General features: G+C 66.8%; 52 protein-coding genes (2 of these 52 only partly in view). 24 read left to right on the top strand and 28 right to left on the bottom strand.

All coding sequences use genetic code 11. From position 1 onward, the window contains the following. The 9 genes from TSB10P1A_RS18585 to nirK form a co-directional block, all read right to left on the bottom strand. Positions 1 to 249: the start of a HipA domain-containing protein gene (locus TSB10P1A_RS18585; RefSeq protein WP_186389429.1), read on the bottom strand. The gene continues 1,059 nt to the left of window position 1, outside the view; 249 of the gene's 1,308 nt are visible here — the first part of the coding sequence; its start codon is at positions 247 to 249; its stop codon lies beyond the left edge, outside the window. After that, positions 246 to 506 carry a helix-turn-helix domain-containing protein gene (locus TSB10P1A_RS18580; RefSeq protein ID WP_186389428.1) on the bottom strand — a complete coding sequence of 87 codons (261 nt, stop codon included), beginning with the start codon at positions 504 to 506 and terminating at the stop codon, positions 246 to 248. The genes TSB10P1A_RS18585 and TSB10P1A_RS18580 overlap by 4 nt, the downstream gene beginning before the upstream one ends. Positions 507 to 635: 129 nt before the next feature. Then, a complete protein-coding gene (locus tag TSB10P1A_RS18575; protein WP_186389427.1) occupies positions 636 to 1,097 on the bottom strand; it encodes a hypothetical protein in 462 nt (153 codons plus the stop codon). Then, complete coding sequence (locus TSB10P1A_RS18570) at positions 1,094 to 2,278, bottom strand: NnrS family protein (RefSeq protein ID WP_186389426.1); 1,185 nt, start codon at positions 2,276 to 2,278, stop codon at positions 1,094 to 1,096. Before TSB10P1A_RS18570 ends, TSB10P1A_RS18575 begins: the two co-directional genes overlap by 4 nt. Before the next feature lie 82 nt (positions 2,279 to 2,360). Next, entirely contained in the window at positions 2,361 to 2,798 is a 438-nt protein-coding gene (locus TSB10P1A_RS18565) for a pseudoazurin (RefSeq protein ID WP_186389425.1), read from the bottom strand. A gap of 98 nt (positions 2,799 to 2,896) precedes the next feature. Beyond that, positions 2,897 to 4,348 carry a cytochrome c oxidase accessory protein CcoG gene (ccoG, locus tag TSB10P1A_RS18560; protein ID WP_186389424.1) on the bottom strand — a complete coding sequence of 484 codons (1,452 nt, stop codon included), beginning with the start codon at positions 4,346 to 4,348 and terminating at the stop codon, positions 2,897 to 2,899. A gap of 134 nt (positions 4,349 to 4,482) precedes the next feature. Beyond that, a complete protein-coding gene (locus TSB10P1A_RS18555) occupies positions 4,483 to 4,863 on the bottom strand; it encodes a hypothetical protein (protein ID WP_244293181.1) in 381 nt (126 codons plus the stop codon). 5 nt (positions 4,864 to 4,868) lie between these two features. Beyond that, a complete protein-coding gene (locus TSB10P1A_RS18550) occupies positions 4,869 to 5,717 on the bottom strand; it encodes an SUMF1/EgtB/PvdO family nonheme iron enzyme (protein ID WP_186389422.1) in 849 nt (282 codons plus the stop codon). A gap of 64 nt (positions 5,718 to 5,781) precedes the next feature. Then, positions 5,782 to 6,909, bottom strand: a complete 1,128-nt coding sequence (gene nirK / locus TSB10P1A_RS18545; protein ID WP_186389421.1) for a copper-containing nitrite reductase — start codon at positions 6,907 to 6,909, stop codon at positions 5,782 to 5,784. Positions 6,910 to 7,057: 148 nt separating this feature from the next. Here nirK and TSB10P1A_RS18540 point away from each other — a divergent pair, with 148 nt between their 5' ends. Next, entirely contained in the window at positions 7,058 to 7,762 is a 705-nt protein-coding gene (locus TSB10P1A_RS18540) for a Crp/Fnr family transcriptional regulator (RefSeq protein ID WP_186389420.1), read from the top strand. Here TSB10P1A_RS18540 and TSB10P1A_RS18535 read toward each other — a convergent pair. Both TSB10P1A_RS18535 and TSB10P1A_RS18530 read right to left on the bottom strand, forming a co-directional pair. After that, positions 7,734 to 8,051 (bottom strand): DUF6522 family protein, encoded by a 318-nt coding sequence (locus TSB10P1A_RS18535; RefSeq protein WP_186389419.1) that lies wholly within the window; start codon positions 8,049 to 8,051, stop codon positions 7,734 to 7,736. The two genes, TSB10P1A_RS18540 and TSB10P1A_RS18535, sit on opposite strands and share 29 nt — an antisense overlap. A gap of 4 nt (positions 8,052 to 8,055) precedes the next feature. After that, on the bottom strand, positions 8,056 to 8,295 hold the full coding sequence (locus TSB10P1A_RS18530; RefSeq protein ID WP_186389418.1) for a DUF1858 domain-containing protein: 240 nt from the start codon (positions 8,293 to 8,295) through the stop codon (positions 8,056 to 8,058). A 133-nt stretch (positions 8,296 to 8,428) separates the two neighbouring features. Between TSB10P1A_RS18530 and TSB10P1A_RS18525 the strand changes: the two genes are divergently transcribed. The 8 genes from TSB10P1A_RS18525 to TSB10P1A_RS18490 all read left to right on the top strand — a co-directional run bounded on the left by TSB10P1A_RS18525 (position 8,429) and on the right by TSB10P1A_RS18490 (position 15,072). Next, on the top strand, positions 8,429 to 9,673 hold the full coding sequence (locus TSB10P1A_RS18525; RefSeq protein ID WP_186389417.1) for an NnrS family protein: 1,245 nt from the start codon (positions 8,429 to 8,431) through the stop codon (positions 9,671 to 9,673). Positions 9,674 to 9,904: 231 nt separating this feature from the next. Continuing rightward, positions 9,905 to 10,099 (top strand): periplasmic nitrate reductase, NapE protein, encoded by a 195-nt coding sequence (gene napE, locus TSB10P1A_RS18520; RefSeq protein WP_186389416.1) that lies wholly within the window; start codon positions 9,905 to 9,907, stop codon positions 10,097 to 10,099. 9 nt (positions 10,100 to 10,108) lie between these two features. Further along, positions 10,109 to 10,612 carry a ferredoxin-type protein NapF gene (napF, locus tag TSB10P1A_RS18515; RefSeq protein WP_186389415.1) on the top strand — a complete coding sequence of 168 codons (504 nt, stop codon included), beginning with the start codon at positions 10,109 to 10,111 and terminating at the stop codon, positions 10,610 to 10,612. Continuing rightward, positions 10,605 to 10,853, top strand: coding sequence for a chaperone NapD (locus TSB10P1A_RS18510; protein ID WP_186389414.1), 249 nt, complete (start codon positions 10,605 to 10,607; stop codon positions 10,851 to 10,853). The genes napF and TSB10P1A_RS18510 overlap by 8 nt, the downstream gene beginning before the upstream one ends. A gap of 2 nt (positions 10,854 to 10,855) precedes the next feature. After that, positions 10,856 to 13,357 carry a periplasmic nitrate reductase subunit alpha gene (gene napA, locus TSB10P1A_RS18505; RefSeq protein WP_186389413.1) on the top strand — a complete coding sequence of 834 codons (2,502 nt, stop codon included), beginning with the start codon at positions 10,856 to 10,858 and terminating at the stop codon, positions 13,355 to 13,357. Continuing rightward, positions 13,330 to 13,815 (top strand): nitrate reductase cytochrome c-type subunit, encoded by a 486-nt coding sequence (locus TSB10P1A_RS18500; RefSeq protein WP_186389412.1) that lies wholly within the window; start codon positions 13,330 to 13,332, stop codon positions 13,813 to 13,815. Before napA ends, TSB10P1A_RS18500 begins: the two co-directional genes overlap by 28 nt. A gap of 3 nt (positions 13,816 to 13,818) precedes the next feature. After that, positions 13,819 to 14,514, top strand: coding sequence for a NapC/NirT family cytochrome c (locus tag TSB10P1A_RS18495; protein WP_186389411.1), 696 nt, complete (start codon positions 13,819 to 13,821; stop codon positions 14,512 to 14,514). Between the two features lie 156 nt (positions 14,515 to 14,670). Further along, complete coding sequence (locus tag TSB10P1A_RS18490; RefSeq protein ID WP_186389410.1) at positions 14,671 to 15,072, top strand: hypothetical protein; 402 nt, start codon at positions 14,671 to 14,673, stop codon at positions 15,070 to 15,072. Positions 15,073 to 15,164: 92 nt separating this feature from the next. Here TSB10P1A_RS18490 and TSB10P1A_RS18485 read toward each other — a convergent pair whose 3' ends face one another. Together TSB10P1A_RS18485 and TSB10P1A_RS18480 are read right to left on the bottom strand one after the other, a co-directional pair. Continuing rightward, positions 15,165 to 16,112, bottom strand: a complete 948-nt coding sequence (locus TSB10P1A_RS18485; RefSeq protein WP_186389409.1) for a D-alanyl-D-alanine carboxypeptidase family protein — start codon at positions 16,110 to 16,112, stop codon at positions 15,165 to 15,167. A gap of 108 nt (positions 16,113 to 16,220) precedes the next feature. Further along, on the bottom strand, positions 16,221 to 17,828 hold the full coding sequence (locus tag TSB10P1A_RS18480) for an EAL domain-containing protein (protein WP_208984334.1): 1,608 nt from the start codon (positions 17,826 to 17,828) through the stop codon (positions 16,221 to 16,223). A 139-nt stretch (positions 17,829 to 17,967) separates the two neighbouring features. Between TSB10P1A_RS18480 and TSB10P1A_RS18475 the strand changes: the two genes are divergently transcribed. From TSB10P1A_RS18475 to TSB10P1A_RS18465, 3 genes are all read left to right on the top strand, one after another. Continuing rightward, complete coding sequence (locus tag TSB10P1A_RS18475) at positions 17,968 to 18,876, top strand: sugar kinase (RefSeq protein WP_186389407.1); 909 nt, start codon at positions 17,968 to 17,970, stop codon at positions 18,874 to 18,876. A 131-nt stretch (positions 18,877 to 19,007) separates the two neighbouring features. Continuing rightward, the gene (locus TSB10P1A_RS18470; protein ID WP_186389406.1) at positions 19,008 to 20,198 is read left to right on the top strand and encodes a hypothetical protein; all 1,191 of its coding nucleotides are present in this window, start codon (positions 19,008 to 19,010) and stop codon (positions 20,196 to 20,198) included. A 165-nt stretch (positions 20,199 to 20,363) separates the two neighbouring features. Next, a complete protein-coding gene (locus tag TSB10P1A_RS18465) occupies positions 20,364 to 22,421 on the top strand; it encodes a hypothetical protein (RefSeq protein WP_186389405.1) in 2,058 nt (685 codons plus the stop codon). 111 nt (positions 22,422 to 22,532) lie between these two features. Here TSB10P1A_RS18465 and TSB10P1A_RS18460 read toward each other — a convergent pair whose 3' ends face one another. After that, positions 22,533 to 24,329, bottom strand: coding sequence for an ABC transporter ATP-binding protein (locus tag TSB10P1A_RS18460; protein ID WP_186389404.1), 1,797 nt, complete (start codon positions 24,327 to 24,329; stop codon positions 22,533 to 22,535). Positions 24,330 to 24,411: 82 nt separating this feature from the next. Then, on the bottom strand, positions 24,412 to 26,196 hold the full coding sequence (aspS, locus tag TSB10P1A_RS18455) for an aspartate--tRNA ligase (protein ID WP_186389403.1): 1,785 nt from the start codon (positions 26,194 to 26,196) through the stop codon (positions 24,412 to 24,414). Between the two features lie 220 nt (positions 26,197 to 26,416). On the opposite strand from aspS, the gene rnd reads away from it, so the two are divergent. Next, the gene (gene rnd, locus TSB10P1A_RS18450) at positions 26,417 to 27,649 is read left to right on the top strand and encodes a ribonuclease D (protein ID WP_186389402.1); all 1,233 of its coding nucleotides are present in this window, start codon (positions 26,417 to 26,419) and stop codon (positions 27,647 to 27,649) included. Positions 27,650 to 27,746: 97 nt separating this feature from the next. Here the strand turns inward: rnd and ppx are convergent, their stop codons facing one another. The 4 genes from ppx to TSB10P1A_RS18430 form a co-directional block, all read right to left on the bottom strand. Then, on the bottom strand, positions 27,747 to 29,273 hold the full coding sequence (gene ppx / locus TSB10P1A_RS18445; RefSeq protein WP_186389401.1) for an exopolyphosphatase: 1,527 nt from the start codon (positions 29,271 to 29,273) through the stop codon (positions 27,747 to 27,749). Beyond that, complete coding sequence (locus TSB10P1A_RS18440) at positions 29,266 to 31,485, bottom strand: RNA degradosome polyphosphate kinase (RefSeq protein WP_186389400.1); 2,220 nt, start codon at positions 31,483 to 31,485, stop codon at positions 29,266 to 29,268. The genes ppx and TSB10P1A_RS18440 overlap by 8 nt, the downstream gene beginning before the upstream one ends. 102 nt (positions 31,486 to 31,587) lie before the next feature. Then, positions 31,588 to 32,277: a DnaA ATPase domain-containing protein gene (locus tag TSB10P1A_RS18435; protein ID WP_186389399.1), complete on the bottom strand. Its 690-nt coding sequence runs from the start codon at positions 32,275 to 32,277 to the stop codon at positions 31,588 to 31,590. Continuing rightward, entirely contained in the window at positions 32,270 to 33,409 is a 1,140-nt protein-coding gene (locus TSB10P1A_RS18430; protein WP_186389398.1) for an AI-2E family transporter, read from the bottom strand. The genes TSB10P1A_RS18435 and TSB10P1A_RS18430 overlap by 8 nt, the downstream gene beginning before the upstream one ends. A gap of 267 nt (positions 33,410 to 33,676) precedes the next feature. On the opposite strand from TSB10P1A_RS18430, the gene purM reads away from it, so the two are divergent. Together purM and purN are read left to right on the top strand one after the other, a co-directional pair. Beyond that, positions 33,677 to 34,756 (top strand): phosphoribosylformylglycinamidine cyclo-ligase, encoded by a 1,080-nt coding sequence (purM, locus tag TSB10P1A_RS18425; RefSeq protein WP_186389397.1) that lies wholly within the window; start codon positions 33,677 to 33,679, stop codon positions 34,754 to 34,756. Next, positions 34,753 to 35,427, top strand: a complete 675-nt coding sequence (gene purN / locus TSB10P1A_RS18420; protein ID WP_186389396.1) for a phosphoribosylglycinamide formyltransferase — start codon at positions 34,753 to 34,755, stop codon at positions 35,425 to 35,427. The genes purM and purN overlap by 4 nt, the downstream gene beginning before the upstream one ends. 19 nt (positions 35,428 to 35,446) lie before the next feature. Here the strand turns inward: purN and TSB10P1A_RS18415 are convergent, their stop codons facing one another. Then, positions 35,447 to 36,190, bottom strand: a complete 744-nt coding sequence (locus TSB10P1A_RS18415; protein WP_186389395.1) for a YafY family protein — start codon at positions 36,188 to 36,190, stop codon at positions 35,447 to 35,449. A 104-nt stretch (positions 36,191 to 36,294) separates the two neighbouring features. On the opposite strand from TSB10P1A_RS18415, the gene TSB10P1A_RS18410 reads away from it, so the two are divergent. Then, the gene (locus TSB10P1A_RS18410; protein WP_186389394.1) at positions 36,295 to 37,038 is read left to right on the top strand and encodes a glutathione S-transferase family protein; all 744 of its coding nucleotides are present in this window, start codon (positions 36,295 to 36,297) and stop codon (positions 37,036 to 37,038) included. A gap of 33 nt (positions 37,039 to 37,071) precedes the next feature. On the opposite strand, the gene TSB10P1A_RS18405 is transcribed toward TSB10P1A_RS18410, so the two are convergent. From TSB10P1A_RS18405 to TSB10P1A_RS18395, 3 genes are all read right to left on the bottom strand, one after another. Continuing rightward, the gene (locus TSB10P1A_RS18405; RefSeq protein ID WP_186389393.1) at positions 37,072 to 39,168 is read right to left on the bottom strand and encodes a molybdopterin-dependent oxidoreductase; all 2,097 of its coding nucleotides are present in this window, start codon (positions 39,166 to 39,168) and stop codon (positions 37,072 to 37,074) included. 151 nt (positions 39,169 to 39,319) lie between these two features. Next, positions 39,320 to 39,742, bottom strand: a complete 423-nt coding sequence (ndk, locus tag TSB10P1A_RS18400; RefSeq protein ID WP_186389392.1) for a nucleoside-diphosphate kinase — start codon at positions 39,740 to 39,742, stop codon at positions 39,320 to 39,322. Between the two features lie 175 nt (positions 39,743 to 39,917). Further along, positions 39,918 to 40,616, bottom strand: coding sequence for a glutathione S-transferase family protein (locus TSB10P1A_RS18395; protein ID WP_186389391.1), 699 nt, complete (start codon positions 40,614 to 40,616; stop codon positions 39,918 to 39,920). Between the two features lie 284 nt (positions 40,617 to 40,900). On the opposite strand from TSB10P1A_RS18395, the gene TSB10P1A_RS18390 reads away from it, so the two are divergent. Then, complete coding sequence (locus TSB10P1A_RS18390; RefSeq protein ID WP_186389390.1) at positions 40,901 to 42,577, top strand: methyl-accepting chemotaxis protein; 1,677 nt, start codon at positions 40,901 to 40,903, stop codon at positions 42,575 to 42,577. A 220-nt stretch (positions 42,578 to 42,797) separates the two neighbouring features. Then, positions 42,798 to 43,931 (top strand): M20 family metallopeptidase, encoded by a 1,134-nt coding sequence (locus tag TSB10P1A_RS18385; RefSeq protein ID WP_186389389.1) that lies wholly within the window; start codon positions 42,798 to 42,800, stop codon positions 43,929 to 43,931. Positions 43,932 to 43,986: 55 nt separating this feature from the next. Here the strand turns inward: TSB10P1A_RS18385 and TSB10P1A_RS18380 are convergent, their stop codons facing one another. The 4 genes from TSB10P1A_RS18380 to ugpB all read right to left on the bottom strand — a co-directional run bounded on the left by TSB10P1A_RS18380 (position 43,987) and on the right by ugpB (position 48,228). Beyond that, positions 43,987 to 45,039, bottom strand: coding sequence for a sn-glycerol-3-phosphate import ATP-binding protein UgpC (locus TSB10P1A_RS18380; protein WP_186389388.1), 1,053 nt, complete (start codon positions 45,037 to 45,039; stop codon positions 43,987 to 43,989). A gap of 5 nt (positions 45,040 to 45,044) precedes the next feature. Continuing rightward, positions 45,045 to 45,881 carry a sn-glycerol-3-phosphate ABC transporter permease UgpE gene (gene ugpE, locus TSB10P1A_RS18375; protein WP_186389461.1) on the bottom strand — a complete coding sequence of 279 codons (837 nt, stop codon included), beginning with the start codon at positions 45,879 to 45,881 and terminating at the stop codon, positions 45,045 to 45,047. 8 nt (positions 45,882 to 45,889) lie between these two features. After that, positions 45,890 to 46,771, bottom strand: coding sequence for a sn-glycerol-3-phosphate ABC transporter permease UgpA (ugpA, locus tag TSB10P1A_RS18370; RefSeq protein WP_186389387.1), 882 nt, complete (start codon positions 46,769 to 46,771; stop codon positions 45,890 to 45,892). Positions 46,772 to 46,908: 137 nt separating this feature from the next. Next, entirely contained in the window at positions 46,909 to 48,228 is a 1,320-nt protein-coding gene (ugpB, locus tag TSB10P1A_RS18365; protein WP_208987136.1) for a sn-glycerol-3-phosphate ABC transporter substrate-binding protein UgpB, read from the bottom strand. 429 nt (positions 48,229 to 48,657) lie between these two features. Here ugpB and TSB10P1A_RS18360 point away from each other — a divergent pair, with 429 nt between their 5' ends. From TSB10P1A_RS18360 to TSB10P1A_RS18335, 6 genes are all read left to right on the top strand, one after another. After that, on the top strand, positions 48,658 to 50,139 hold the full coding sequence (locus tag TSB10P1A_RS18360) for a replicative DNA helicase (protein ID WP_186389386.1): 1,482 nt from the start codon (positions 48,658 to 48,660) through the stop codon (positions 50,137 to 50,139). Positions 50,140 to 50,164: 25 nt separating this feature from the next. Further along, positions 50,165 to 51,307, top strand: a complete 1,143-nt coding sequence (alr, locus tag TSB10P1A_RS18355) for an alanine racemase (RefSeq protein ID WP_186389385.1) — start codon at positions 50,165 to 50,167, stop codon at positions 51,305 to 51,307. Continuing rightward, positions 51,307 to 52,704 carry a DNA repair protein RadA gene (gene radA, locus TSB10P1A_RS18350; RefSeq protein ID WP_186389384.1) on the top strand — a complete coding sequence of 466 codons (1,398 nt, stop codon included), beginning with the start codon at positions 51,307 to 51,309 and terminating at the stop codon, positions 52,702 to 52,704. The genes alr and radA overlap by 1 nt, the downstream gene beginning before the upstream one ends. A 141-nt stretch (positions 52,705 to 52,845) precedes the next feature. After that, a complete protein-coding gene (locus TSB10P1A_RS18345; protein ID WP_186389383.1) occupies positions 52,846 to 53,487 on the top strand; it encodes a CvpA family protein in 642 nt (213 codons plus the stop codon). Between the two features lie 145 nt (positions 53,488 to 53,632). Continuing rightward, positions 53,633 to 55,153 (top strand): amidophosphoribosyltransferase, encoded by a 1,521-nt coding sequence (purF, locus tag TSB10P1A_RS18340; RefSeq protein ID WP_186389382.1) that lies wholly within the window; start codon positions 53,633 to 53,635, stop codon positions 55,151 to 55,153. A 10-nt stretch (positions 55,154 to 55,163) separates the two neighbouring features. After that, positions 55,164 to 55,907 (top strand): SDR family NAD(P)-dependent oxidoreductase, encoded by a 744-nt coding sequence (locus TSB10P1A_RS18335; protein ID WP_186389381.1) that lies wholly within the window; start codon positions 55,164 to 55,166, stop codon positions 55,905 to 55,907. A gap of 126 nt (positions 55,908 to 56,033) precedes the next feature. Here TSB10P1A_RS18335 and pssA read toward each other — a convergent pair whose 3' ends face one another. Then, positions 56,034 to 56,511, bottom strand: the 3' portion of a protein-coding gene (gene pssA, locus TSB10P1A_RS18330; protein WP_186389380.1) for a CDP-diacylglycerol--serine O-phosphatidyltransferase. Its footprint extends 422 nt past the window's final position; the window shows 478 of its 900 coding nt (coding positions 423–900); its start codon lies beyond the right edge, outside the window; its stop codon occupies positions 56,034 to 56,036.

Genomic DNA, 56,511 nt, shown 5'->3' with positions numbered 1-56,511 from the left:
GGCATCGCTGGCGAGCAGGCTTCGCTGCCCTTCCTCCGGCAGCAGATTGTCGAAATACCACTGGACCGGCCGCTGGCTCGATCCATCCGTGACCACCCCGTCCACCGGCACAAGGTGGGGCGAGAGAAAATAGGCTCCCGGCGACTGGAGCCAGCCTGCGGCATAGCGGAAAGACCAGACCCCTCCCGTGTCGACAAGCTCGCCGACCCGGTGCGCGTTGATATAGGCTGCCAGGGCGCGTTCGGTCATCGCTTCGAGCCGTCTCCGGCCGGCGGCGTCGGGTCGATGTCAACGGGTGTGTCCAGCAAGATGCGGATACCCAATCCGTCCATGACCTCGAACAGCTTTGCCCAACTCACCGACGGGTTGCCGCGCTCGACCTTGGACAGGAAGTTCTCGCTGACGCCGATGCTGCCGGCGGCATCGTCCTGGCGCAGACCTTGCGCCTTGCGGGTTGCGCGTATGATGGCACCGATATCCTGCGGGCCGTTGACCGGAACTTTCATATCAAATCCTCACGTTCGTGAGGATTTATAGCACAATCCCACCATACAGGAAACAAATCCGCACGATCATGCGGATTTCCGGTCTCCAGCTCTTTCCGCCAAAGAAATCCGCATGACCGTGAGGATTCTTTATCTGCGCCGCAAGGACACCGCCAGCGGCAACAGCAGCGCGGTGACGAAGGCGGCGGCCTGGATCGCGCCATGGACCTGCGCGAAGCGGGAGAAATGGCGCGGCACGGGGATCCCGCACAGGAACACCGCCACCAGCGCGTCGCCGAGGGCGAGCACCAAGGCCGTCAGCACGGCGAGCGCGACGGCCCGGCGCGGCGTCAAAAGCCCCCAGGGCATCAGGGCAGTGCCGAGCAATCCGGCCGAGATCAGCCACAGCGCCTCCAGCAGCGCGCCGACAAGCGGGCCGGCGGCCGGGTCGACCAGCACCGCGCGGGCCGAACCGGAGAGCAGATAGGCGCCGACGAGGAGCGCGGCGAAGCGCAAGGCGGCAAGTCGCAGCGCCGCACAGGCCGTGATGGCCGGCAGCGCGCGGGCCATGTCCGGGCCGCCGTCGGCACTGCCGTCGGCAGTAGCGCTCATGACCGGCGCACCGGCAGGCCGGACTGCCACAGCAGCATGCGCGCATAGCCGGCGGCGAAGAGCAGATAGGCAAGCGCCCAGGCCAGTGCGGCGCAGGCGAAGAGGTGCACCATCCAGCCGCCCGCATAGGGCGCGAGCACCCGGGCGGCAGCGCCGAGCGCGACCAGCGCGTAGATCGCCACTTCCAGCCGGCCGGCGGCCAGCGGATGGCCGGAATGGCCCCGGCTTGCCCGCGTCATCACGGCGAGCGTCATCATGCCGAAGGTGCCGGCGGTCCACACATGGGCGGCGGCGGCGGGCTCCAGCGCGCCGGGCAGCAGGATCGCCAGCCCTTCCAGCGCGAAGCCGAGCGGCACGGTGGCAAAGCCCAGATGCAGGATCAGCAGCAGCGGATCGCGGCGCGTCGCCAGCCCGCACCAGCGCGACAGCCGTAACCCGTTGGCAAGCCCGGCGATCAGCATGGCAAGCGCGGTCGCGACATGGTCCGGCCGGGCCGTCCACAGGACGAGCGCGAGCGCGGAGACCAGCATCACGGCGCCGTCGAGGCGCGAGAAGCCGGCGGGCAGCGAGAGGGCGCGCCGCTGCACCAGCCAGTTGCGGGTGAAGGCGGGAATGATCCGCCCGCCGATCAGCATGACGAGCAGCAGCACCACGGCAATGCCGGCACGCGCGGCATGGTCGGCGACGCCGGTCAGGGCCGCTTCCGCGTGGAAGGCTGCGTTGGCAAGGCCGTAGAGCGCGACGATCACGACGATGCGCAGGTTGCGCAAGTTTCCGCCGGCGATCACCTCGCGGGCGAAGACGGCGACCAGCGCCAGTGGAAAGGCGAGATCGACGGCCATCGCCGCCCAGGCGCCCGTCAGCGCCGACACCGTGACGGCGACACGCCCGGCAAGCCACAGCAGCACCAAGGCGAAGAGCTCGCCGCCGGCGACCAGCGGCCGGCCGGTCCAGTTGGCGACCGCCGTCAGCGCGAAGCCGGCGATGATCGCCGAAACGCCGCCGAACAGCAGCGTGTGGATGTGCCAGTCGCGGGGCAGGAAAGCGGTGGGCAGGTCGAGATGGCCCGAGAGGATCGGGATCCAGACCAGGACGGACAGGGCCATCGACAGCGCGCCGAGGAAGAAGAAGGGGCGGAAACCGCCGGTCAGCCAGTAGCTGCGCCGAAGGGAAAGGGTCATTGCCGCCTCCTGAAAGGGCTTTGTCGCGAAAGGACGGCCCCGGCCGACATTCGCCGGCCGGGGCCCGTTCACACCCGCCGGATCACAGACCGCCGAGCAGTTCCTCGAACACCTTCCTGGCCTTGCCCGGCGTCTTGACCGTCTTGGCCTCGGCAAGGTTCACCGGCTCGCCGACGACGATCGCGGCCACCATGCCCATGGAGAAATGCGGCTTGCACTGGATGCCGTAGACGCCTTCCTGCGTGAAGGTGATGGAGACGTCCTGGTTCATCTTTCCGACGAAGGCTTCGGCGCCCTCCGGCATCATGCCCTTGATCGATTCGGCGTTGTGGCTCGGGTTGGTCGCGCGGAAATGCACAGTGTCGCCGGGGGCGATCTTGAGCAGGTCCGGCTCGAACACCATGACGCCCTTGGCGCCCTTGTTGAGCATCTTCACCTCATGCTCCGCCGCCGAGGCGGCGGTCCCGGCCAGGGCCAGAACGGTGGCAAGGGCAAGGGCGATCGTCCGTGTGGTCTTCATCTCGCTCTCCGTTTGCGGACCGGTGCGGTCCATTGCCTGAAGGAGTAGATGCGTCGCGGCGGGGCAACGTTGTGCCAGCGCAAATTTCGCGAGCGGTTTCACGGAAGATGGAAGAAGTCGGTGGCGGTGACGCTCTCGCCGCTTGCCGGATCGGTGAGGCGGAAGGTCAGCGCGCCGGCGGCGGACGGGTCCGCCGTCACCGTCACCCGCAGCCGGCGCCGGCCCTTGTCGTCGAGCAGGATGGCGATGCTGTCCGCCTCCTCGCCGACATCGCTGACCGAGCGCAGCTCCGCCCCGTCCGCTCCCTCGACGGTGAGCGCAACCGTGCCGCCACCGCCCGCCACATGCCACACGCGCACGTCATAGGCATTGCGCAGCCGCCCGTCGGAGAGTTCCACCGCCACCGGATTGCGCTCATGCGCGACGCTGAGCGACAGGGTCGCGCGGGTCGCGACCACAGCGACGAGGGCAATCGCCATCGCCAGTCCGGCCAGCGCGAGGGCGAGGGTTTTTGGCCGCACGAGGCGCACCGGCACGCACGCCTCGCCCTTGCGGCCGCGCTCGATATTGGTCCAGCTCTCGTAATCGATCAGCCCGCGCGGCCGCTCGAGCTTCTGCATGGTGGTGTCGCAGGCATCGACGCACAGGCCGCAATTGATGCAGGCAAGGTTCGGCCCCTCGCGGATGTCGATGCCCATCGGGCAGACAGTGACGCAGGCCATGCAGTCGACGCAGTCGCCCGCCGGCAGGCCGCTGGCGCGCGCCGCCGCCGCCTTCTTTGCGGACATGCGCGCCTCGCCGCGATAGTCGCGATAGGCGACGCCAAAGGCCTCCGCATCCCAGACGGCGCCCTGCAGGCGCGGCCAGGGGCACATGTAGGTGCACATCTTCTCGCGGGCGAAGCCGGCGAGCGTGTAGGTCGTCAGCGTCAGGCTCAGCACCGCGCCATAGGCAACGGTGCCGGCCTCGCCGGTGAGTATCTCGCGCAAAAGGGTCGGCGCGTCGGCGAAATAGAGCGCGAAGGCCCCGCCCGTGCCGGCGGCGATCATCAGCCAGATCGCATGCTTGGCAACCCGCCGCAGCGCCCGCGCCGGCGTCATCGGCAGATAGAGCTGGCGCAGCCGCTCGCGGCGGTCGCCCTCCAGCCGCCGCTCGACCCACAGGAACAGATCCGTCCACACGGTCTGCGGACAGAAGAAGCCGCACCAGATCCGCCCCGCAACCACGTTGGACAGGACCAGAACGAGGGTGGCGAGCACCAGGAGGCCGGTCAGCAGGTAAAGCTCCTGCGGCCGCAGCTCCAGCCCGGCGAGATGGAAGCGCAGCCCAGCCAGGTCGAACAGGATCGCCTGGTCAGGCTGGCCGGGACCGCGGTCGTAGCGCAGGAACGGCAGCACATAGTAAAGCGCAAGGCAGAGGCCCACGGCCGCCCATTTCAGCCGGCGGAAGCGGCCGCTCACCGACTGCGGCACGACCGGTTCTCCCGGCCCGATGGCCGGCGCGGCGCCGATGCCCGGCTTGCGGTGCAGTCTGGTGGGATGAAAGGTCATTGCCGGTCTCCGTCCGCCGGCCGCCCCCCGGAGCCGGACTGCTCGTCGAGAGTCCGGACCCTAGGCAACGGGAGGCCGACGCTCTTTGTGCCGGCACAAAGAGCGGAGCGAATTGGCAGGCACCGCGCGGGACGTCACGTCTCCGTGCCGCCGCCTTCCTTGCCGGAGGCTTCCAGGCGTCCGGCCAGCATCTCCAGACACGCCGCCCCTTCCGAGGCGGTGCGGCCGATGGTGCGGAACGTGTCAGCGATCAGCAGGCAGTCGTCCGGGCCGAGTTGCTCGACGGCGCCCTCGCGCAGGTCGTCGAGATAGCCGATGAAGCCGGCAAGGCGGACGGCACGGGTGCGGGCCGCCTCCATCAGTCGCCGGCGCACCCGCCGCGCCTCCAGCTCGGCAAAGAGCGAAACCGCCCGCTCCACCTGGTCCTGGCAGTCGCAGGGCAGTCCCATCTCGTGCAGCACATGGGCCAGCCGCGACAGCACATCAGCGTCGCTGTCGCCAAGGGCCGGCCCCATCCCGCTCACAGGCCGATCCATGTTTTCAGCCGCCGCCATGCGCCGGGATCGTCGCGCACCAGGCGGATGCCGAGATTGGCCGGCGGAATGCCGACCGAGCAGGCGCCGGCCTTGGGGTCGCGGAAGAAACCGGTCATATAGGCCCGATGGCTCCCTTGGGCGATGCGGATGCCGCAGTTCTCCACCACGCTCTCGGCACCGGTCACCGGATCGAAGCGATGGCGCAAGTAGCAGCTATCGGTCCACTCCCAGACATTGCCGGCAATATCCAGCAGTCCATGCTCGTTGCTGCCGAAATGGCCGACCGGACGCGGGGTCGGGTCGGCATCCGTGCCCCTTGCGCTCTCCGCCTCGTACATGGCGATCCAGCGCCGCGACGGATCGTCGGCATCGGCGATATCGGTCAGCGCATCGTCGCGATAGCGGCTGCCGGCGGCGAGCGACCATTCCCGGTCGCTCGGCAGGCGCCAGGCCTGACCGGTCGCCTTGCGCAGCCAGGCCGCATAGGCGGCAGCGTCGTGCCAGTTGACGCCGGTGACCGGCAGGTCCGGGTCCTGCGCCTTGTCGAGCGCAAGGCAGGCGCCGGCCGCGACACAGCGCCCGTATTCGCCGGCGGTCACCTGGCGGCGCATGATCTCGAAGGGCTGCGTGAGCGCAATTTCCTCCAGCGGACCGTTGGTCGCCGAACGGCCGACGAGATATTCGCCGGGCTGCCGATAGAGGATGCGGCTCTCCTCGATCCGCACCGTCTCCGGCGGGCCGACGTCGGCGATGTCGGCGACGCCGGCGGCACCGGCGGCCAGCGGCAGCGACAGGGCCGCGACCAGCGGCAGGAGGGTCCGTTTCGCACGCATGATGGGTACTCCCGGGAAAGACGGGGGGCCCGCGAAAGCGGGCCACCCGTGCCTGTCTGGCCGGTTACTGCACCGGGATCGGAGCCGGGGCGCTGACCTGCATCATCAGGTCGTTGTTCCACTGCCCGTCGACCTTCACATGGCCGGTGGCGCCGAGTTCGGCCGCCTCGATCAGGTTGTGGTTGACATAGGCGTAGATGCCGGGCTGCAGGAACTCGTAGAGAGCCACCGCCGCGCTGCCGCCGCGCACGAACCAGGTCTCCAGGTCGCGCTCGGGCGCATTGGCGAACTTGCCGGTCTCCCAGACCAGATCGCCATGCCCGCCGATCAGATGCGGACGGGTGTCGCGATTGGCGCTGCTGTGGATGAACAGCACCTTTTCGCCGACCTTCGCCGTCATCGCGTTCTCGCCGGTCAGCGCGTTCTTCGAGCCGTTGAAGACCACATGCGTCGGGATCAGGCCGCGCATCACCTCCAGCGTGTCGGCATAGGACTCGCCGAGGCTGTCATAGGTCTTGTAGTTGCCGTCCTCGTCCTTGGGGATGTAGAGGTCGAACTCGCCGATCGTATAGGCCGTGTCATAGCTGACCGGCTCGCCGCGATCGTCCTTGAGGCCTTCGCGCGGCAACACCAGCAAAGTGCCGCTCATGCCGGCCACCACATGCCAGGGAACCATTCCCGGAGGCGCGCAGTGATAGACGAAGGCCCCGCTCCGCGTCGCCTTGAAGCGCAGCGTCGCCTGCTCGCCCGGATTGATCAGCGTGAGGGCGGCACCACCGAGCGCGCCGGTGGCGGCGTGGAAGTCGATATTGTGGGGCATCTCGTTGGTCTCGGGATTGACCAGCGTCAGCTCCACGTAATCGCCCTCATGGACAACCATGGTCGGCCCGGGCATCGTGCCGTTGAACGTCATGGCGTGGAACTTCGTTCCCTGATCGTCCACGACGATCGTCTTCTCCTCGATGGTCATGGTAAACTCGACCACCTTCGGAGCACCGGTGGCGACACGGTCGTGCTCCATCACCGCAGGCGGCGGCACCAGGGTCGCATGCACACGCTCCAGCGTCACGGTCTGATCCGGCAGGTCCAGCGCATCAAGGGTAGGATTTGCCGATTCATCTGCGATTGCCGGGACGACCGCCATCAGAGTGGCCATAGCGGTCCCGATCAGTGCGGTGCGTCTCGTGATCATGACAATGTTCCTTTCCTGTCGTCCATCATTCTCGACAAGAAGAGGAAACACCCGTACGGAGATTTTCTTTTTGCTAAAAGGCAAACAAGCCCGGCACTGAAGTCCGGGCAAACTGCGACAAAATGGCATCTGAGGAGGGAACCACGGAATGCCACCCGCTCAACTTGACCGATCCCTGATCCGGGATCTCACGATCTTTCAGTCGATGTCGGACGAGGACCTCGACGCGGTGCTGGCCATTGCCGTCAGCCGCAGATACGCCATAGGCGCCACCGTCTTCGCGCAAGGAGAACCGGCGACCGAATTCTTCGCGCTTCTGCATGGCCGGCTGAAGGTGGTGCAGACGACACCGGACGGACAGCAGGTCGTCGTGCGCCATGTCAGCCCCGGCGACATCTTCGGCATCGCAAAGGCAATGCGCCGCACCGACTATCCGGCGACCGCCTCCGCCGTGGTCGACAGCCTCGCCCTCGTCTGGCCATCGAGCCAGTGGGACGCCTTCATCGCGCGCAGCCCGGTGCTGGCGATGAACGCCCTGCAGACGGTGGGACAGCGTCTGCAGGATGCCCACACGCGGATCAGGGAACTGTCGACCGAGGAGGTGGAACGGCGGGTGGCGCATGCGCTGCTGCGCCTGGTCAACCAGGCCGGACGCAAGACCGAGGAAGGCATTCTGATCGACTTCCCGGTAACCCGGCAGGACATCGCCGAGATGACCGGCACGACACTTCACACGGTCAGCCGGGTGATGACGTCCTGGGAGGCGCAGGGGCTCGTCTCCAGCGCCCGCAAGAAGGTGGTCGTCTGCAACGCCCACAAGCTGTTCATGCTTGCGGAGCGCTCCGACGATTGATCCGCTCGGCCGTGGGGGCACGCATCTCGCGCGGCAGCGGCCGCTCGCCGAAATCGACCAGCGAGCGGTGCAGCGGCCGCCCCTCGTCGTCGGCGATCACCGTCAGCCGGGCATTGCCGAGAAACACCTCGAGCCGCCAGGTGCCGGCATCCTCGCCGACGCCCTGATAGAGCCGGCCGGTCACATGGCCGGCGCGCAGCTTCTCGCGAAAATCGTCCGCCGACAGGCCGAATCCCTCGGCCAGCACGCCGGCATCGACGGTGAAATCGGCGGGCGCATCGGCTTCCATTGCTTCAGCTCCCGCCGGCGATGGCGGCGTCGAGCTCGCCGAGGAAGCGGTCGAGGGGAATGCCGTGCTCGCGGCAGGCCTCCTCGACATCGTGGATGCGCGCGACCGGGCAGCCGATGCACATCATCTTGTGGCGGATGAACACGGAGATCGTCGCCCGGTAGTCGTTCATCAATTCGCCGACGAGCGTTTCCGGCCCGATCCTTCTTGCCGTTCCGCTTCTGAAATCCTGATGGCTGGACATGGGAGGACTCCCCTTGCAACGTCAGGCTTACACTAACCCCGGCCGCCTGCATCCGTCTTTGCGCGGGAGCAACGAAGGTGGCGGATTGTCCGGCTAGTCCTGCAGAGACCCCGATCTTGCAAGGACGCCGGCCATGGCCTCGCAGACCCGCTCCCTCTCCGCCAGTCCCGCCTCTGCCTCCCGCACCCTGCCGCCCCGTCATGGCACAGCCGCAGCCGCCTCTTCGCGGCAAGGCACCGACGGCTGGTGGCTCGCCGTCGCCTTCCGCCCGCTGTTCTTCGTCGCCGCGCTGCAGGCCGTCGCGGCCGTGCCCGCGTGGCTCTGGATCTACACCGCGGGCATTGCGGAGGTGGCTGGCCTGCCGGCGCTGACCTGGCACGCGCATGAGATGGTGTTCGGCTTCCTGCCGCCGATCATGGCCGGCTACCTGTTATCGGCAACGCCCAACTGGTCCGGCCGGTTGCCGACCGCCGGCACGCCGCTGGCGCTGCTGGTCGGCCTGTGGCTCGCCGGCCGCCTGGTGCCGTTCGTTGCCCCGCTGCCGCTGGCGCTTGCGGTCGATGCCGCCTTCCCGCTGGCGGTTTCGGCGCTGCTGCTCCGGGAGATGCGGCTCGGGCGCAGCGGCCAGTCGCGCCATGGTCTGATGCTGTTCCCGGTGCTCACCGCCGCCGCCCTCGCCCACCGGCTGTTCGGCGACGATCCGGCGACAGCCGCGATGATGGCTCGCACGGGCATCGCCGTCGCCGCGCTGCTGATCGCCGCCGTCGGCGGGCGTCTGGTTCCGAGCCTGACGCGCAACGCCCTGGCCGGGCGCGGCGCCGAACGGGTGCCCGCTCCTTACGGTCGATTCGATATTTTCGTGCTTCTCGCCACCAGCGCAGCGCTGCCCGCCTGGGTGCTGGCGCCGGATGCCACCGTCACCGGCGCGCTGCTGACCGGCGCCGGGCTGCTGAACCTTGCAAGGCTGCTGCGCTGGCGCGGCTGGTTGCTGCGTCGCGGCGATATCCTGGCCCTGCATGCCGGCTATGGCTGGCTGGTAACCGGACTGCTGCTCGCCGCCCTTGCCGCGCTGCCCGGTCTCGCCCTGCCGGCGGATGCCGCCTTGCACGCGCTCACCGCCGGGGCGATCGGCAGCATGACGCTTGCGGTGATGAGCCGCCTGGCGACGACGCGCGGACCGGGCGGATATGCCGGACGGTGGCTGTGCGGGGCGGCGCTGCTTACCGTGAATCTCGGCGCCGTCCTTCGCATCACGGCTCCGATCGCGCCAGAGCATTACCTGCCGCTGGTTGCCATGGGCGGCCTGTGCTGGAGCCTGGCCTATCTTCTCTTCGCCGTCGCCCAGACCCGTCCGCTTCGGGCGGCTGCAATAAATTGAGCACACGCAACATTCAAATATACGTAACAATAAATATACATAGAGCAAAACAGGGGTTTGTCTACGATAAAATACATATAAACGTCAATTATACTGACGTAAAATTGGGGAAAACGCGGGAGTTTCAAGAATCTTGTTTCAAAAACTGGAAATTTTACGCATTGACTCACTGGAATTGCGTCGAAAAATGGTTTTTATTCGTATGGAGACGGAGACAGAGGCGGGCACAGGATGACTGAATCCGGACAAAGCGATGCCGATGGCACCGACCGCCGCCGCTGGCGTATGGAGCTGCTGGCCTTTCTGGTCCTCGCCTTCGGCGTCTGGCCCTTCGTGGCGGTCGCCGTGGTCGGCACCTACGGGTTTGCCGTGTGGATGCTGCAGTTGATCTTCGGACCGCCGGGCCCGCCCGCGGCACTGCTTTGAGGTGCCGGCATGACCCTGCCTTTCGACGGGACACGCCGCCGCTTCCTCACCGGCCGTCCGCCTCGCCCTGACGCAACACAAATGCCGCTCCCGCCCTGGCTGGCCGCGAGTGCGCTCGACCTGTGCACCGGCTGCGGCGCCTGCGCGGCGGCCTGCCCCACCGGCATCGTCAAGATGACCGGCGAACGCCCGGCCCTGTCCTTCGCCGCCGGAGAATGCACCTTCTGCGGCGCCTGCGCCGAGGCCTGTCCGGAAGGCCTGTTCGATCGCGAGCGGGAGGCCCTGCCCTACCGGCCGCACATCGCCGCTCACTGTCTGCCGCACGCCGGCATCGACTGTCAGGCCTGCCGCGATGCCTGCCCGCAGGAGGCGATCCGCTTTCCGCCCCGTCGCGGCGGCCCGTTCCTGCCCCAGGTGACCGCCTCGCTCTGTAGCGGCTGCGGCGCCTGCGTCGCGCCCTGCCCCGTCTCGGCCATCGAACTGCGCCCCGTGCCGGAGGCCTTCGATGCGTGAGGCCGCCGCTCCCCTTGTCATTTCCAGTGCCGTCGTCTCGGTCCTGCCGGACCGGCTCGACAGCGTTGCCGCAACTCTCGCCGGCCTTGCCGACGTCGAGGTGCACGCGGCCGAGGGCAGCAAGATCGTCATCGTCCTGGAAGCGCCGCGCGGCGCCGCCGGCAACCGGCTCGTCGAGATCTCCCTGCTCGACGGCGTGGTGTCCGCCAACATGGTTTTCGAACATAGCGAGGAGGTCTGACGATGGAGCTTGAGCTCTCCAGACGCGACATGATCAAGGCACAGGCCGCGGCGGTGGCCGCTGCCGCCGCCGGCATCGCCCTGCCCGCCACCGCCCAGCCCATTCCCGGCGGCATCGGCACGCTGGACATCAAGTGGTCGAAGGCGCCCTGCCGCTTCTGCGGTACCGGATGCGGCGTCATGGTCGGCGTCAAGGACGGTCAGGTCGTCGCCACCCATGGCGACATGCAGGCGGAGGTCAATCGCGGCCTCAACTGCATCAAGGGCTATTTCCTGTCCAAGATCATGTATGGCGAGGACCGGCTGACCACGCCCCTGATGCGCAAGCGCGGCGGCAGCTACCACAAGGACGGCGAGTTCGAGCCGGTCTCCTGGGACGAAGCGCTCGACCTGATGGCGGAAAAGGCCAAGGAGACGCTGGCGGCCAAGGGCCCGACCGCGCTCGGCATGTTCGGCTCGGGCCAATGGACGATTTTCGAGGGCTACGCCGCCACCAAGCTGATGCGGGCGGGTTTCCGCTCCAACAATCTCGACCCCAACGCCCGCCACTGCATGGCCTCCGCCGCCACCGCCTTCATGCGTACCTTCGGCATGGACGAGCCGATGGGCTGCTACGAGGACTTCGAGCATGCCGACGCCTTCGTGCTGTGGGGCTCGAACATGGCGGAGATGCATCCGATCCTGTGGACGAGGCTGGCCGACCGGCGTCTTGGTCATGAGCATGTGCGGGTGGCGGTGCTGTCGACCTTCACCCATCGCAGCATGGACCTTGCCGACATCCCGATGATCTTCAAGCCGGGAACGGATCTGGCGATCCTCAACTACATCGCCAACCACATCATCGAGACAGGCCGCGTCAACGAGGACTTCGTGCGCGACCACGCGGTGTTCATGACCGGCCAGACCGATATCGGCTATGGCCTGCGCCCCGACAACGAGCTGGAGCTGAGGGCCGTCGGCGCCGGCGATCCGGGCAAGATGGAGCCGGCCGACTTCGAGGCCTTCCGCAAGATGGTGTCCGACTACACGCTGGAGAAAGTCTCGGCGCTGTCGGGCGTCGAGCCGGATTTCCTGCGCGAACTCGCCGAACTCTATGCCGACCCGGACCGCAAGGTCATGTCGCTGTGGACCATGGGCTTCAACCAGCATGTGCGCGGCGTCTGGGCCAACCACATGGTCTACAACCTCCACCTCTTGACCGGGAAGATCTCCGAGCCGGGCAACAGCCCCTTCTCGCTGACCGGCCAGCCCTCGGCCTGCGGCACGGCGCGCGAGGTCGGCACCTTCGCCCATCGCCTGCCGGCCGACATGGTGGTAACCAACCCCGAACACCGCAACCACACCGAGGAAATCTGGAAGCTGCCGCACGGACTGCTGCCCGACAAGCCGGGCTATCATGCGGTCGAGCAGGACCGGATGCTGCGCGACGGCAAGCTCAACTGGTACTGGGTCCAGGTGAACAACAACCTGCAGGCCGCGCCCAACACCAGCCAGGAGACCTATCCCGGTTATCGAAATCCGGAGAATTTCATCGTCGTCTCAGACGCTTACCCGACGGTGACGGCACTTGCCGCCGATGTCATCCTGCCCGCTGCCATGTGGGTGGAAAAGGAAGGCGCCTACGGCAATGCCGAGCGGCGCACCCATGTCTGGCACCAGTTGGTCGATGCCAAGGGCGAGGCCCGCTCCGACCTGTGGCAGATGATGGAGTTCTCCAAACGCTTCACCACGGACGAGGTGTGGCCCCAGGAGATCCTCGACGCCAATCCCGACTATCGCGGCAAGACGCTCTACGAGGTGCTGTTCGCGAATGGGACCGTCGACCGCTTTCCGCTCGCGCAGATCGACGCGGACTACGAGAACCAGGAGGCCAAGCACTTCGGCTTCTATGTTCAAAAGGGCCTGTTCGAGGAATATGCGGAGTTCGGCCGCGACCATGGCCACGACCTTGCACCCTATGACCGCTACCACCAGGTGCGCGGATTGCGCTGGCCGGTGGTCGATGGCGAGGAAACCCGCTGGCGCTATCGCGAGGGTTACGATCCTTACGTGAAGCCGGGCGAAGGCGTGCGCTTCTACGGCCGCAAGGACGGGCGCGCGGTGATCCTCGCCGTGCCCTACGAGCCACCCGCCGAGGTGCCCGACGACGACTACGACCTGTGGCTGGTGACCGGCCGGGTGCTCGAGCACTGGCATTCGGGCTCGATGACGATGCGCGTGCCCGAGCTCTACAAGGCCTTCCCCGGCGCCCGCCTCTTCATGCATCCCGACGACGCCCGCGCCCGCGGCCTCAACCAGGGCAGCGAGGTCGTGGTGACCTCGCGGCGCGGCGAAATCCGCACGCGCATCGAGACGCGCGGGCGCAACCGCATGCCGCGCGGCGTCGTCTTCGTGCCGTGGTTCGACGCAAGCCAGTTGATCAACAAGGTCACGCTCGACGCCACCGATCCCATCTCCAAGCAGACGGATTTCAAGAAATGCGCAGTCAAGGTCTCCACCGCGTAGCCGCGCACGCGCTGCTTGCCGGCCTTCTCGTGTTCGCCGTCGGCCTGGCGCTGCCGGCGTTCTCCCAGGACGCGCCGCGCCTGCGCGGAACGCCCCAGCCGATGGAAAATGCTGCGGCTCCTCCGGTGGCGAAATGGATCGTCGACGACGTACGGCGGATGCGCGCCTATCCCGAGCAGCCGCCGGTGATCCCGCATTCGATCGAAGGCTACCAGCTTTCGGTCAACACCAACCGCTGCCTGTCCTGCCACAAGCGGGAATACACGGAAGGGTCCGGCGCGCCGATGATCAGTGTCACCCATTACATGGACCGCGAGGGCCAGATGCTGGCGGACGTGTCGCCGCGCCGCTACTTCTGCACCATGTGCCACGTGCCCCAGTCGGACGCCCCGCCGCTTGTCACCAACCTGTTCCGCGACATGAGCGAGCTCGGCGCCCGGCCGGCCGGGAGCCGCTGAGCCATGTGGGGTCGTCTGAAGTCCCTCGCCCGGCAGGCCTGGACCATCTTCGCAAGGCCGAGCGTGCATTTCGGCCTCGGCTTCCTGACCCTCGGCGGCTTCGTCGGCGGCGTGATCTTCTGGGGCGCGTTCAACACCGCGCTGGAAGTCACCAACACCGAGGCCTTCTGCATCAGTTGCCACGAGATGAAGGACAACGTCTACGAGGAGATGACGCAGACCATCCACTTCTCCAACCGCTCGGGCGTGCGGGCGTCCTGCCCCGACTGCCACGTTCCGCACAACTGGACCGACAAGATCGCCCGCAAGATGCAGGCCTCCAAGGAGGTCTGGGGCCACCTGTTCGGCACCATCAACACGCGCCGCAAGTTCCTCGACCTGCGCCTGGAACTCGCCAAGCACGAATGGGCGCGGCTGAAGGCCAATGACAGCCTCGAATGCCGCAACTGCCATTCCTCCATCGCCATGGATTTCACCCGCCAGACAGATCGTGCCGCGGCAATCCACCAACGCTTCCTCGTCAGCGGCGAAGCGACCTGCATCGACTGCCACAAGGGAATCGCCCACCAGCTTCCAAACATGGAAGATGTGGAGCCGGGCTGGCGCGTCCCGCCGGAGTTCAGGCAACTGGAGGGCAAGGAGGAAGCGGCCCTGCGACAATTGACCGGGTATCTGTCCGATATCCCGTCCTCAAAGTGACTTTCCCGGCCGACCTTTGGCATGACCCGTCCCACCCGGCGGTTTTCGTGATAGGCTCTCGTTCCGTCGGTCCAGGACGGCAAAAAAGCGCCGGGCCGCACCGGGGAGCGAGACATGCACGGAATGGAAAGGGCCACAGGCCGGATCGCAGCGCGCGTGGCAAAGGGACTTGCGGGCCTTGCCCTCATGTCGATCCTCATCGCCACGCCGCCGGCCGCCGCCGATCACCTGCTCCCGGGCGACCGGGTCGGCTCCAACATCAACGAGATTGCCGACACGCTCGCCAAGCACGGCTACGTCACGCTGCGCTACATGAACAAGGAAGGCCGGATCGAGATCGTCGCCCGCAAGGGCAACGACACGGTGTTCCTGCTGATCGACGCGGCGACCGGATTGCTCGAAACCGCCGTCCATCAGGATGGCGAACCGCGGCTGGAGCGCCCTGTCGTCCCTGCGCCGCAGGGCGATGAGGAAAGCCGGAGGCCGGCCGCCGATCACGACGCCGACGACACGATTTCCGCCCTGCCCAGTCCCGACCGGACGATCTCCCCAGCCTGATCGCACGCGTTCTGGCTATCGCCCCCGAACGGCCGCAGCATCGTGGTCCGGCGTGCCCTGTTCAGCCGGGTCGGCGCCGTTTCAGCGCCCCTTCAAAGATATTGCTCGATCAGGTCCGCGACCTGGCGATCGCGCGCGCCTTCGCTCTCGCCGCCGAACACCACGGCGATGACACTGCGCCCGCCACGATGGGCGGAGGCGGCAAGGTTGTAGCCGGAATCGCGGATATAGCCGGTCTTGATACCGTCGACGCCGGCAACGCGGCCAAGCAGGTTGTTGGTCGCCCGGTGGGTGGTGCCCTCATAGGTGAAGCTGCGCGCCGTAAAGGCGCTGGCACGCCCGGCATGCCGGCTTTTCAGCGCGCGCGACAGGGTCGCCATGTCGCGCGCAGTGGTGACCTGACGCGGATCCGGCAGCCCCGAGGCGTTGACGAAACGGGTATTGCCCATGCCAAGGCTGCGCGCCTTGGCCGTCATCTGCGCGGCAAAGGCGTCCTCGGAGCCGGCAAGCGTCTCCGCGACCGCCACCGCGACGTCATTGGCCGACTTCACGGCCAGCGCCTGGATCGCCTGGGAGACGGTCAGCCGCCCCCCCACCTTCAATCCGATGCGCGCCGGCGGCTGGCTTGCCGCCTTCGCGGAGATCGACAGCGGCGTATCGAGGCCGACCCGGCCCTCGGACAGCGCATCGAACAGCAGATAGAGCGTCATCATCTTGGTGAGCGAGGCCGGGTAGCGCAGCGAATCGGCATCCGCCTCGTGCAGCACCGTCCCGGTCGCCGCATCGACGACGATGGCAGCCGGGGCACGTCGAAGCGCACTGCCCTGTGGCGCCAGTGACAGTTCCGTGCCGATCGAGGGCGCGGGAAGCACCGGCAGCGCCGCGACCTGCACGGCTCCCACCGGCTGGCGCGAGGCATGCTGCGAGGTGCTGGCTGCGGTCTGGCAGCCGCCGAGCGCGAGAGACACGGCAAGGACAAGCGCCGCGCGGCGCCAGCGGCGCGAGGTGGCGTCCCTCGCGGTGGTCAGAGCGTTCACCATTCCGGCTCCGGATGAAGGAGGCTGATCGGCGCGCACCTTATCGGATCGCGGCGCCGGGAAAAAGTCCCGCCTCGGCCGACATGACGGAAAGGGTCGAGGCACGCGGCCTCAGGCGACCAGGGCCTTGCCCATGCCTTCCGGCAGAGCGGTGCCGCGCCCGCCGGACAGCGCCTGCGCCAGTTCGATGAACAGCTTGGCCGGCAAGGGCGGGGCGAAAATGTAGCCCTGCGCGGCGGAGACGCCGAGTTCGCGCAGGCGCTCGATCTGTTCCATCGTCTCGACGCCCTCGGCGATGATGCCCATGCCGAGATTGTCGGCGAGTTCGACCATCGTGTCGACGATGGTGGTGGAGTTGTCGTCCGTCCCCAGGCTGTCGATGAACATCTTGTCAATCTTGATGATGTCGATGCCGAGCTTCTGGAGATAGGCGAAACCGCCATGGCCTGTGCCCACATCGTCGAGCGCCACGCGCACGCCGATCGCCTGCATCTCGGCGATGATCTTGCGGGCGGTGTCCATGTTGGACAACGGCTGGCGCTCGGTCACCTCCATGACGATCTGCTGAAAGGCGATCTTCGAGCCGCCAAAGATCTCTGTGATGTCCTCGATGATCTGCCGATCCTCGAAATGTCCGGCAAACAGGTTGATCGACAGCTTGAATTCCGGATTCTGGTAATAGAGATCGCCGACCTCGACACAGGTCTTGCGCATGATCTGACGGGTCATCTCGAAGATGTGGCCCGACGTCTCGGCGAAGGTCATGAAGGCGCCCGGCGAGATCACCGACCCGTCCGGCCGCTGCCAGCGCATCAGGACCTCACAGCCGCGCAGACGGCCCGTTTCGATGTCCATCACCGGCTGATAATAGGGGATGAACTCTCCGCGCCGGATCGCCTGGACGAATTCGTCCTCCGCCTCGCTCTCCGGGCGCCAGGAGAACCAGACGCTGACCGCCACGAACAGGATCGCGAAACAGACGCAAGCGATCGCGGCGACCACCTTGAGATCGCGCACCAGATTGTCGGCGGCCGAAGCCGGCGCCGAAACGGTCGCCAGCATCGGATACTTCTCCGAGGCCACCTCGACGACCATCTCCCGCTCGCTCTCGCGGGAATTGATATGGCTGTACTCGCCCGAGCGCAGCCACGTCACCCCGTCGCCCAGCCGCAGTTCCACATGCCGGTGAGCGCGCAGGTATTCCGGCCCCGGGTCGATGGCGATCGCGACAGGCGAGATCTCCGCCAGGAGCCGGTTGCCGGTCCCGATCCGCCAGCTCACCAGGGCAACGCGCGTCCCTTCATAGACACGCTCGCGCATGCCGATCCCGACCAGCGGAGAATCCGCCTGCAGGACGGGCAGCACGGGCTGCCCCCTGCTCGGCTGGTCCGGCACATTGCACATCATCACGCCGCCGGTATTGACGACGCCGAGCATCTGCACGAACGGCGCCTCGATCAGACCGGCATTGAACGCTGCCCTATCATCCGCCGAACAGGTCACGTGGCCCTTCTGGTGCAACCCCTGCAACACCGACACCGCATCGCCGATTGCCTTTTCCGCGCGCAGGACATAGCGCTCGGCAATCGCCTTCATCTCCGCCTGCGCCTGTGTTACGGCGTAGGTGTTGAGCACGTAATTGGCCGCGATCAGGGGAGCGATCGCCAGAATGAGGGCGATCACCAAAGTCTTGAGAAAGCGGGTATAACGGTGCGGCACGCAGCGATCCGGCATTTGATGGAATGTCAGTATCCGCAGCTTTCGTAAATGACCCCTGAAGGCGCGGCCGCAGGAGAGAAAAAAAGCCGCCGCGCCCTGACAACAAGAGCAACCCCGACAACGAGGAGCGCGTCAAAGCATGCAGGCCCTGTTCATTGGCCAAGCCTATATCGACATCACCTTCCTCACCGATACGCTGCCGACGGGCGACGAGAAGGCGATCGCGCGTGATTATGCGGTGAGCTTCGGCGGCAATGCGGTGACCGCCGGCTTTGCCTGCGCAAGGCTCGGCATCGCACCGGACATCCTGTGCTCGCAGGCCGATGACTGGCTGGCCCGAATGTTCCTCGACATGGCCGCCAAATACGGCATCTCGATCCATGGACGGAAGGTGCGGGAATCCTCCCTCTCCTTCATCATGCCCAAGGACGGCAAGCGCGCCATCGTCCGCTGCCGCGACAACGATTTCCTTCACCCCTTTCCGGTGCTCAATCTTGCCGGCTGCCGGGCGCTGCATCTCGACGGCCACATGCCCGATGCCGCCCTGCACTATGCCAAGGCCGCCCGGGCCGCAGGCATCCTGACCTCGCTCGATGGCGGTGCCGTGCGCGAGAATACGGACGAATTGCTGCGCTATATCGATGCCGCTGTGGTCTCCGCCCGCTTCTGCGAGCAACTCGGTCTCGGCGTCGAGGAAACGCTGGACTACCTGCGCGAACGCGGTTGCCCGGTCGGCGGCGTCACGCTCGGAGAGGACGGCATCTTCTGGTATGAGGGCGGCGGTCCGACGCAGCGCATGGCCGCGCTTAACGTGCCCAGGGAGCGCATCGTCGACACGAACGGCGCCGGCGACGTCTTTCACGGCGCTTATATCTATTCCTGGCTGCGCAATGAAGATGCCGGCTTCGAGCAGCATTTCCGCTTCGCCCGCGCCGCCTCCGCCCACGCGATCCAGCACCTGGGCAACGAGGACAGCCTGCCGTCGCTCGCCGATGTCGAGCAGGCGATGGCGGAATGGCCGGAAAAACCTCTGGCCGCGGTCATCTAGCTGAAAAACAAACAGGCGACAAATCGCTCTGAACAATCTGAGCGCGCAGCTTGTCCTTGCGCTCCATTTGACGCATCGTAGCGGTCCGCAGGCAGGGAGCGGACACTCAAACACCACTCGGAGACGTCTGAATGACCTATCTTCCCCTTCGCCGCGTGCGCGCCCTTGCGATTGCCTGCCCGCTCCTCCTCGCGCCGCCGGCCCTTGCCTTCGATGCCTCCGGCAACGAAGTGGCGGACACGTTCTTCCAGATCATCGAAGCCGGCAAGGCGGCCGTGACCGGCTATGACAGGGTCGAGGAATCCGGCGGCAAGGTGACCATCACCGGGCTGCGCGCCGCGCTCGACGATGGCGGCAAGACCACCAGGCTGACGATCGCCGAAACCTCGTTTCAGGACGCCGAAGTCGACGCCGACGGCGGCCTGACCGCCGGAGCCATGGCGATGAGCGGCGTCACCATCGAGGACCAGCAGGACGGCAATGACGTCCGCGTCACCGCCGCGCTGATCGCCATCGACGATCCGGTCCTGCCCTCGGCCGCCACGATCAAGGCCAAGGCCGACAGCGACGCGATGGCGCCCGGCTATTCGCGTGCCGAAATCACCGGCATCCTCATCGACACCGAGAAGGATGGGAAAATCCCGATCGCCAGCGTCGTCGCCGTGGTCGACGAAATGGATGGGGATCTGCCGACCGCCGGCTCGCTGACGGTGAAGGGCATCGAGATCACCGCCGCCAGCCTGGACGAGGACGGCCGCAAGTCTCTGACCGACCTCGGCTATGACAAGCTCGTGCTCGGTCTCGCCCTGGAAGCGGAATGGGACCCGGACGCCGGCGTTCTCGACATTTCCGACCTGACGATTTCCGGTGCCGAAGCGGCCACGCTGAACGCCTCTCTGACGCTCAAGGGCATGACCCGCGAGGTCTTCGCGAAGCTCGAAGCCGCCCAGGGCAACCCGGAAGAGGCCATGAGCATCATGCAGGGCCTCGAGGTGGTCAGCCTCGCCCTGCGTCTCGACAATGAGTCGCTGGTCGACCGCCTGCTCGACGCGCAGGCCAAGGAATCCGGCGCCTCGCGCGAGGAATTCGTCGGTCAGTTGAGCGCCGCCCTGCCCATGCTTCTGTCGGTGATCGGCAATCCCGACTTCCAGCAGAAGGTCGCGAGCGCGGCCACCACCTTCCTGAAGGACCCGCAGTCGATCTCCGCGACGGCGGCGCCCGCCGCGCCGGTGCCCTTCGCTCAATTGCTGGGAGCCGCAATGATCGCGCCGCAGACGCTCCCCAACCTTCTCGGCGTGACGATCGCCGCGAACCAGGACTGACGTTCCGGCGGGAGGGGCACCGCCGCGACACAGCAGCAACGATCCCGGCGTGGGCAAACCCGGCGCCGGTTTCGGTTTGAGTGACCGCTCCTCCGAGCGGATCCGCTTTCCCGATCCGATCCGCTTATCGGACAATGGACAACGCCAGATCACGGACAACGGACCATGCCCAAACCAATGCCCAGACACTTGCGCTACACCGCTACGGCCGGCGCCTTTCTGGTAAGCCTCGCGCTTGCCGCTCCCGCCACCGCGAATCCCGCCGTCGATGCCGCCGATGCCTTCCTGAAATGGGCCAAGGACAACGGCGCCAGCATCGCCGAATACGGCAGCGTCACCGAGACCGGCACCAGCGATGCCACCGTGCGCGATGCCCGGTTTGGCTGGGATCTCGCCTTCTCGATCGCCGGCGTCGACATCGACGTCGATATCCGCATCAACAGCCCCGAGACCCGGCTGATCGGCGTCACCAGGACTGATAAAGGCTACCGGCTCGACAAGTACGAGCAGCCCGGCCTGCACGAGTTCCGTGTTGCCGGCGGGATGACCCAGGACGGCGTGCGCAGCGCCTTCGACGTCACCGTGAACCAGTACGATCTGGTGGCGGAAAACTACCTCCAGGTTCCGTTCGAAGCGCCGGAAGACGCCGGAAAGCCGGTTTCGCGCTTCCTGCCGGCCATCCTTGCCGGCCTCGACACCAGCGTCGAGCGCATGTTCGTGCGCCGCATGGAAACCCTGTCGAAGATGCCTGACGGCGCCGCCGGCAAGGAAACCTACGAGGGCATGACCATCACCGGTCTCGCCAACGGCCGCATCGAGGAGCAACGGGTCGAGAAGACCGTCTCGGAAACGGAAATAGTGCTGGAGCCGGGCGCCACCGGCGAGCGCACGATGCTCCGCCAGGAGGTTGGGCTGCAGGTCGTCACCGGCACCGACATCAAGCCGATCCTGCGGCTGGTCGGCATGTTGCCGGCCGCGCGCCTGACCGGCGACGAGGTCATCGCCGGCGCCAGCGTCGACGGGGTGAGCTTCTCCTTTGACGACAACGTGGTCGGCATCGGCCGCATTGCGATGGCGGGCTTGCGGGTTGCGCCTGACGCTCCGGCTTTCGATCTCGCCACTCTCGGCGACCAGGTGGCGCTCGGCACGCTGCCCGACGACGAGCCCTCCCTTGCCGCGCTCGGTGGACAGGGCCTCGACGCGATCGGGGCAATCTCGCTGGACAGTTTCGATCTCTCCGCGCTCGCCATCACATCGCCCATCGCCAACGGTGCCATTGGCGCGATCCAGGCGCGGGACGCCTCCTATCGCGGCTTTGCGGACTTCACCGTCAGCGAGCTTTCGGTGACGGCGGCGGAGAACAACACCTCGGTCGATTCCCGGCTGTTGCGGATGAGCGAGCTGCGCCTGCCGCCGCTGTCGCGCTATGTCGACGTCTTCCTCTCCTCCGCCGACAAGGAGCCCGATCTGGCGCAGATCCTGTCGATCATCCCGACGCTGGGACTTCTGCAGATCGAGGGCCTCAAGGTGGCGTCGAACGAGCTTCCCGCCCCCGTCTCGGTGGAAAGCTATCGCCTTGCCATGAGCGACTTCATCGCTCCGATCCCGACCCGGATCGAGGCTGTGACGAAAAACGCCTCCTTCCCCATATCGCTGATCGATGAGGAGGACGCCCGCGCGCTGTTCGAAGCGCTGGACCTTGACGCGGTGAACTACTCCGACGAGAGCCGGATGGCCTGGAATCCGGACACCCAGACGCTCAGCATCGATCCGCTGTCCTTCACCATCGATGGGGGCGGCTCTCTGGAACTGCGGATGGAGATCGGCGGCATTCCGCGCCTCGCCTTCGAGAACCCCGAGCAGGCGCAGATGGTCCTTGCGACCGCCATGGTCAACAAGGCCCGCCTTGTCGTGCGCGATGCCCGGCTGATCTCGGCCTTCATCGCTCAGCAGGCGGAACCGGCCGGCCTGTCGCCGGAAACCCTGGCGCTCGGCCTCGCCGATCAGGCCGCCAACGAGATGGGGCCGCTGAAGGACACGCCCTTCGGCCAGAGCCTGCACGCCGCGCTGAAGAGCTTCCTGGTGTCGCCGGACGAACTGGTCATCACGGTCGAGCCTGCCTCGCCGGTGCCGGCCATGCAGATCATGGGCGTGCTGGCAACTGCGCCGGACACGCTGCCACAGCTCCTCAACGCGATGGTGGTGGCCAATTCCGGCCGCTGATCGCCTCGTACAGGACCGGATCGAAACGAAAACCCCGCCGCAGGGCCCTGCGGCGGGGGTTTCTTGTGGGTCATTGGCAGCCCGGCGGAGAGAGGCCACCGGCCCGGCGTATCACTGCGCCGCGCCGGCGGCGGCGCCAGTGTCGGAAAACTGCAGGTCGCACAACCTCTTGTAGAGCCCTCCGCGCGCAAAGAGCTCACGGTGGGTGCCGCTTTCGATGGCGCGCCCCCGCTCCATGACGATGATCTGGTCCGCCTCGCGCACGGTCGACAGGCGGTGAGCGATGACCAGTGTCGTGCGGCCGCGCATCAGGTTGGCGAGCGCCGCCTGGATCTTGGCCTCGCTCTCGGAATCGAGTGCCGACGTCGCCTCGTCCAGCAGCAGCAGAGGCGCGTCGCGCAGGATGGCCCGGGCAATGGCGATACGCTGGCGCTGGCCGCCGGACAACCTGCCGCCGCCCTCGCCCACCCGCGTGTCGTAGCCCTCGTCCAGTTCCAGGATGAAGTCATGCGCATTCGCCTCGCGCGCCGCCTGCACGATCTCCTCCTCGCTCGCATCCGGGCGGCCAATGGCAATGTTGTCGCGCACCGACATGTCGAACAGGAACGTGTCCTGCGAGACCAGCGCGATGGAGGTGCGCAGATCAGGGATCGCGATCTCGCGGATGTCCTGCCCGCCGATGGTCACGCGGCCCGCAACCGGCTCGTAGAACCGCTCCAGCAGGGAGAAAACGGTGGACTTGCCCGCCCCCGACGGGCCGACCAGCGCGGTCACCTCGCCGGCACGGGCGGTGAAGTCGAGACCCGTCAGCGCCGGCGCCTCGCCATACTGAAAGACCACGGTCTCGAAGCGCACGTCGCCCGGCCGGAACGGCACCCCCGCCGCACGCGGCTCCTCCTCCTCCTCCGCCGAAGCGCGGTCCAACACCTCATACATCAGCCGCACGCCGACCATATGCGCCGAGAGATTGACATGAAGGCGGGCGAGCCGGCGGGCGGGATCATAAGCCAGCAGCAAGGCGGTGATGAAGGCGAAGAAGGCGCCGGGGTCACTGCCGCGCTCGATGACGGCATAGCCGCCATAGAGGATCACCAGCGCGATGGCGACGCCGCCGAGCGTCTCCATGACCGGCGAGGTGCGGGCCGACAGGCGGGTCATCTTGTCGGCGCGCAAGCGCACGTCCTCGACGGCCGCATCCATGTCGCGGCGCAGCCGCTGCTCCACCGCGAAGGCCTTGACGACGCGGATGCCGGAAATGGTCTCCTGGGCGATCGACAGGATGCGGGTCAGCGAGACGAATTGCGACTTCGCCACCCGGCGTACGCGCCGCACCAGACCGGCGATGATGATGATCGCCGGGGGCATGATCACCAGCGCAATCAGGCTCATCAAGGGATCCTGGGCGATCATCACCGCGACCAGCGCGATGACGGTCAGCAGGTCCCGGCCGAGCGCCGTAACGATGAGATCGAGCGCCACGCGGGCGGCGGTTGCGTTATGCGACAGCCGGGTGCCGAGATCGCCGATGCCGGAGCGCTCGAAAAAGGCCACGTCCTGGCGGGTGATCGCCTCGAACAGGCGCGACTGGGTGCGGGCGACGATGGCGTTGCCGATCTCGCCGAGAACCACCAACTGGCCATAGGTCGAAACACCCTTCACCGCGAAGATGAACATCACGAAGCCGGCGATGACCATCACCATGGTGGCATCGCGCTCCAGGAAAACCTCGTTGATGACGTCCTTCATGATCCAGGCGCTCGCCGCCGTGCTGGCGGCGACAAGCCCCATGAAGACAAAGGCCAGGATATAGCGCCACACGTAGTCCCGGGCGTTTTCCAGGACCAGCCGCCGGACCAGGAAGGGCGTGCCTTCCGGGTCGGCGAACAGGTGGGACCAGAAGCGTTTCAATGCGTCGGCCTTGTTGTTGCTGCCCCGCCGGCGGCCCGTGTCGCCGGCCTTCCGCCCTGCCCTTGGCGGCTGACGTCGAACGTCAGCCCTTCTCGGGCAGATTGAGCCGGATATGCAGCTCGCGCAACTGCTTCGGATAGACGCCGGACGGCGCGCCCATCAGCAGGTCCTGCGCCTGCTGGTTCATCGGGAACAGGCTGACATCGCGCACGTTCTTCGCCCCGACCAGCAGCATGACGATGCGGTCGACGCCGGCCGCCATGCCGCCATGCGGCGGCGCGCCGTACTGGAACGCGCGGTAGAGGCCGCCGAAGCGCTCCTCCACATCGCTCTTCGACAGGCCCACCTTCTCGAACGCCTTGACCATCAGCTCCGGCGACTGGTTGCGGATCGAGCCGGAGGCGATCTCGTAGCCGTTGCACACGAGGTCGTACTGGAACGCCTTGATGTCGAGCGGATCCATGGTCTCCAGCGCCTCCAGGCCGCCCTGCGGCATGGAGAACGGATTGTGCGCGAACTCGACCTTCTTCTCTTCCTCGTCCCATTCGAAGAACGGGAAGTCGACGATCCAGGCGAGCGCGAAGCGGTCGCGGTCGACGAGATCGAGTTCTTCGCCGACGCGGGTGCGCGCCTTGCCGGCGAAGTCGGAGAACTTCTTCGGGTCGCCCGCGACGAAGAAGGCTGCATCGCCCGCTTTCAGGCCGAGCTGGGTGCGGATCGCCTCGGTGCGCTCCTCACCGATGTTCTTGGCGAGCGGACCGGCCCCCTCGAGAGCCCCGCCCTCCTCGCGCCAGAAGATATAGCCGAGGCCCGGCTGGCCCTCGCCCTGCGCCCAGGAGTTCATCCGGTCGCAGAAGGCGCGGCTGCCGCCGGTCGGGGCCGGGATCGCCCACACGGCGTTCTTCGGGTCCTCCAGCATGCGCGCGAAGATCTTGAAGCCGGAGCCGGCGAAATGGGCACCGACATCCTGCATCTCGATCGGATTGCGCAGGTCCGGCTTGTCGCTGCCATACTTGGTGATGGCGTCGGCATAGGGGATGCGCGGGAAAGTCCCGGTGACCGGCTTGCCCTTCGCGAACTCCTCGAAGACGCCGCGCATGATCGGCTCCATCGTGGAGAACACGTCCTCCTGCTCGACGAAGCTCATCTCCAGGTCGAGCTGGTAGAACTCGCCCGGCAGGCGGTCGGCGCGCGGGTCTTCGTCGCGGAAGCACGGCGCGATCTGGAAGTAGCGGTCGAAGCCGGAGACCATCAGCAACTGCTTGAACTGCTGCGGCGCCTGCGGCAGCGCGTAGAACTTGCCCGGATGCAACCGCGAAGGCACCAGGAAGTCGCGCGCGCCCTCCGGCGAGGACGCGGTGAGGATCGGCGTCTGGAATTCGGTGAAGCCCGCCGCCCCCATCCGCTGGCGCATCGAGCCGATGATGCGCGTGCGCGTCATGATGTTCTCGTGCAGCGTCTCGCGGCGCAGGTCGAGGAAACGGTAGGTCAGGCGGATGTCTTCGGGATAGTCCGGCTCGTTGAACACCGGCAGCGGCAGCTCGCGCGCCGCGCCCAGCACTTCCAGCTCGCGGATGAAGATCTCGATGGCACCGGTCGGCAACGCCGTGTTCACCGTCTCGGGCGTGCGCGACTTCACCTCGCCGTCAATGCGGATGCACCACTCGGCGCGCACCGTCTCGGCAAGCTTGAAGGCCGGCGAATCGGGGTCGACCACGCATTGCGTCATGCCGTAGTGATCGCGCAGGTCGATGAACAGCAGGCCGCCGTGATCGCGCACACGGTGCACCCAGCCCGACAGGCGCGCCGTGGCGCCGACATGGGTTTCGCGCAGTTCCCCGCACGTGTGACTGCGATAGCGATGCATGTGGTCCTCGATGGCCCGAAGTTTGAAAAAGTGGCGGCTGACAAGGCGACGCGGCTGCCGGCCGGCGCGGTGACGCGCCCGTGCACAAGCCACGGGATGGCGATAAAGTCAAGGCAGCGCGCCGGTTGGCGGCTGCCGGCGACCTGGCGAACGAACCGGCGACAACAAGGCGGTTTCGTGGCGACAAGCGGGCAAGCATCCGCTATATCTCGCGATCACCATGCAGATCATTACAAGCACCAAACAACTGGCCGACGTATGTCGGCGCCTCGCGCAACACGATTTCGTTGCGGTCGACACCGAGTTCCTTCGCGAAACGACCTTCTGGCCGAAGCTCTGCGTCATCCAGATGGCAAGCCCGGAGGACGCGGTGATCGTCGACGCGCTCGCCGACGGTCTCGACTTGGCACCGTTCTTCGAGCTGATGCGCGACGAAAGCATCGTCAAGGTGTTCCATGCCGCGAGGCAGGACATCGAGATCGTCTATCACCTGGGCGGCTTCATCCCGCACCCGGTGTTCGACACCCAGGTCGCGGCGATGGTCTGCGGCTTCGGCGATTCGATTTCCTACGACCAGTTGGTCCATCGCATCACCGCGGTTCGGATCGACAAGTCGTCGCGCTTCACCGACTGGTCGCGCCGGCCGCTCAGCGACAAGCAGCTCGACTATGCGCTGGCCGACGTCACCCATCTGCGCGAGGTCTACCATTTCCTCAAGGCGAACCTCGCCGAACAGGGGCGCAGCCACTGGGTCGGCGACGAGATGGAAATCCTGACCTCAGAGAACACCTATCGCACCGATCCGGAGAATGCGTGGAAGCGGCTGAAGCTGCGGGTGCGCAAGCCGATCGAGTTCGCGGTGCTGCAGGAAGTCGCCGCCTGGCGCGAGCGCGAGGCGCATGAGCGCGACGTGCCGCGCAACCGCATCCTCAAGGACGATGCGATCTACGAGATCGCCGCCCAGCAGCCGACCAACACCCAGGCGCTGGCTGCTCTGCGCACCATTCCGCGCGGCTTCGAGCGCTCGCGCACGGCCGACGACATCCTGGCGGCCGTCAAGCGGGCGATGGCGATCCCCAAGGACAAGCTTCCGGCCGTTCCCAAGGGCCGGGCCGCGCCCGACGGATCGGCGGCCGCCGTCGACCTGCTCAAGGTCCTGCTGAAGCTGGTCAGCGAAGCCCATGGCGTCGCCGCCAAGGTGATCGCCACCATGGAGGATCTGGAGAAGATCGCCGCCAGCGACGATGCCGATGTCGATGCCCTCAAGGGCTGGCGCCTGGAACTGTTCGGCGAGGCGGCCTTGAAGCTGAAGCGCGGCGAGATCGCCCTTGCCTTCAACGGCAAGCGCATCGTCGCCGTCGAACAGGACGAGGCCGTGCAGGCGCCGCCCAAGGCGGAAGGCTCCAAGCGCCGCCGTAACCGCCAGAAAGCCGCGGCGGACGCCGCCGAGTAGACGCGAACATCGCGAACCGTTGGCCGGGCGCCCTGCCCGGCCAACGCCCGCCGACAGTCCTTTCAGAAACTCTTTCGAAAGCCGCTTCGGCCGTGCGTCACGGCTCCAGATCGACCCGCGCCCGCAGGCCCAGGAGACGGGCGAACTGGAGGAGGCGCTTGTTGAGGCGCTCTCCCTCGAGCGCCGTGAGTTCGCCGCGCAGCGTCAGCACCACTTCGCCATTGTCGACGGTGACCGGCACTTGCGGCAGGATGCCGGCAACCGAGGCGCTGAGCACGGACGCCACCCGCAAGGCGCCGCCGAGAATGCGGGCGCGGTCCTTGAGCCGCGTATGGGCAAGCTCGCGGATGCGGGGCCCGAGCGCATCCTCAACCAGCCCCTGGTGCCGATAGAACACCGACAACGCCAGATAGGCGCGGCCCGCGTGATCGATGCCGACGAAGCCGGCATTGGAGATGATGTTGAGGCTCTGTTCGCCGCGATAGTCGGGATGGGCGCGCCAGCCGATATCGGACAGCAGGCAGCCGGCCGCCCTGAGGCGCCGCTCGTATTCGGTCTCGTCGATGCCGACGGCCGGAAACAGGCGGTCGGTCCACTCGACCAGTTCCTCGCCATAGGCGGGCGAGCGGGAGCGCAGCTCCGACAGTTCGCGCGCCGCCTCGACCAGCGGGTCCTGCCGGCGCAGATCCTCCGGCAACAGGTCGAACAGCAGCCCCTCGCGCAGGCCGAGCGCCGACATCACCACCTTCGAGGCCTTGGAGCGCCGCAGGACCTTTTCCATCACCGCCGCGCCGAAGGGCAACAGCGGACGGCGGGCCCGCGAGACCACCTCGATCATGTCGAGGCTCTCCGGATCGCGCCGGGTGACGAGCTGGCAGAACTCGATCGCCTCCTCCGCGGGAATGGCATAGTCGTGCATCACATGCAACGGATAGCCGTCCTGATGCAGGTGCAGCCGGGCGAGCGAGCGCCAGGTGCCGCCGACCGCATAGAAGGGCTTGCCTGCGCCGATGGGCAGCCATTCGACATCGGCGAGCGCCTGTTCGGCGATCTTCTGCGCCTTGGCGATCTTTCCGTCCGCGTCTTCCTGCAGGCGGATGCCGCCAAGCGGCAGGGTCTGACCGCGTCCGATCTCGTCCTGCTTGATCTCCACCAGTTCGAGGCTGCCGCCTCCCAGGTCGCCGACGATGCCATCGGGCCGCCAGATGCCGGAGATAACGCCATAGGCGGCAAGCCGCGCCTCGTCTCGTCCCGACAACAGGCGCACGGGCGTGCGACAGATCTGCTCGACGGCGACCAGAAACTCCTCGCCGTTTGCGGCATCGCGCGTCGCGGCCGTGGCCAGGATGTGCAGATCGACGACGCCGATCTGGTCGCACAGCCGGCGGAACCGCACCAGCGCCCGCCGGGCCTGCTCCGTCGCCTCGGCCGACAGTCGTCCGGTGGCGCCGACGCCGCGACCCAGCCCCGCCAGCACCTTCTCGTTGAACAGCACCGTCGGGGTGCGTGCGTGCCTTTCGTAGACGACGAGGCGGATCGAGTTCGATCCGATATCGATGACGGCGATCGGTCCGCTGCCGTTCAGACGGCCGCGGACCAGTGCATGCTTTAGGCTGTCAGCCACGCTTCCTCGGCTCCGCGAAGGGTTTCGGACTGTGGCTGCGCAGCGACTTGCCACGGCCGGAGAGCGACGGATTCGTCATGAAATACTGGTGGGCGTTGAAGGGTTTCTCGCCCTTGCCGAGATGCACGCGTTCGTGCCCCCCATCGGGCAGCAGCCGCCAGCTCTGCTGGTTGTCCTTCAGATTGGCGACCATGATCTGATCGAGCACCTGTTCGTGCACCGTCGGTGTGAGAAGCGGCGTCAGCGTCTCCACCCGCCGGTCGATATTGCGCGGCATCAGGTCCGCCGAGCCGATATAGACGACCGCATCCGGCGAGGGAAGCCCATGACCGTTGCCGAAGCAGAAGATGCGGCTGTGCTCCAGGAACCGGCCGACGATCGACTTCGCGCGAATGTTCTCAGACAGGCCAGGAATGCCGGGACGCAGGCAGCAGATGCCGCGGATCACCAGGTCGATCCGCACGCCTGCCTGGCTCGCCTTGTAGAGCGCGTCGATGATGCCGGGGTCGACCAGCGAGTTCATCTTCATCCAGATCTGCGCCGGACGCCCGGCGGCCGCATGCTCCGCCTCGTTCGCGATCAGCCGGAGGATGCCGTCGCGCAGCGTCACCGGCGACACCATCATGTGTTCCAGCTCCACCGGCTCGGCATAACCGGTGATGAAGTTGAAGATCTTGGCGACCTCCCGCCCGATGCGCGGATCGGCGGTAAAATAGGACAGGTCGGTATAGATGCGCGCGGTGATCGGGTGATAGTTGCCGGTGCCGAGATGGCAGTAGGTGCGCAGCTCGCCATGCTCGCGGCGGACCACCATGGAGAGCTTGGAATGGGTCTTCAGCTCCAGGAAGCCGAAGACCACCTGCACGCCGGCCCGCTCCAGATCGCGGGCCCAGCGGATATTGGCCTCCTCGTCGAAGCGCGCTTTCAACTCGACCAGCGCGGTGACCGATTTGCCGGCCTCCGCCGCCTCGACCAGGGCTTTGACGATCGGCGAGTTGCTGGACGTGCGGTAGAGCGTCTGCTTGATCGCCACCACATCCGGGTCCTGTGCGGCCTGTCGCAGGAATTGCACCACCACATCGAAGGACTCGTAAGGGTGATGGACGATGATGTCCTTCTGCTGGATCGCCGCGAAACAATCGCCGCCATGCTCGCGGATACGCTCGGGAAAGCGTGGCGAGAACGGCTCGAACTTGAGATCGTCGCGGTCAATGGAAACGAGCTGCGACAGGTTGTTGAGCGCCAGCAGCCCATCGACCATGAAGACCTCGTCGCCGGTCGCGCCAAGCGCCTCGGCGACGAAGTCGCGCAGTGACTGCGGCGTCGTCTCCTCGATCTCCAGACGGATCACCGACCCCCTGCGACGGCGCTTCAGCGCGCTCTCGAACAGGCGCACGAGATCTTCCGCCTCCTCCTCGATTTCCAGGTCGGAATCGCGGATCACCCGGAACGCCCCCTTGCCGCGAATATGATAGCCGGGGAACAGGCGGGTGATGAACAGGCCGAGCGCATTCTCGATGGTGATGTAGCGATCGCCATGTTCGTGGTCCGAACTCGGCAGACGCACGAAACGGTCGAGCTGGGCGGGAATGCGCAGCAAGGCGGTCATGCCGCGTCCGCCCTTTTCCGGCGCCAGTTCCAGCACCAGCGAAAAGCCGAGATTGGCGATAAACGGGAAGGGATGCGCCGGATCGATTGCCAGCGGCGTCAGCACCGGGAAGATATGCGCGAGGAAATAGTCCTCCAGCCACTGCAGATCCCGCGGGCTGAGATCCGGCCCGTCGACGATGGCGATGCGTTCGGCGGCCAGCAGCCTGTGCATCTCGCGCCACACGCTCTGCTGCTCGATCTGCAGCGACAGCACCGCGGCAGAGATCCGCTCCAACTGTTCGCCCGGCGTCAGGCCATCGATCGAGCGGGTGGCGACCCCCTCGCGCTGCTGGGCGCGCAGGCCGGCGACGCGCACCATGAAGAACTCGTCGAGATTGTTCGCCGAGATCGACAGAAAGCGCAGCCGCTCCAGCAGCGGATGGGAGGTGTTCTCCGCTTCCTCCAGCACCCGGCGGTTGAACTGCAGCCAGGAGACCTCACGGTTGATGAACCGGCTCGGATGATCGGCCAGCGCCTCGGCCGCGTCCGACACGGGTTGTGCCGGCCGCGCCTGCGCCGGAGATGCGTCCGGATCCTTCGGGTTCACGCTGGTCTCGTTCATGCCTGCCTCCTGCGGACCGGATCGCGCCGGTCACCTGTCATCGCTGTCGTCGGCGACCATAGCGGATTGATTTGACGGATTTGCATCACCCGGCAAACAGTGTCAGCCAACAGGGTCCCGCTCCGCCAGCACCGCCGCCGCGAGCGGCCGCGTGATCCGCCGCCCCGCCGACAGCGATGCCCTGTCGAGCCGGTCGACCAGCGCCTGCGCCGCCGCCACCGAGCGCTCCATGCGCACCGCGAGGAAGTCTATCACGGCCGGATCGATGTCGATCTGGCGATCGGCGAACAGCTTGACCAGCACCCGCCGCAACAGGTCGTCATCCGGCTCCTGGATCTCCACCGGCGTCGCGGCGCGCAGGCGGGAGGCAAGATCGGGCAGCCGCAGCCCCCAGGATTGCGGCCAACTCCGCGAGGTCACCAGCAGGCTGCCGCCCTTGTCGCGAAGGGCGTTGAAGAGATGGAACAGCGCCGTCTCGTCGAAGCCCGCATGCGCATCCTCCAGCGCCACGGCGCCGCTACGGGCAAGCTCCTCGACCTGCTCGCGGCGCAGCTCCGAGGCCGGCAGGATCGCCGCTCCGCTAGCCGCCTGCCAGACATGGGCGAGATGGGTCTTGCCCGACCCCACCGGGCCGGCGAGAAGCGCGGCCTGCGACGGCCAGTCGGGCCAGCCGTCGATCAGAGCGAACGCAGCCCGGTTGGAGGCTCCGAGCAGGAAATCGTCGCGCCCGAAGGCCGCCTCATGCGGCAGGATCAGCGGCAATTGCGTGCCGCCGCGCAGCCTGTCAGCCATTGCCCCCCTCCACGTGCTCCGGCGCAGCGGACACTTCTCCGGGATCGCCCGGTACGCCGCTGGCCATCAGCGTACCCTCTCCGGTGAACAGCGTGCTCGCCATGTACTGGGACAGCGCGAAGCGGGTCAGCACACCGATCATCGCTGCCGCCGGCACCGCGATCAGCATGCCGACGAAGCCGAACAAGTAGCCGAAGGCGAACAGCGCGAACATCAGCCAGACAGGATGCAGGCCGACATTGTTGCCCACCAGCTTCGGCTGCAGGATGTTGCCTTCCAGGAACTGGCCGACAGCGAAGATCGCCAGCACCACCGCGACCATCGGCCAGTCCGGCCAGAACTGCACCAGCGCAACGCCGAGGGAAACGACCAGGCCGAGCGTTGCCCCGACATAGGGAATGAAGCTGACGAGACCGGCGCCGATGCCGATCAGCAGGCCGAAATTCAGCCCGACCGCCGCCAGCCCCACTGCGTAGAACGCTCCGAGCAGAAAGCAGACACTGACCTGGCCGCGCACGAAGCCGGCGACCGCGCGGTCCATCTCGCGCGCCAGGCGGCGCACCGTGTCCTGATGCTGACGCGGCAGCCAGCCATCGATCCGCGCCACCATCCGGTCCCAGTCGAGCAGCAGGTAGAAGGCGACGACCGGCGTGACGACGAAGAGCGAGATCACCGACAGCAGGGCCTGTCCGCCGTTCCACACCGACTTCAGCAATCCGCCGATCCAGCCGGCTCCCTCGCCCAGCAGGCTGCCGACATTCGCCTTCAGATCCTGCCCGCCGATGCCCAGCAACTCGAAGACACGGCTGCCGAACCCGGTGGTGATCAACTCCTGCAAGGAACTGACCAGACCAGGAAAGGCCTGCAGGAAGGAGGCAAGCTGGTTGCCGAGCACCGGCAGCAGCAGCAGCAGGACCACCACGAAGGCGAGCACGAAAACCACCAGGATGACGATGGTCGCCCCCAGACGCGGCAGGCCGACGGCCTCCAGCCGGTCGGCCACGGGATCCAGCAGATAGGCGAGAGCCATGCCAGCGACGAAGGGCAGCAGGATCGGGCTGAACAGATAGACGAAGGCCGCGAACAGCGCGAAGGACGCCAGCCAGAAATAGATTTGCCGCTTGAGCGTCACGAGAACCCGTCTCCTGCCTGACCGTCGGGCCATTCCACCGCGTTCCCAGCAGATAGGCAGCCGCGCCGCGGAGCGTCAAGCAGGCCCTCGGCAGAGCTCCGCCATTTTCCCGGTTCACCACAGGCCGAACATCCCGCCGTGAAGCCGTCAGCCAGTCCCCTGCCTCGATGGCTGGACGCCTGTGCAAACAGGGCCCGGTTTTGCTTGCATTCCGGCGCTTCTGTGTTTGTATGCGCGCCCTGTACGGGTTTCGGAGACGTGAGAAGCATGAGCGAGGCGACCCCCTCCCCCAAGAACGGCCTGAGCTATGCCGACGCGGGCGTCGACATCGACGCGGGCAACGCCCTCGTGCGGCGGATCAAGCCCTTCGTGAAGGCGACCGCCCGTCCCGGCGCCGACAGCGAGATCGGCGGGGTCGGCGGCCTGTTCGACCTCAAGGCCGCCGGCTTCAGCGATCCGATCCTCGTCGCCGCCAATGACGGCGTCGGCACCAAGCTCAAGATCGCCATCGACAGCGGCGCCCATGCGACCGTCGGCATCGATCTCGTCGCCATGTGCGTCAACGATCTCGTCGTGCAGGGCGCCGAACCGCTGTTCTTCCTCGATTATTACGCCTGCGGCGCGCTTGACGTCGAGGTCGCCACCGACGTGGTGAAAGGCATCGCCGAGGGCTGCCGCATCTCCGGCTGCGCGCTGATCGGCGGCGAGACCGCGGAAATGCCGGGCATGTACGGCAAGGGTGACTATGATCTTGCCGGCTTCGCCGTCGGCGCGGCCGAGCGCGGCGCCCTGCTGCCGCGCGGCGATATTGCGGACGGCGACGTGCTGCTCGCCCTCGCCTCCTCCGGCGTGCATTCCAACGGCTTCTCTCTGGTGCGCAAGATCGTCGAACAGTCCGGCCTCGACTGGACCGCTGCCGCCCCCTTCGCGCCCGGCGCGACCCTCGGCGAAGCGCTGATGACGCCGACCCGTATCTATGTGAAGCCGCTGCTGGCGGCGCTGAAGGCCGGCGCCGGCATCAAGGCACTTGCCCATATCACCGGCGGCGGCCTGCCGGAAAACCTGCCGCGCGTGCTGCCGGATCACCTGGGCGCCCGCATCGACCTGTCCGCCATCTCCGTTCCGCCTGTCTTCGGCTGGCTGGCCAAGGCCGGCGGCGTCGCCCAGTCGGAGATGCTGCGCACCTTCAACTGCGGCGTCGGCATGGTCGTCGCCGTTTCGGCCGAGACCGCTGACGAGGCGATCGCGATCCTGACCGCCGAAGGCGAGACAGTGAGCCGCATCGGCACGCTTGGCCCACGCACGGGTGACGAGGCCGTGGTCTTCGACGGAGCCTTGATGCTTTGACCTCTGCCCCGTCCACCTCCGGTCGCAAGCGCACGGCGATCCTCGTCTCGGGGCGCGGATCCAACATGACGGCCCTGCTGTCGGCGGCGGCCGATCCGGCCTATCCGGCCGATATTGTCGCGGTGATCGCCAACGTCCCCGACGCGCCAGCCCTCGACAAGGCGCGCGCGGCCGGCATCGAGGCCCTCGCCGTCAGCCATCGCGGCCAGGGCGGGCGGCAGGCCTTCGAGGAAAAGCTCGACGCCGAACTACGCAACCGCAACGTCGACCTCGTCTGCCTCGCCGGCTTCATGCGCATCCTGACGCCCTGGTTCGTGGAGCGCTGGCACGACCGCCTGCTCAACATTCACCCGGCGCTGCTGCCGGCCTTCAAGGGCCTCGACACCCACGCAAGGGCGCTGGCGGAAGGCTGCCGCCTGCACGGGGCGACGGTGCATTTCGTCCGCCCTGAGATGGATGCCGGGCCGATCATCGCGCAAGGCGCGGTGGCCGTGCTCGACGAGGACACGCCGGCAACGCTCGGCGCGCGGGTGCTCGAGGTTGAACACCGCATCTACCCGCAAGCGCTTGCCCTTGTTGCGGCCGATGCCTTCGAGATCGACGGAATGCGGGTGCGGCTGAAATCCGGCGCTGATGCGGCCCAGGCGCCGCTCATCGCGCCGAAGGGCTGAACCCAAATCCTCCGCCGACTCAGCCGGCGGCGCGGCATCCTACGGCGTCTTCGTTCGCCGCCGCTGCGTCTCTGGCTCTCGCTTCCTCCATACGGTGTCTTCGCCACTCCGCGTAGAGCCGCTTGCGGCCGCGCGGCGGGCGCGCCTCCAGCACCGTCATTTCCAGCATTCGGTCGGTGCGGAAGTTGCGATAGTCCTGCCGCAGCTCGCACCAGGCGGCCAGCACCCGAGCATGCTCGAAAAAGGCCAGCACGATCGGCCAGACCACGCGGCGCTCGGGCGGACGCTCCGGAACCTGATAGAGGATCTCGACCTTCCGCTCCAGTCTCAGCGCCTCCCGCAGCCGCGCCAGCTCGATCCGGTCGCCCGGCAGCTCGCAGGGCGGCGGCGCATAGAGCGGTGCGTCCAGGAAGCCGTCGCGCAGGCCGTCCGGCAGAACCGTCGCGATCTTCGCGACGGCATCGCGCGCGGTGCGCCGGATCGCTGCATCGCCGCGCCCCTCCACCATGCGCAGGCCGAGCATGACAATCTCCAGTTCCTCCGCCGTGAACATCAGCGGCGGCAGGTCATAGCCTTCCTCCAGCACGTAGCCGACACCGGCCTCGCCAACCACCGGCACGCCGGACGCCTGCAGCGCGGCGATGTCGCGATAAAGGGTGCGGAGCGAGACTTCGAGCTCGGCGGAGATGGCCGCGCCGCTGACCGGCCTGCGGTACCGGCGCAGGATCTGGAGCACCTGCAGCAACCTGTCGGCACGACGCATCGCTTCTCCTTCCGCGAACACACTGCCAAACGATGCTGACAGTATGCTGTCAGGAGGAGCCGCCTACAAGACTCGGACCAGACGCAACCCCAGGAGATGCCGCCATGCTCGTTCTCGTCAACTTCCCGCCCGCCCCCGACATTCGCAGCCTTTCTCCCTTCTGCTACAAGGCGGAGGCGCTGCTCGCACTGGCCGGCTGCGACTTTCGCATGGAGCCGACCACCGATCTCGCCGCCCTGCCCCATGGCAAGGTGCCGGTGCTGAAGGATGGCAGCCTCGTCATTCCCGACAGTTCATTGATCCAGCGTCACCTCGAGCGCCATTACGGCCTCGCCATCGACGAAACGCTGACTGGCGTCGAACTGGCCATGGCCGAAGCGTTCCGTCGTATGGTCGAGGAACACCTGCGCTGGACCATGGTCCATGCCCGATGGATCGATCCTGCCGGCGAGAAGATGATCCTTTCCACCGCCCTTGCCCGGGTCCCGGAAGAAATGCGGCGGGACGTTCTGAACGCCAGCCGGGAGAACATCAGCCGGACGCTGCATGCGCACGGCCTCGGCCGGCACACGCCGGACGAGATCTACGCCTTCGGCCGCGCGGATCTTGACGCCATTGCCACCTTTCTGGACGACAAGCCCTTCTTCATGGGCGACCAGCCGACCACGATCGATGCCAGCGTTGTCGGCGTCGTGCTCAACATCCTCGCGAGCGACATCGACACACCGCTGATGCGCCATGCAGCGGCGATCCCGACCTTGGCCGACTATGTGGTACGGTTCGAGCGCACGGTGTTCGGCCCGGCCGCGCGCATCCCCGTGACCTTGCGCGGCGAACGGGCAGCCTGAACCTACCTGCTTCCGGCCGAGAGAGGTGCGCGGTCAGTCCTTGCGCACCCACACGGCGATGTCGTGAAACGCCGCACCGCCATAGGGCGCCACGGCGTCGGCCCCCGTCAGCGTGTTGATGCCCCGGCGGTCCGGATAGGCCTCGTTCGGCCAGATCCCCTCCGCCACCACGACACCGGGCTTCAGCCCCTCGGTCAGGCGCGCGTGGAGGATCACCGCGCCGCGACGATTGCCGATGCGGATGCGGTCGCCGTCAGTGATCCCGTACCTTTCGGCATCCTGCGGCCCGATCATCAGCTCCGGTCGCCCTTCCTTGTCGCGCGAGGACGCGGTCTCGTTGAAGGTCGAGTTGAGGAAAGAGCGCGCCGGCGAGGTGGCGAGGCGGAAGGGATGCTCCTCGTCCGCCGCCTCGTTCACCGCCCAGTGGTCGGGCAAGGCCGGCATGTCGGCGAAGGGGCCCATCGGTCCGTCATTGGGCGCCGGCACCTTCGGCCAGTCGGGCTTGAAGCGGAACTTGCCGTCCGGCCACGCGAAGCCGTCGAGATAATGCGCGGTCCGGAAGTCCGGCTGGCAATCCACCCAGCGGTCGCGCTCGATCGCCTCCAGCGAGCCGAAGCCGGAGGCCTTCAGCATCCAGTCGATGTGCTCGCGCGCGCTCATGGCAAAGCCCTGATGCTCGGCCGCGCCGACCCTGCGGGCGATCTCGTTGAGCACGAAGAGGTTCTCCCGGGTCTCGCCCGGCCCCTCCGCAAGCTTCGGCCCCAGCAGCAGATACTGGTGGCCGCCGCCCTTGTAGATGTCGTCATGCTCGAGAAACTGCGTCGCCGGCAGCACCACGTCGGCCATCATCGCCGTCTCGGTCATGAACTGCTCATGCACGCAGACGAAGAGATCCTCGCGGGCAAAGCCCTGCTTCACCAGCTCCTGCTCGGGCGCCACCGACACCGGATTGGTGTTCTGGATCAGCATCGCTGTCACCGGCGGCCCATGCCGCAACGCTTCGGCATCGCCCGTCAGCACCCGGCCGATCTGGCTCTGGTCGAGTTGCCGCACCGCCGGATCGATCAGCGAATGGCCTTCGATCATCGACTTGTCGAGCGTATAGATCGCGCCGTTGTTATGGAACGCGCCGCCGCCCTCATACTGCCAGGCGCCGGTCACAGCCGCGATGCAGGAGGCCGCATGCATCGACACCGCGCCGTTGCGCTGACGGGTGAAGCCATAGCCGAGACGGAAGAAGGTGCGCTTCGTCTCGCCTACCATCCGGGCGAAGAGCTCGATCTCCTCCACCGAAAGGCCGGTGATCGCCGCCGCCCATTGAGGCGGGCGCTGCGCGACATGCGCCTCAAGCTCGTCCGGGCAGTCGGTGTAGCGGGCAAGGTAATCGCGGTCCGCATAGCCGTCGCGGAACAGCACATGCATCACCGCGCAGGCGAGCGCGGCGTCCGTGCCAGGCTTCAGCACAAGACCGAGATCCGCCTGTTTCACGGTCTGGGTCGGGTAGACGTCGATGGCAACGATCTTCGCCCCGCGCGTCTTTCGCGCGGTGATCGCATGGGTCATCACGTTGACCTGGGTGGAGACCGGGTTGGTGCCCCAGATCACCACCATGTCGGCGACCGCCATCTCGCGCGGATCGGGTCCGGCAAGCCGGCCCGTTCCGGCGATGTAGCCGGTCCAGGCCATGTTGGTACAGATCGTGTCGAACTGGCGAGAATAGCGCTTGGCATGACGCAGACGGTGGATCGAGTCCCGCTGCACCAGGCCCATCGTGCCGGCATAGTGGTAGGGCCACACGGCCTGGGGCCCATGCTCGGCTTCGGCCTTGAGGAAGGCGGCCGCGACCAGGTCCAGCGCCTCCTCCCACGACACCGGCTCGAAGCGGCCTTCCCCCTTCGCCCCGACGCGCTTCAACGGCCGCGTCAGCCGATCCGGATGGTAGAGCCGGTCGGAATACCGCGCGACCTTGGCGCAGATGACGCCGGCTGTATAAGCGTTGGCCCGTGCGCCCCGGAGCCGTCCGATCCGCCCGTCGGCGAAGAGTTCGACCTCCAGCGCGCAGGTGGACGGGCAGTCATGCGGACAGGCGGAGGCCTTCAGGATGGGGTCGGTGGCAACAGGAGCGTTCATGCGTCTCTCGCGGGCAGGGGGAACGGCGCCAAGGCTCACCCTGCCGCCGCCATCATGTCAAGGACCGGTCGCCGGACAAACGAAAGGGCCGGCGCGACGGCCGGCCCTTCCAGATCTCGTTCGGTGCGCTGCCGCGAGGCGACCCGCAGCCTTAGCCGACGATTTCGGTCTCGGAGAACCAGTAGGCGATCTCCTGGGCGGCGGTGTCCGCGCCGTCGGAGCCGTGCACCGAGTTCTCGCCGATGTTCAGGGCAAAGGTCTTGCGGATGGTGCCCTCGTCGGCATTGGCCGGATTGGTGGCGCCCATCACTTCGCGGTTCTTGGCAATGGCGTTCTCGCCTTCCAGAACCTGCACGACGGTCGGCGCCGAGCACATGAACTCGACCAGTTCGCCGAAGAACGGACGGTCCTTGTGCACCGCGTAGAAGCCCTCGGCCTCGCGGCGCGACATCCACACGCGCTTGGAAGCGATGACGCGCAGGCCGGCATCCTCCAGCATCTTGGTGATCGCGCCGGTCAGGTTGCGGCGCGTCGCGTCCGGCTTGATCATCGAAAAGGTACGCTCGATCGCCATCAGTCGTTTTCCCGTTGTTGTCCGGCAGGACCTCGCGCCCTCGCGGGCCCCGCCCGTCCGCGCCTTGATGCCGGACGATCCATGATCTCGGTGCGCCCGTGAGCGGGCGCGCCATGCGTATACCCGGGGACGGACGCCCCCGCAAGGCGCAAGGGTCGCTGTTTTCCGCTGTTTTTCAGATCGATCGGGCCGCCGGCACGCTGCGTCCGAAGCCGGCGAAGAGATCGAGGCAGCGCTCTCGCCACTGTGCAACCGGCGTGTCCGGCTCAAGCAGTTCGAACGGGCTCGCGATCCGCGCCCATTGCAGCGTCCCGAAAAGCAGGTAGTCGCCGTGCAGGGGCGCCTCGCCGCCGATAAACGGCTGGCTCTTCAGCATCAGGTGCAGCGGCAGCAGCGCGGTGGCAAGATCGGCGCGGCGCGCCTCGCGCCCGGCCTGCACCTCCTCCAGGCTCATGCCGAACCGCACTTCGCGCGTCTCGCGAAAGTAGGCCTGGTCGGCCGGAGCCAGGATATCCCAGATGTCCTTGACGATGAGCCGCGCAATCAGCGTGCTGACCGAGCCGTTCACCCAACCCTCGACGAGCTTCGCCGCAGCCCGTCCGCCTGTCCCGCCGAACAGGCTCGGCCGGTCCGGATAGGCATCTTCCAGATAGGTGGCGATCGCCCAACTGTCGCAGATCGTCCTGTCGCCGTCGACGAGGATCGGCACCGTCCTGCCGGCTTCCGGCGCGATCGCCGGGATCTCGGTGAACGGCTTCGGCCGACATTCGAAATCGAGTCCCTTGTGCTTGAGTGCCATGCGGATGCGCCAAGCATAGGGGCTGAAGGGGCGGCCCGCATCGGCGCCGCACAACTCGTAAAGAACAAGGCTCAAACTGTTCCCTCCCCTCGTCATCGGATCGCAACGCACTGTCGGAGCAGACCTTATAGCCCACATTGCACCCGGCCAAGCCGCGACGGCTGTTTGCCCCCCGCCGGCGACACCCCAACCCAGACGTTCAAATACAGAAATTATCCACAATCAGAGATTGAAAAATGAAGTAGATGACGTATGGGCAAGAACTGAATCTCACTTGTTTCTCCGGAATATTTACCGGTAATTCAGTAGTTCCCCTTACCTATTGCGACATCTTCACTGTCTCGAGGTCGCCTCCCGCCATGTCCATCAAACAGAAAATGCTGACGCTTGTCGGCGGCACACTGGCCGCCCTGCTTCTCGTCGCAGGCGTGCAGATCTATTCGCTCTACGGCTCGATGATGCACGACCGCCGCGACCTGGTTCGCACCCAGGTCGAAACCGCGACGACCATGATCCAGGCGATCGCGCAGGAAGCGCAGGATGGCAGGCTCTCAGTGGACGAGGCTCAGCGCCTCGCCAAAAGCCTGCTGACGGCCATGCGCTTCAACGGGTCGGACTACTTCGTTGTCATCGACTCCAACCCGGCAAGCCAGGGTGTCGTCATCGCGCATCCGAACCCCAAGATCGTCGGCCTCAACCTGTGGGCTTCCAAGGACGCCGACGGGACGGAATATGTCGTCGGCCAGGTCGAGGCCGCGCGCGCCGGGGGCGGCTTCACAGACTATGATTTTCCGCGTCTCGGCGCGGAGGAGCCTTCTCCGAAGGTCGCCTATTCGGACGGCTTCGCCCCGTGGAACTGGGCGATCTCCGCCTCGCTCTACGTCGATGATGTGGCGACCGCCTTCTACGGCCAGTTGCTGAGGAGCGCCCTGTGGATCCTGCCGCTCACCGCATTGATCGGCGTGGCCGCCTTTCTGCTGGCCAACAGCATCAGCCGGCCGATCGCCGCGATCACCGAGGCCATGCGCCACCTCGCCCAGGGCGACCTCTCGGTCTCCGTGCCGGGTGCCGGTCGCAAGGACGAGATCGGCCACATGGCAGACGCGACCGAAGTGTTCCGCGATGGCATGCTGCGCGCGCAGGATCTCTCCGCCGCTCAGATCGAGGAGCAGCGGGCGCGTGAACAGCGGGCGCAGCGCATCGAGGAGATGACCCGGCGCTTCGACGAAAGCGCCACCGCCCTGCTGACCGCGGTGACCTCCTCGGCCGGCAACATGGAGCAGAACGCCCGCTCCATGGCCGACATCGCCGAAAGCACCAACGCCCGCTCGACGACGGTCGCGACCGCCGCCCAGCAGGCCGCGGCCAATGTGCAGACCGTCGCCTCGGCGACCGAGGAACTGTCGTCGTCGATCTCCGAGATCGGCTCGCAGGTCTCCAAGTCGTCGCAGATCGCCTCGCAGGCGGTCGGCGAGGCACAGCGCACCGACAGCCAGATCCAGGGCCTTGCCAATGCCGCCGAGAAGATCGGCCAGGTGGTCAGCATGATCGCCGCCATCGCCGAGCAGACCAACCTGCTGGCGCTGAACGCGACCATCGAGGCGGCCCGCGCCGGCGAGGCCGGGCGCGGCTTCGCCGTCGTCGCCGCCGAGGTCAAGGAGCTTGCCTCCCAGACGTCCAAGGCAACCGAGGAGATCACCTCCCAGATCACCGCGATCCAGAGCGAAACGCGCATCGCCGTCGGCGCGGTGCAGTCGATCGGACGTACGGTCGAGGAGATGAACGCCATTGCCGCCGCCATCGCCGCCGCCGTCGAGGAGCAGGGCGCGGCAACCGGCGAGATCGCCCGCAATGTCGAGGAGGCCTCGCGCGGCACGCAGGAGGTCACCTCGAACATTCTCGGCGTCTCCCATGCCGCCAGCGACACCCGCAGCGCCGCCGGCGACGTGGCATCGGCCGCCGCCGCCGTGAACCGGGACGCCGCCGCCCTCAAGCGGGAAGTCGAGAGCTTCCTCACCGGCGTTCGCGCCGCCTGACCAGGCCTCCGCCTCCCAGGCCTCCACCTCTCTGGGCGGAAGGAGCAAACGTGAAGCGTCGGCCCTCGGGCCGGCGCTTTTTTCGTCCCACGACGCTACGGCTTCGGTTGCTCGCAAGCCGTGCCGTCCCACCCATCGTCATTGCCCCTCGCTAACAGCGAAACAGCTGGCTAACATGGCACTCCTGCCCGATTTTCTTTCACATCACATGAGGATAGACATGAAGCCGTCGTCGGAGGAGTTGCTCGCCGGCCTGCTTGACTGGGTACGCATCGAGACGCACACGCCGGATGTCGAGGGGCTCAACCGGCTGATGGATCTCGTCGCTGCGCAGGCCGAGGCGTTCGGCGCCACCACCGAGCGCTTTCCCGGCCGCGACGGCCATGGCGACCACCTGCTGGTGCGCTCACCCTGGGGCGACCACTCCGCGCCTGGCATTCTCTTCCTGTCGCATCTCGACACCGTTCACCCACGCGGCACCATCGACAAGGACCTGCCGATTCGCATCGAAGGCGACCGCTGTTACGGTCCCGGCATCTGCGACATGAAGGGCGGCGCCTATAACGGCCTTGCCGCCATGCGCAAGGTCGCGGCCGACATCAAGGCCGGGGCCACGCCCCCTGCCCTCGCGGTCAGCATCCTCTTCACCTCGGACGAGGAGGTCGGCAGCCCGACCTCGCGGCCGCTCATCGAGCGGCTCGGCGGTGCAGCCAAATACGCCCTCGTGACCGAGCCCGCCCGCAATGGCGGCCATGTGGTCACCGCCCGCAAGGGCGTCGGCCGTTTCACGCTGAAGGTGGAGGGCCGCCCCGCCCATGCCGGCGCCCGTCACTGGCAGGGCCGCAGCGCGGTGACCGAGCTTGCCCACCAGATCATCGCGCTGGAGGCGATGACCGACTATGACCGCGAGATCACCGTCAATGTCGGCGAGATTCGCGGCGGCAGTGGCACCAATGTCGTACCGCAATTCGCGAGCGCCGAGATCGACCTGCGCGTACCGACGCTCACGGCGGCCGAGGAGATGGTCGCCCGCATTACCGGCCTTGCGCCGAAAACGCCGGACACCAGGCTGACGATCACCGGCGGCATGAATCGCCAGCCGTTCGAGCAATCGCCGGCCAGCAAGGCGCTGTTCGACCACGCGGCGGGACTGGCCGCCGAAATCGGCTTCGAGCTGATCGGCGAGACGACCGGCGGCGGCTCGGACGGGAATTTCATCGCCGACAAGGTTCCGACGCTCGACGGGCTCGGGCCCGACGGCGACGACGTCCACACCCTCAACGAGCACATCCTCATCCCCTCCTTGGGCGAGCGGATGCAACTCATGGTCCGGCTGATCGAAACGCTGGAGTGAGGACGAAGACGGACGGCCGGCGCCAATCGAACGCCGGCCGGACTTGTTGTCCAGGTCAATCGGGCAGCCGCTTCCCGTCGGCGCCGAAATAGTGCAGATGCTCGGACGTGCAGGACAGATGCACCCGCGCGCCGGCCGCCGGAACCTCGCGTCCGCCCTCGATGCGCACGATCATCCGCTCGCCGTCGTCGAGTTCCACATGGGCCAGTGTTTCCGCGCCGAGAGCCTCGGCGATCATCAGCTTGCCCGACAGCACCGCCTCGCCTTCCGAGCAGAAGGCAAGATGCTCCGGCCGCACGCCAACCGTATTGAGCGCGCCGGCCGCCCCGCCGACCTCCGCCACCTTGCGCAGCAACCCGCTTGCCTGAAGCCGCGCCGCCTGCAGGAAGTTCATCGGCGGCGAACCGATGAAGCCGCCGACAAAGACCGTCGCCGGCTTGTGATAGACGGCGAGCGGCGTGCCGACCTGCTCGGCATTGCCGCCGTTCATAACGATGATGCGGTCGGCCATGGTCATGGCCTCGACCTGATCGTGGGTGACATAGAGCGAGGTGACGCCGAGGCGGCGCTGCAGCGTCTTGATCTCCACGCGCATCTGCACGCGCAGCTTGGCATCGAGGTTCGACAGCGGCTCGTCGAACAGGAAGACCGATGGCTTGCGCACGATCGCCCGGCCCATCGCGACACGCTGGCGCTGGCCGCCGGAAAGCTGGCGCGGCTTGCGGTCGAGATACGGCTCGAGTTCCAGCATCTTCGCCGCCTGCGCGACCCGTTCGGCGATCTCCGCCTTGGGAACGCCGGCAATCTTCAGCCCGTACGCCATGTTGTCGAAGACGGACATATGCGGATAGAGCGCGTAGTTCTGGAACACCATGGCGATGTCGCGCTCGCGCGGTTCCAGATCGTTGACCACCCGGTCGCCGATGCGGATCTCGCCCGCGGTGATGGTCTCCAGCCCCGCCACCATGCGCAGCAAGGTGGACTTACCGCAGCCCGACGGCCCGACGATGACGATCAGTTCGCCATCGGCGATTTCCGCGTCGACCCCGTGGATGACCTCGGTGGGGCCGTAGGACTTGCGGACATTCGAAAAACCGATCTTCGCCATGGAACCTATTTCTCGCTTTCCACGAGCCCCTTCACGAAGAGCCCCTGCATGAAGATGACGACGGCGACAGGCGGCAGCATCGCGAGCAGCGTCGTCGCCATGATCACCGGCCAGTTGGCGATGTCGTCGCCGGACGGGAACATCTGCTTGATGCCCATCACGATGGTGTTCATCTCCGGCTTGGTGGTGATCAGCAGCGGCCAGAGATACTGGTTCCAGCCGTAGATGAAGAGGATCACGAACAGCGCGGCGATGTTAGTCCGCGACATCGGCAGCAGGATGTCGAGGAAGAATCGCACCGGCCCGGCCCCATCGACCCGCGCCGCCTCGATCAACTCGTCCGGAACTGTCAGGAAGAACTGGCGGAACAGGAAGGTCGCGGTCGCCGAGGCGACAAGCGGCAGGATCAGGCCGGTGTAGGAATTGAGCATTCCGAACCCGGCGACGACCTCGTAGGTCGGCACGATGCGCACCTCGACGGGGAGCATCAGGGTCAGGAAGATCATCCAGAAGAACGCCATGCGGAACGGAAAGCGGAAATAGACGATCGCATAGGCGGAGATGATCGAGATCACGATCTTGCCGATGGTGATGCCGAGCGCCATCACGCTGGAATTGAACAGCATCAGCAGGACCGGCGAGTTGACGCCCCGGGTCAATGCGGCCGTGTAGTTGTCGATCAGATGCGGCCCGGGAATGAGCGGCATCGGCGGACGGGCGATTTCCGGCTGCGTCACCGTCGAGGCGACGAAGGCCATGTAGATCGGAAAGCAGATGATGGCGATGCCGATGATCAGCCCGAGATGGGTCAGCCAGATGCCGAGCCCGCGTTTTTCGACCATGCCGCTCATCAGTAGTGCACCTTGCGTTCGATGTAGCGGAACTGGACCACCGTCAGCAGCCCGACCACGAAGAGAAGGATGACCGACTGGGCCGCCGACGAGCCGAGGTCCTGGCCGACGAAGCCGTCGGAAAACACCTTGTAGACGAGGATCGTCGTCGCCTGCTGCGGGCCGCCGCCGGTGATCGTATGGATGACGCCGAACGTCTCGAAGAAGGCATAGACGACGTTGACCACCAGCAGGAAGAACGTGGTCGGCGACAGCAGCGGGAAGACGATGGTCCAGAAGCGGCGGGCAAAGCTTGCCCCGTCGATGGCCGCCGCCTCGATCACGCTTCTCGGGATCGCCTGCAGGCCGGCCAGGAAGAACAGGAAATTGTAGCTGATCTGGCGCCAGGCGGAGGCGACGACGACGAGCCCCATCGCCTCATCGCCGTTCAGCACATGGTTCCAGTTGTAGCCCATCGCCTTCAGATACCAGGCGACCAGGCCGACATTGGGATTGAACATGAACAGCCACAGCACGCCGGCGACCGCCGGGGCCACCGCATAGGGCCACACCAGCAGCGTCTTGTAGGCGCTTGAGCCCTTGATCACCCGGTCGGCCATCACCGCCAGCCAGAGCGCGGCGCCCATCGACACCACCGTAACCAGGGTCGAGAACACCACCGTGGTCTTGAACGAGGCGAGATAGTAGCGATCGCGCAGCAGGAACTCGAAATTGCCGAAGCCGACGAACTGCGAGGACAGGCCGAAGGGATCGGGGATATAGGCCGATTGGTAGATCGCCTGGCCCGCCGGCCAGAAGAAGAAGACGAGCGTCACCAGGATCTGCGGCGCGAGCAGCAGATAGGGCAGCACCCGGTTGTTGAAGACGACGTGTTTGTGCATGGCGCACGATCCCGGCTGGTCAGCCCGGCAGCCTCGCCGACGGGCGAAAACGGCCCGGCGGATCGCTGGACCGTTTCCCGTTTCTCGGGGTGGGCGCGGAAGCGGGCGCGCCGTGCTTCCGCGGCCGTTTCAGGAGATCAGCGGTTGGCCTGCTCGAAGCGGCGCAGCAACTGGTTGCCGCGTTCCACGGCCGTATCCAGCGCGTCCTTCGCCGACTTGTCGCCAGCCCACACCGCTTCCAGTTCCTCGTCGATGATGCCGCGGATCTGGTCGAAGCTGCCCAGCCGCAGGCCCTTCGAGTTGGCCGTCGGCGCCTTGCCGGTCATCTGGATGACGGCGATGTCCGTGCCCGGATTGGCCTCGTAGAAGCCGGACGCCTTGGTCGTGTCGAAGGCGGCATAGGTGATCGGCAGATAGCCGGTATCCTGGTGCCACTTGGCCTGGATTTCGGCCGACGACAGGAAGTTCAGGAACTCGGCAACGCCGGCATATTCCTCGGCCTTGTGGCCGGCCATCACCCACAGCGAAGCGCCGCCGATGATCGTGTTGAGCGGCGCGGCCTCGACCGAAGCCCAGTACGGCAGCGGACGGATCTCGAAGGCGAACTGCGCCTCGGCCTTCACGCCGGCATAGCCGGCCGAGGATTCGGTGAACAGCGCGCATTCGCCGGCGCGGAAGCGGGCACCGCTTTCGTTGCGACGACCGGCATAGATGAACTTGCCGTCCTTGGCCCACTGGCCCATCGCCTCGATATGGGCAACCTGAACGGGACCGTTGAAGGTCAGTTCGGTGTCGGTGCCGGCGAAACCGTTCTCCTTGGTGGCGAACGGAGCGTCATGATAGGCCGACAGGGTCTCCAGATGCACCCAGCTCTGCCAGGCGGTCGTCAGCGGGCAGGCCGCACCGGCAGCCTTCAGCGTGTCCAGCACCTCGCCGACCTTTTCCCAGGTGGTGAGGTCGACGTCCGGGGCGATCCCGGCCGCCTGCAGGGCGTCACTGTTGACGTAGAGAACCGGGGTCGAGGAGTTGTAGGGGAACGACAGCATCTCGCCGGCAGTGGTGGTGTAGTAGCCGGCGACGGAGGCGAGATAGGCGCTCTGGTCCATCGGCTTGCCGGCCTCGGCCATCAGCTCGTAGACCGGCTTGATGGCGCCCTTGGCGGCCATCATCGTGGCGGTGCCGACTTCGAAGACCTGAAGGATGTGCGGCTGCTCGCCGGCGCGGAAGGCGGCGATGCCGGCATTCAGCGCCTCGGAATAATTGCCCTTGTGCGAGGCGACGACGACATAGTCGCTCTGCGAGGCGTTGAACTTCTCGACTTGCTCGTTCAGCAGATCGGCGAGTCGGCCGGTAAAGGCATGCCACCACTGGATCTCGGTAGCGGCGAAGGACGCGGTGGTGCTGCCGGCAAGCATCGTTGCGGCGACCAGACCGGCCAGGGTCTTGCGATAAGCCATGTTTTGCTCTCCCAAAGCTCGGGCAACCGGCCCGACATGCGGTTCTGGCCAACACGGCTTCCGGCATGGAAGGCGCGTTGAACGAAACTCTCCGCATTTCGTATTTGTTTCATATGAACGCCTTATGTCGCTCACATGAACATTAAGCGACACTTCCATGACGGACGCAAGAGCCCGTTTGCACGTATGGAATCGCCGATCCGCCCCGTTCCCCCAGCGCCTGCGGACAAGGCGGTCAAACTCCTGTCATGCGCGGGGTCAAGGCCGCTGTCAGGCCCTTTGCCGGCGGAACGAAGTCGGCTCGCCACGTCAACCGGACGGCGGCGTTTTCCCCGTTCCTTTCGTGGAAAACCTGCTGCCCGGGTTTTGCGCTTCCCCCCTCCTTCCGCCTCCGCTAGGAACAAGGGCTGAGAAGGGAAAACAGGCGTCATGAAGGCTACCGTTCCGGCGAACGACACCAGCGCCGCATCGATGCGCGTTGCCCCGCACAATGCGGAGGCCGAGCGCCAGCTTCTGGGCGCCATCATCGTCAACAACGAGACCTATTACCGTGTCTCCGACTTTCTCGAGCCGGACCACTTCTTCATCGCCCCGCACCGGGAGATCTACGAGAAGGCCGGCCAGCTCATCCGCGCCGGCAAGGTCGCCTCGCCGATCACGCTGAAGACCTTCTTCCCGCAGGACGCCCGCATCGCCGATATGTCGGCGGCGCAATACATCCTGCGGCTCGCCGCCGACGCCGCCTCCGTCATCAATGCGGAAGACTACGGCCGGGCGATCTACGACCTCGCCATCCGCCGGAACCTCATCCGCATCGGCGAGGACATGGTCAACATCGCCTTCGACGCGCCGATCGACATGCCGCCGGCAGCCCAGATCGACGATGCCGAGCGGCGCCTGTTCGAACTGGCGGAAAAGGGTCGCACGGATACCGGCTTCGTATCCTTCGGCGACGCGCTGACCGCCACCATCGAAATGGCGGCCGCCGCCTTCCAACGCGAGGGCGCGCTGTCGGGCATCGCCAGCGGGTTGCGCGATCTCGACGCGCTGATGGGCGGGCTCCAGCCCTCCGACCTCATCGTGCTCGCCGGCCGCCCGGCCATGGGCAAGACCTCGCTCGCCACCAACATCGCCTACAATGTCGCCGAGGCCTACATGGCCGAGGAACAGCCGGACGGCTCGATGAAGACCGTCAATGGCGGCGTCGTCGGCTTCTTCTCGCTGGAAATGTCGGCCGAGCAGCTCGCAACCCGTATCATTTCCGAGCAGACCGAAATTTCCTCCTCGAAGATCCGCCGCGGCGACATTTCCGAGCACGACTTCGAGAAGCTCGCCGCCGCCGCCCAGACCATGCAGCTCGTCCCGCTGCATGTGGACCAGACCGGCGGCATCTCCATCGCCCAGCTCGTGGCCCGTGCCCGCCGCCTCAAGCGCCAGCGCGGCCTCGACCTGCTGATCGTCGACTATATCCAGCTCCTCACCGGCTCGCAGAAGAACAGCGGCAACCGCGTCCAGGAGATCACCGAGATCACCACCGGGCTGAAGGCGCTGGCGAAGGAGCTGCATGTGCCGATCATCGCGCTCTCCCAGCTCTCCCGCCAGGTGGAATCGCGCGACGACAAGCGCCCCATCCTGTCGGACCTGCGCGAATCCGGCTCGATCGAGCAGGACGCCGACGTGGTGCTCTTCGTGTTCCGCGAGGAGTATTACCTGGGCAAGACGATGCCGGAGGAAGGCACCGAAGACTTCGTCAAGTGGGAGGAGAAGCTTGACAGGGTGCGCAACCGGGCCGAAGTGATCATTGCCAAGCAGCGTCACGGCCCGACCGGCACAGTGAACCTGCACTTCCAGGGCGAGTTCACCCGCTTCTCCGACCTCGCCGATCCGGACCGATTCCCCGAGCCGCATTGACGCGGCCAGAGCCTGGACCAGGGATGTGACCGAGACCCACTCCGGCGCCAGCGCCACAGATCCCGGCGACAACGGCCGCATCACCGTCGACCTCGCCGCGCTTGCCGCCAACTGGCGCCGGCTCGCCGGACAGCTCGACGAGGGCACGGCCTGTGGCGCCGCCGTCAAGGCCGATTGCTACGGCCTCGGCGATGCGCCTTGCCTGCAGGCGCTGTGGATCGCCGGCTGCCGCAGCTACTTCGTCGCAACGCCGCAGGAAGGCGCCACCGTTCGCCGCCACCTGCCCGACGCCGTGATCCATGTGCTCAACGGGCTCTATCCCGGCGCAGCGAGCTTCTACGCCGCCAACGGCCTGCGCCCCTGCCTCGGCTCTCCGGACGAGGTCGCCGAATGGCGGGCGGCAGGCGCGCCCGGCCCTGCCGCGCTCCATGTCGACACCGGCATCAGCCGTCTCGGACTGACGGCGGAGGAAGCCGAGGCGGTGGCCGGCGGCCCGCCGCTCGACCTCGCGCTGATCATGTCGCATCTTGCCTGTGCCGATGTGCCGGGCAACCCGATGAACCAGGCGCAACTCGCCCGCTTTCGCGCCCTTGCCGATCTCTTTCCCGGCGTTCCTCGCTCGCTCGCCAATTCCGCCGGCATCTTCCTCGGCCCCGACTTCCATTTCGAGCTCGCCCGCCCCGGCATCGCCCTCTATGGCGGCCAGGCCTCGGCGCTGGAGGAAAGCCGGCTCGATCCCGTCGTCACGCTGGAGGCGCGCATCCTGCAGGTCCACACGCTGCGCAAGGGCGGCGCGATCGGCTATGGCGCGACCTTTATCGCCCCCCGCGACATGCGTGTCGCCATGGTCGCCGCCGGCTATGCGGACGGTTTCCTGCGCGCGGCCGGCTCCACCGACACGAAGACAGGTGCCGAAGCCTGGCTTGCCGGCCACCGCCTGCCGGCACTCGGCCGCATCTCGATGGACATGAGCGCCTTCGACGTCAGCGAGGTCCCGGAAGAGATCGCCGTCCGCGGGGCCTTCGTCGAACTGTTCGGCCGCAATGTCGCGGTCGACGACACGGCGGCCCATGCCGGCACCATCGGCTACGAGCTGTTGACATCGCTCGGGCCCCGCTTCGCCCGCCACTATGTCGGCACGCCCTCCGACAGCGGGATCCCTGCCTGATGGCCAAGCGCGGCACCGCCTATGTCTGCCAGTCCTGCGGAGCGGTCACGTCCAAATGGGCCGGCCGCTGCGAGAGCTGCGGCGAGTGGAACACGCTGGTCGAGGAGCGCAGCGGCGGCGGGGTCGGCGGCTCGCCGACGGCAGCAAGCCGCAAGCGCGGCCGCGTCGTGCCTCTTGTCGGCCTTGCCGGGGAGAGCGACACGCCGTCGCGCGTCGAGACCCGGGTGGGCGAACTCGACCGGGTCACCGGCGGCGGCTTCGTGCGCGGTTCGGCGCTGCTCGTCGGTGGCGATCCGGGCATCGGCAAATCGACATTGCTGATCCAGGCCGCCGCCCGGATCGCCCGTCTCGGTCACCGCGCCGTCTACATCTCCGGCGAGGAGGCGATCGACCAAGTGCGCCTGCGCGCCGCCCGGCTCGGCCTGTCCGATGCGCCTGTCGGCCTGGCGGCGGAGACCAGCGTCGAGGACATCCTCGCCACGCTCACCAGCGGGCCGCCGCCGGCCATCGTCATCATCGATTCGATCCAGACCCTGTGGTCGGAGATGGTCGATTCGCCGCCCGGCACCGTTACCCAGGTCCGCGCCTCCGCCCAGGCGCTGGTCCGCTATGCCAAGTCGAGCGGGGCGACGGTGATTCTCGTCGGCCATGTCACCAAGGACGGCCAGATCGCCGGCCCTCGCGTCGTCGAGCACATGGTCGATGCCGTGCTCTATTTCGAGGGCGACGGCGCACACCAGTACCGCATCCTGCGCTCGGTGAAGAACCGCTTCGGCGCCACCGACGAGATCGGTGTCTTCGAGATGACCGACAAGGGGCTGGCCGAGGTCGCCAATCCCTCGGCGCTGTTTCTCGGCGAACGCTCTGGCCGCACGCCCGGATCCGCTGTGTTCGCAGGGCTGGAGGGTACCCGCCCGCTCCTGATCGAGATCCAGGCGCTGGTCGCCCCCTCGCCGCTCGGCACCCCTCGGCGGGCCGTCATCGGCTGGGACAGCGCCCGCCTTTCGATGATCCTTGCGGTGCTGGAGGCGCGCTGCGGTGTGCGCTTCGCCCAGAACGACGTCTATCTCAACGTTGCCGGCGGCTTGCGGGTCAACGAGACGGCCGCCGATCTTGCCGTTGCCGCTGCGCTCATCTCCTCTCTCAGCGGGGTTGCCCTTCCCGCCGATTGCGTCTATTTCGGCGAGGTCAGCCTCTCGGGGGCGGTCCGCGCGGTTTCGCAGGCGCAAAGCCGCCTCAAGGAAGCCCGCAAGCTCGGCTTCACCTCGGCCTTCGTGCCGGAATCGAATGCCGGAGACGGTGCGAGCGAGGGCGGCCCGGTGACGGGGCTGAGCGAGCTTGCGGATCTGGTCGCCCAGGTGGCGGCGCGATCCGCGGGCGCCTCCGAGCGGGACTAGGTCCGGCCCGGACGAGACCCGGCAGCCGGCAGCGCCCGATCGCTGCACGCGCCGGGCAAGGCAGTAAACACCGCGGCCGACCCACGCGGAGAACTGGGTCGACAGGGCGTCTAGCGACGCGATCAGGGACCAGGCCGAGCGATGCCGATCACGCTTCTCGACGGAATCCTTCTCGTCATCATGTTCCTGTCGGCCATTCTGGCCATGATCCGCGGCTTCGTCCGCGAGGTCCTGTCCATCGCCTCGTGGATCGCGGCGGCCGTTGCCGCCTTCTACTTGCACGGGCACGTCGTTCCCTTCGTGCGCCAGTACATCAACAACGACAATGTCGCGCTCGGCGTCGCCGCCGCCGCCGTGTTCCTGCTGACGCTGATCATTGTCAGCTACATCACGATGCGCATTTCCGACTTCGTGCTGGACAGCCGCATCGGCGCGCTCGACCGCACGCTCGGCTTCGTCTTCGGCGCGCTGCGCGGGCTGCTGCTGGTCGTCGTCGCGATGATGTTCTTCAACTGGTTCGTGCCGCAGGACCAGCCGGCCTGGATCGCCACGGCCAAGTCGAAGCCGGTGCTCGACACGATCGGCACCCGGCTCGTCAACGCCCTGCCGGAGAGCCCCGAGAACACCATCCTCAACCGCATCCGCAACCGGCCCGAAACCGCCCCGGCCGGCCCGCAGGACGCCCCGCCGGCCGACGCGCCTGCGACCGAGGATCAGGGCTATACCGACAGCGAGCGCCGCAGCATCGAGCAGTTGACGACCTCGGGTTCGTCCACCAACTAAGGCGCATCCGCTCAAAACGGATCGCACCATATGACCGAGTTTCCCTGTGCCACGGACGGACCGCAAGCCGGTGCCGTCCCTGGCGCGTTTTGAAGGCCCGTTGCGCAACCGCCCCGCAGCGCACGGGCAACCAGGAGCCAAGGCCATGGCCTACGCCGATAATCAGACCGCCCCCGATCACGCTGCAAGCCCTAACCGCGACACCGCCAGGGATTTCTGGCGCGAGGAGATCGAAGGCGACCGCCTTCACGAGGAATGCGGCGTGTTCGGCATTCTCGGCCATGACGATGCCGCCGCGATCACCGCGCTCGGCCTGCACGCCCTGCAGCACCGCGGCCAGGAAGCTGCCGGCATCGTCACCTTCGACGGCAACCAGTTCCGCTCCGAGCGTCATCTCGGCCTCGTTGGCGACCACTTCTCCGATGCCGAAACGATCCGTCGCCTGACGGGTCCCTACGCGATCGGCCATGTGCGCTACTCGACCTCCGGCGAGACCATCCTGCGCAACGTCCAGCCGCTCTTCGCCGAACTTGACGGGGGCGGCATCGCCGTCTGCCACAACGGCCACTTCACCAATGCGATGACGCTCCGGCGCAAGCTCATCAAGGACGGCGCGATCTGCCAGTCGACCTCCGATTCGGAAGTCGTGCTGCAGCTCGTCGCCCGCTCGCGCAAGGACAAGATCGTCGACCGCTTCATCGATGCCATCATGCAGATGGAAGGCGCCTTCTCGCTGGTCGCGCTGACCCGCAAGAAGCTGATCGCCGCCCGCGACCCGTTCGGCATCCGCCCGCTCGTGCTCGGCGACCTCAACGGCGCGCCGATCTTCGCCTCGGAGACCTGCGCGCTCGACATCATCGGCGCCAAGTTCATCCGCGAGGTCGAGAACGGCGAGGTGATCGTCTGCACTCCCGGCGGCATCGAGAGCTTCTTCCCCTTCGGACGCCGCCCGGCCCGCCCCTGCATCTTCGAGTACATCTATTTCTCGCGCCCAGATTCGATCCTCGGCGGGCGCAGCGTCTACGATGTGCGCAAGGAGTTCGGCCGTCAGCTCGCCCTGGAAACCGCGGTCGAGGCGGACGTCATCGTCCCCATTCCGGATTCGGGCGTTCCGGCGGCGCTCGGCTTCGCCGATGCGTCCGGCATTCCCTTCGAACTCGGCATCATCCGCAACCACTATGTGGGCCGCACCTTCATCGAGCCGACCCAGCAGATCCGCACCCTTGGCGTCAAGCTGAAGCACTCCGCCAACCGCGCCCAGATCGAGGGCAAGCGCGTCGTGCTGGTCGACGACAGCCTGGTGCGCGGCACCACCTCGCTGAAGATCGTGCAGATGATCCGCGACGCCGGCGCCCGCGAGGTGCACTTCCGTCTCGCCTCGCCGCCGATCCGCTTCTCCGACTATTACGGCATCGACACGCCGGTGCGCGAAAAGCTGCTGGCGGCGAAATACAGCCTCGACGAGATGCGCAACTATATCGGCGCCGACACGCTCGCCTTCCTCTCCGTCGACGGCATCTACAAGGCGATCGGCTATGAGGGGCGCAACAACGAGGCGCCGCAGTTCACCGACCATTGCTTCACCGGCGATTATCCGACGCCACTCACCGACATGGCGCAGGACGGGGATCTCACCCACATGCCTCGCCTCGTCGAAGTAGGATGACAGGCAGCACATGACCAAACGCTTCGAGGGACGGGTTGCCGTCGTCACCGGCGCCTCGCGCGGCATCGGCTATTTCACCGCCAAGGCGCTCGCCGCCGAGGGAGCGCATGTGATCGCGCTCGCCCGCACGGTCGGCGGCCTTGAGGAACTCGATGACGAGATCCGCTCCACCGGCGGCCAGGCGACGCTGGTGCCGGTCGATCTGACCGACTACGACGCCCTCGACCGGCTCGGCGCGGCCATCCACGAACGCTGGGGCAAGCTCGACGTCCTCATCGGCAATGCCGGCATCCTTGGCGGCCTGTCGCCGCTCGGCCACGTCACCCCGCGCATCTGGGACAAGGTGATGGCGATCAACGTCACCGCCAACTGGCGGCTGCTCCGCTCGTTCGACCCCTTGCTGCGCCAGTCGGATGCCGGGCGCGTGCTGTTCCTGTCTTCCGGCGCCGCCCACAAGTGCAAGGCCTATTGGGGGCCCTATTCCGTCTCCAAGGCCGCCCTGGAAGCGCTGGTGCGCACCTATGTCGCCGAGACCGCCCAGACGCCGATCACCGGCATGCTGGTCAATCCCGGTCCCGTGCGCACCGCCATGCGGGCCGAGGCGATGCCGGGCGAGGATCCGCAGACCCTGCCGCATCCTTCGGAGCTTGCCCCGGCGCTGCTCGATTTCGTGGCACCGGACAACACCGCCAACGGTAAGCTGTTCGATTTTCCGTCCAGGCAGTTGCGGGACTTTGTTCAAGTCGCCTCGTAACGTGAGCCGACAGCCCTCAACCCTGGAAAACTGTCAAGACTGACAAGGTCTCCGACCTGAATCGAAAAGCCCTGCGTCTGGCGCAGGGCTTTTCCGTTCCGGTGGCTTACCTTCGCAAGTCCCGGCTTACGGCGCGTCGTCCTTGTCGCTCTCGCCGAGATGATCGAGGTCGGTCTCCTCGTCATCATCGCCCTTGTCCGCTCCGGCAGCGCCCTCCACGACAGGCTCCGCCTTGCGATAGCGCTGATACCAGTGCCAGGCGAAGGGGATCGACACCAGATAGGCCGCCGCCCCCAGGGCCAGCATCTCGAACGGATAGCTCACCAGAAGGGCCACCAGGAACACGGCGGCCACAAAAAGCGGCAGCACCAGATCGCGGCGCACGCGGGTGCCCAGCTTCTTGCCGGAGAAGGTCGGCAGTCTGCTGACCATCAGCAGCGCGATCGCCACCACATAGAGCGCCACCGCCGGTGCCAGTTCCGGCCAATGCGGCAGGATGCCGACGAATTCGAGATAGACGGGGAACAGCACGCTCAAGGCGCCGGCCGGCGCCGGCACGCCGGTGAAGAAATTCACTGCCCAGGCAGGCTTGTTCGGATCGTCG

Source organism: Stappia sp. TSB10P1A (assembly GCF_900185725.1).
GTDB lineage: Bacteria > Pseudomonadota > Alphaproteobacteria > Rhizobiales > Stappiaceae > Stappia.
This window is presented reverse-complemented; position numbering and strand designations above follow the sequence as displayed.

Bases quoted from the DNA above. Each gene is read 5' to 3' on its own strand.
- TSB10P1A_RS18465 (WP_186389405.1), top strand. From the start codon at position 20,364: ATGCCCAAACCAATGCCCAGACACTTGCGCTACACCGCTACGGCCGGC.
- napA (WP_186389413.1), top strand. From the start codon at position 10,856: ATGGAGCTTGAGCTCTCCAGACGCGACATGATCAAGGCACAGGCCGCG.
- TSB10P1A_RS18525 (WP_186389417.1), top strand. From the start codon at position 8,429: ATGGCCTCGCAGACCCGCTCCCTCTCCGCCAGTCCCGCCTCTGCCTCC.
- TSB10P1A_RS18360 (WP_186389386.1), top strand. From the start codon at position 48,658: ATGAAGGCTACCGTTCCGGCGAACGACACCAGCGCCGCATCGATGCGC.
- TSB10P1A_RS18570 (WP_186389426.1), bottom strand. From the start codon at position 2,278: ATGACCCTTTCCCTTCGGCGCAGCTACTGGCTGACCGGCGGTTTCCGC.
- ccoG (WP_186389424.1), bottom strand. From the start codon at position 4,348: ATGACCTTTCATCCCACCAGACTGCACCGCAAGCCGGGCATCGGCGCC.
- aspS (WP_186389403.1), bottom strand. From the start codon at position 26,196: ATGCATCGCTATCGCAGTCACACGTGCGGGGAACTGCGCGAAACCCAT.
- ugpB (WP_208987136.1), bottom strand. From the start codon at position 48,228: ATGGCTTATCGCAAGACCCTGGCCGGTCTGGTCGCCGCAACGATGCTT.
- TSB10P1A_RS18380 (WP_186389388.1), bottom strand. From the start codon at position 45,039: ATGGCGAAGATCGGTTTTTCGAATGTCCGCAAGTCCTACGGCCCCACC.
- TSB10P1A_RS18390 (WP_186389390.1), top strand. From the start codon at position 40,901: ATGTCCATCAAACAGAAAATGCTGACGCTTGTCGGCGGCACACTGGCC.
- TSB10P1A_RS18435 (WP_186389399.1), bottom strand. From the start codon at position 32,277: ATGGCTGACAGGCTGCGCGGCGGCACGCAATTGCCGCTGATCCTGCCG.
- TSB10P1A_RS18510 (WP_186389414.1), top strand. From the start codon at position 10,605: ATGCGTGAGGCCGCCGCTCCCCTTGTCATTTCCAGTGCCGTCGTCTCG.
- TSB10P1A_RS18410 (WP_186389394.1), top strand. From the start codon at position 36,295: ATGCTCGTTCTCGTCAACTTCCCGCCCGCCCCCGACATTCGCAGCCTT.
- rnd (WP_186389402.1), top strand. From the start codon at position 26,417: ATGCAGATCATTACAAGCACCAAACAACTGGCCGACGTATGTCGGCGC.
- TSB10P1A_RS18530 (WP_186389418.1), bottom strand. From the start codon at position 8,295: ATGTCCAGCCATCAGGATTTCAGAAGCGGAACGGCAAGAAGGATCGGG.
- TSB10P1A_RS18575 (WP_186389427.1), bottom strand. From the start codon at position 1,097: ATGAGCGCTACTGCCGACGGCAGTGCCGACGGCGGCCCGGACATGGCC.
- napF (WP_186389415.1), top strand. From the start codon at position 10,109: ATGACCCTGCCTTTCGACGGGACACGCCGCCGCTTCCTCACCGGCCGT.
- TSB10P1A_RS18500 (WP_186389412.1), top strand. From the start codon at position 13,330: ATGCGCAGTCAAGGTCTCCACCGCGTAGCCGCGCACGCGCTGCTTGCC.
- TSB10P1A_RS18535 (WP_186389419.1), bottom strand. From the start codon at position 8,051: ATGGAAGCCGATGCGCCCGCCGATTTCACCGTCGATGCCGGCGTGCTG.
- ugpE (WP_186389461.1), bottom strand. From the start codon at position 45,881: ATGGTCGAAAAACGCGGGCTCGGCATCTGGCTGACCCATCTCGGGCTG.
- TSB10P1A_RS18345 (WP_186389383.1), top strand. From the start codon at position 52,846: ATGCCGATCACGCTTCTCGACGGAATCCTTCTCGTCATCATGTTCCTG.
- napE (WP_186389416.1), top strand. From the start codon at position 9,905: ATGACTGAATCCGGACAAAGCGATGCCGATGGCACCGACCGCCGCCGC.
- TSB10P1A_RS18485 (WP_186389409.1), bottom strand. From the start codon at position 16,112: ATGGTGAACGCTCTGACCACCGCGAGGGACGCCACCTCGCGCCGCTGG.
- ugpA (WP_186389387.1), bottom strand. From the start codon at position 46,771: ATGCACAAACACGTCGTCTTCAACAACCGGGTGCTGCCCTATCTGCTG.
- TSB10P1A_RS18335 (WP_186389381.1), top strand. From the start codon at position 55,164: ATGACCAAACGCTTCGAGGGACGGGTTGCCGTCGTCACCGGCGCCTCG.
- TSB10P1A_RS18495 (WP_186389411.1), top strand. From the start codon at position 13,819: ATGTGGGGTCGTCTGAAGTCCCTCGCCCGGCAGGCCTGGACCATCTTC.
- TSB10P1A_RS18550 (WP_186389422.1), bottom strand. From the start codon at position 5,717: ATGCGTGCGAAACGGACCCTCCTGCCGCTGGTCGCGGCCCTGTCGCTG.
- TSB10P1A_RS18405 (WP_186389393.1), bottom strand. From the start codon at position 39,168: ATGAACGCTCCTGTTGCCACCGACCCCATCCTGAAGGCCTCCGCCTGT.
- TSB10P1A_RS18385 (WP_186389389.1), top strand. From the start codon at position 42,798: ATGAAGCCGTCGTCGGAGGAGTTGCTCGCCGGCCTGCTTGACTGGGTA.
- nirK (WP_186389421.1), bottom strand. From the start codon at position 6,909: ATGATCACGAGACGCACCGCACTGATCGGGACCGCTATGGCCACTCTG.
- TSB10P1A_RS18555 (WP_244293181.1), bottom strand. From the start codon at position 4,863: ATGGGGCCGGCCCTTGGCGACAGCGACGCTGATGTGCTGTCGCGGCTG.
- TSB10P1A_RS18440 (WP_186389400.1), bottom strand. From the start codon at position 31,485: ATGAACGAGACCAGCGTGAACCCGAAGGATCCGGACGCATCTCCGGCG.
- ndk (WP_186389392.1), bottom strand. From the start codon at position 39,742: ATGGCGATCGAGCGTACCTTTTCGATGATCAAGCCGGACGCGACGCGC.
- purM (WP_186389397.1), top strand. From the start codon at position 33,677: ATGAGCGAGGCGACCCCCTCCCCCAAGAACGGCCTGAGCTATGCCGAC.
- radA (WP_186389384.1), top strand. From the start codon at position 51,307: ATGGCCAAGCGCGGCACCGCCTATGTCTGCCAGTCCTGCGGAGCGGTC.
- purF (WP_186389382.1), top strand. From the start codon at position 53,633: ATGGCCTACGCCGATAATCAGACCGCCCCCGATCACGCTGCAAGCCCT.
- TSB10P1A_RS18540 (WP_186389420.1), top strand. From the start codon at position 7,058: ATGCCACCCGCTCAACTTGACCGATCCCTGATCCGGGATCTCACGATC.
- TSB10P1A_RS18565 (WP_186389425.1), bottom strand. From the start codon at position 2,798: ATGAAGACCACACGGACGATCGCCCTTGCCCTTGCCACCGTTCTGGCC.
- TSB10P1A_RS18580 (WP_186389428.1), bottom strand. From the start codon at position 506: ATGAAAGTTCCGGTCAACGGCCCGCAGGATATCGGTGCCATCATACGC.
- TSB10P1A_RS18415 (WP_186389395.1), bottom strand. From the start codon at position 36,190: ATGCGTCGTGCCGACAGGTTGCTGCAGGTGCTCCAGATCCTGCGCCGG.
- TSB10P1A_RS18475 (WP_186389407.1), top strand. From the start codon at position 17,968: ATGCAGGCCCTGTTCATTGGCCAAGCCTATATCGACATCACCTTCCTC.
- TSB10P1A_RS18470 (WP_186389406.1), top strand. From the start codon at position 19,008: ATGACCTATCTTCCCCTTCGCCGCGTGCGCGCCCTTGCGATTGCCTGC.